Source organism: Halomonas sp. SSL-5, assembly GCF_030708455.1.
GTDB lineage: Bacteria > Pseudomonadota > Gammaproteobacteria > Pseudomonadales > Halomonadaceae > Halomonas.
On the sequence record NZ_JAUYWF010000013.1, the window covers coordinates 1 to 56501 of the forward strand.

The following is a 56501-nucleotide window of genomic DNA, read 5'->3' on the forward strand; positions in this document are numbered from 1 at the left end:
CTGGTCCTCGGACCCCCTCTCCGACCTGTCCCCGGCGCCTTTCGCTATCACCGCATGGCTAACTGCGATAGCCCTGGTCACCCGGCGTCGCTGCCGTATTCACCCGCGGATTCATTCACCTGGCCGCTTCTGGCCGCTGGCCCGGGCGGCCATGCCGGCAACGATGACGGCGACCCCCTCATCGATCAGCTGTGCCTGGCTCCTGCCGCTGGCGCGCCGTGGCTTCCAGTCGTGGTCGCCATCCTCCAGCCAGTGCAGTCGCACGGTGTCGGGCAGCGCATAGCCCGCCACCTCATCACGCGTGCCGAAGGGGTCGCGAGTGCCCTGCACCACCAGGGTGGGGCAGGCGAGCCGCGGCCAGTGATCCAGGCGCAGCCGCTCGGGCTTGGCGGGGGGATGGAAGGGGTAGCCGCACAGCACCAGACCCGCTGCACCGTCACGGGCGGCGAGCAGGCTGGCCACCCGCCCGCCCATGGATTTGCCGCCCAGCCACAGGGGTGGCAACCCGGGGTGTGACAGAAGGTCGCACCAGGCCGCCATCTCCTCGACCAGGCGGTCGACGCGCGGCGGGGGGCGCCGGCGACCTTCGCGGCGCATCTGCTGGAGATAGCCGAACTCGATGGCCAGGGTCTGGACGCCGCCTTCGGCCAGGCCGGCGCGCAGCCGTTGCAGGAACGTGGAATCCTGGCCCGCGCCCGCGCCATGGGCGATAAGCAGTCGACCGACAGTGGCATCGCCGCTCACCTCGAGAGGGCCATCGGGCAACCACCAGTGGCCATGCTCGCCCCTCATCAGTCGCTTGCGACACTCGGCCTCGGTAATGGGCTCATGATACTGGCAGGCATAATGCGACAAGGGATCTCCTTGTGAGTTCGACGATTACGCCGATTGGCGTGTTCAGGATATTGCCCGGCTGGGGTAGAATCCTTCGCGAATTGACTTGGATCATCCTCAGGGAGGCCGCGTCCGTGACAAACTGACGCAGCTTTATCTCCTACCGCGTTCGATGGGAACCCGACATGAGCACAGCACTTGAACACCCGACCTACAACTACAAGGTAGTTCGGCAGTTCGCGATCATGACCGTGGTCTGGGGCATCGTGGGCATGACACTCGGTGTCATCCTCGCCGCCCAGCTGGTCTGGCCGCAACTGAACCTCGATCTGCCCTGGACCAGCTTCGGCCGCCTGCGCCCGCTGCATACCAACGCCGTGATCTTCGCCTTCGGCGGTTCGGCGCTGTTCGCCACCTCCTACTACGTGGTGCAGCGGACCTGCCAGACCCGGCTGTTCTCCGACCGCCTCGCCGCCTTCACCTTCTGGGGCTGGCAGGCGGTGATCCTCTCCGCGGTGGTCTCCCTGCCGCTGGGCATGACGACCACCAAGGAGTATGCCGAGCTGGAGTGGCCGATCAATATCCTGATCGCCGTGGTCTGGATCAGCTATGCCATCGTCTTCCTGATGACCATCAAGCGCCGCCAGACCTCCCATATCTATGTGGCCAACTGGTTCTTCGCCGCCTTCATCCTGACCGTGGCGGTGCTGCATATCGTCAACAATGCGGCGATCCCGGTCACCGCCATGTATTCCACCTCCATCTACGCCGGCTCCATCGATGCCATGGTGCAGTGGTGGTACGGCCACAACGCGGTGGGCTTCTTCCTGACCGCCGGCTTCCTGGGCATGATGTACTACTTCGTGCCCAAGCAGGCCGAGCGTCCGGTCTACTCCTACCGGCTCTCCATCGTCCACTTCTGGGCGCTGATCATGGTCTACATGTGGGCCGGCCCGCACCACCTGCACTACACCGCCCTGCCCAACTGGGCCCAGTCGCTGGGCATGATCATGTCGATCATCCTGCTGGCCCCCTCCTGGGGCGGCATGATCAACGGCATGATGACCCTGTCCGGCGCCTGGCATAAGCTGCGCACCGACCCGACCCTGCGCTTCCTGGTGGTGGCCCTCTCCTTCTACGGCATGTCCACCTTCGAGGGCCCGATGATGGCGGTGAAGACCGTCAACGCCCTCTCCCACTACACCGACTGGACCATCGGCCACGTGCATGCCGGGGCACTCGGCTGGGTGGCGATGATCACCATCGGCTCCATGTATCACCTGATTCCGCGCCTGTTCGGCCGCACCGAGATGCACTCGGTGAACCTGATCGCCGTGCACTTCTGGCTGGCGACCATCGGCACCGTGCTCTACATCGCCTCCATGTGGGTCAACGGCATCCTGCAGGGCCTGATGTGGCGCGCCATCAACCCCGACGGCACCCTGATGTACACCTTCGTCGAGGCCGTCGAGGCCAGCGGCCCGGGCTACATCGTGCGCCTGATCGGCGGCTTGTGCTGGGTCACCGGCATGCTGATCATGGCCTACAACGTCACCATGACCGTCAAGCGCGGTGAGGGTGCTCGCCAGCCGCTTCCGCAGACCGCCTGAGCCTACAGGGAACGAGACTTCCAATGAGACACGAGATCGTCGAAAAGAATGTCGGACTGCTCGCCGTGCTGATTCTGGTGGTGATCAGTTTCGGCGGCCTGGCCGAGGTGGTACCGCTGTTCTTCCAGAAACAGACCACACAGCCGGTGGAGGGCCTCGAGCCCCTCTCGGCCCTGGAACTGGAAGGCCGCGATATCTACCGCCGCGAGGGCTGCGTGGGCTGCCACTCCCAGATGGTGCGCCCGTTCCGCGCCGAGACCGAACGCTATGGCCACTACAGCGTGGCCGGCGAGTCGGTCTACGACCACAACTTCCTGTGGGGCTCCAAGCGCACCGGCCCGGACCTGGCCCGTGTGGGCGGCCGCTACAGCGATGACTGGCACCGCGCCCACATGTACAACCCGCGTGACGTGGTGCCCGAGTCGGTGATGCCCGCCTATCCCTGGCTGTTCGAGAACACCCTCGACGGCGAGGCCACCCCGAAGAAGATGCGCGCCCTGCGTGCCCTCGGCGTGCCCTACACCGACGAGCAGATCGAGAACGCCACCGGCGAGGTTCGCGGCGAGCAGGAGATCACCGCGCTGATCGCCTACCTGCAGCAGCTGGGCACCGTCCTCAAGGGCAACTGATCATGGATAGCGGCACCGTAAGCGGCATCGTCACCGGCATACTGATCGTGGCCTTCATCGGCATCACGGCGTGGGCCTACTCGAAGCGGCGCAAGCCGGACTTCGACGAGGCGGCCCACCTGCCCTTCGCCGACGATGACGAACAACCCAACCGTGACACGAGCGCCTCGGCGAACGGGGCCGATTCCCGCAAGAACGGTTCTTGCAAGAGCAAGGGAGACAGGAACACATGAATAATCTCTGGGGTGACTCCCTTTCCGGGTTCTGGAGCGCCTGGATCATCGTCATCACGCTGGGCTCCATCGGAATTGCGTTCTGGCTGCTCTACGCCAACCGCAAGACCGACAAGACCCCCGATGCCGAGGGCAATGTGGATACCACCGGCCATGCCGCCGATGGCATCGAGGAGTACGACAACCCGCTGCCGCGCTGGTGGTTCCAGCTCTACGTGGGCACCGTGATCTTCGCACTGGGCTACCTGGTGCTCTACCCGGGCCTCGGCAACTTCGCCGGCGTGCTGGGCTGGAGCCAGGAGGGACAGTGGGAGGAGGAAGTGGCGCGTGCCGAGGAGCGCTTCACGCCGATCTTCGCCCAGTACGAGGAGGTGCCGATCCCCGAACTCGCCCAGGACGCCGAGGCGATGCAGGTGGCCGAGCGCATCTATCTCAACAACTGCGCGGTGTGCCACGGCTCGGGCGCCCAGGGCGGTTACGGCTTCCCCAACCTGACCGACGACGAGTGGCTCTATGGCGGCGAGCCGGAGAACATCCTGGCGACCCTCAACAACGGTCGCAATGGCCTGATGCCCTCCTGGCAGCAACTCGGCCAGGAGAACATCGAGAACGTCACCCAGCACGTGCTCGCCCTCTCCGGCAACGAGCATGACGCCGAGCGTGCCGAGAGCGGTGCGGCGACCTTCGCCTCGGTGTGTGCGGCCTGTCACATGCCCGACGGCACCGGCAACCAGGCACTCGGCGCGCCCAACCTGACCAACGATATCTGGCTCTACCAGCAGCCCGGCCAGAGCGTCGCGGACTCCGTGCGCCAGACCCTGCGCAACGGTCGTAACGGCCACATGCCTGCCCAGGCCGCCTATATCGGCGAGGAGCGCGTCCACCTGGTGGCCGCCTACGTCTACAGCCTGCGCGACCAGGACTGAGGCGACCTCCCATCGGGTGCAGCAAGGGTGCGACTCCAGGTCGCACCCTTTCTCGTTTGTGCAGCGCATCGATACAATGGATCCACCTTCCTGACGCGAGCCCGCCATGAGCGACAAGATTCCGACCCACGATGTCACCCCGGATCCCGTGGCGCATCACACGCCGCAGGAAGCCGTCACCCATGAGATGTACGCGAGCCGCCGTCACATCTACGTGCGCGAGATAAAGGGGGTCTTCCAACGCCTGCGCCGCGGCTCCAATTGGGTACTGATGCTGGCCTTCTTCCTCCTGCCCTGGGTGCCCTGGGGCGACCGGCCCGCCATCTGGTTCGACCTGCCCGGCCGTGAGTTCCACATCTTCTCGGCCACCTTCTACCCCCAGGAGTTCATGCTGCTCTCCTGGCTGCTGATCATCTGCGCCTTCGGCCTGTTCTTCATCACGGTGTTCGCCGGCCGCGTCTGGTGCGGCTACACCTGCCCGCAGAGCGTCTGGACCTTCCTGTTCATCTGGGTGGAGCATCGCCTGGAGGGCTCGCGCAACCGCCGCATCAAGCTCGACAAGCAGGCGATGAACGCCGACAAGCTGTGGCGCAAGGGCGCCAAGCATGCCATCTGGCTGGCCATCGCCCTGGCCACCGGCACCACCTTCGTGGGCTACTTCACCCCCATCCGCGAGCTGGTGGTGGAGCTGCCCACGCTCCAGGCCCATGGCTGGTCCTACTTCTGGGTCGGCTTCTTCCTGGTCTTCACCTACCTCAATGCCGGCTGGCTGCGCGAGCAGGTGTGCATCTACATGTGCCCCTACGCCCGTTTCCAGTCGGTAATGTTCGACCGCGACACCCTGATCGTCTCCTACGACGAGGCCCGCGGCGAGCCCCGGGGCGCACGCAAGAAGAGCCTCTCCCATGCCGAGGCCCGGGAGGCCGGCCACGGAGACTGCATCGACTGCGACCTCTGCGTGCAGGTCTGCCCCACCGGCATCGACATCCGCGACGGCCTGCAGTACGAGTGCATCACCTGTGCGGCCTGCATCGATGCCTGCGACAGCGTGATGGACAAGATGGGCTACCCCCGGGGCCTGATCCGCTACACCACCGAGAACGCCCTGGAGGGCAAGCCGACCCATATCCTGCGTCCGCGCCTGATGGGCTATCTGGCCGCCCTGCTGGTGATGATCGGGCTGTTCGCCTGGACCGTGGGGGACCGCACACCGCTCTCCTTCGACGTCGAGCGAGACCGCAACCGCCTGTTCCAGACCACCGCCGAGGGCAACATCAGCAACAGCTATGCCATCACGGTGCGCAACATGGACGGCGAGGACCATGTATACCGCCTGGAAGCCAGCGGCCTGGCGGGGCTCACGCTGGACACCGACCGCATCCGGGTGCCGGCCAGCGACTCGCGCCAGCAGGTGGTGACCATCACCGCACCGGCCGATGCCATCGAGCAGCCCAGCCACGCCATTACCCTGCGGCTGACCGCCGAACAGTCCCCCGATATCAGCCTGGAGCGCGAGGCGCGCTTCCTCGGCGACCTGCGGAGATAAGATGAACGAAGATATCAAGCCCTGGTACAAGCAGTTCTGGCCCTGGTTCCTGATCGGGCTGCTGCTGTCGTCGATCACCTTCAGCCTGATCTACCTGACCCTCTCGATCCGCTACTACGATGGCTCGGTGGGAGGCGACTACTACGAGCGCGGCCTGGCCATCAACGAGCAGCTGGCCAAGCAGGAGCACGCCCAGGCGCTGGGGCTCAGCGCCCGCCTGCGGGTCGACAACCGCACCGGGGATGTGGTCATCGACCTGGCCGGCCCGCGCCAGCCGGAACGGCTGCACCTGGCGTTGATCTTCCCCACCGACAGCGACTTCGACCACGAGCTCACCCTCGCGCACGTGCGCGAGGGGCGCTACGTCACCACCCTGGACGAGCCGCTGCGCCACCGCTGGTACCTGCAGCTGCAGCCCGAGGCCGGAGAGGGGGCCGAATGGCGGCTGACCGGCGAGGCGAGCTTCCCCAGCGACGACGAGGCGACCCTGGAACCGGGCCTCTAGCCCGACGCCTGCGACATGACGAGCGATACCGCCGACACCTCCCGCGACGCGCCCTGCTATCACTGCGGCAACCCGGTGCCCGCCAGGGCACCCTGGTCGATCACCCTGGACGACACCCGCCATCCGCTGTGCTGTCCCGGCTGCGAGGCGGTGGCCCACGCCATCGTCGATGGCGGGCTGGCCAGCTACTACCGCTTCCGCACCGAGCTGCCGGAGCGCCCCGATGATCGTGACGCCGCCCGGGCCGAGACCTGGGCGGTATTCGATGACGCCGGGCTGCAGCGCCAGTTCGTGCACCCCGAGGGGGACGACAGCGGCCGCGTCCACGCCAATCTGGCGGTGGATGGCATCACCTGCGCCGCCTGCGCCTGGCTGATCGAGCACCGTCTCAACGCCCTTCAGGGCATCGCCGCAAGCGCGGTCAACCTCACCCACCACCGGGTACGCGTCAGCTGGGACCCGAGCCGGGTCAAGCTGTCCCGGATCCTCGCCGAGATGGCCGCCATCGGCTACCAGGCCCAGCCCTGGGAGCCCGACGAGGCCCAGGCGCGACTGCAGCGCGAGGAGCGCATGACCGTGCGCCGCCTGATCGTCGCCGCGGTGGGCATGGCCCAGGTGATGATGTTCTCGATTCCCATCTACGTGGCCGGCCCCGGGGAGATCAGCGAGGACTTCCTCGCCCTCTTCCACTGGCTCTCCTTCGCCCTGGCCACCCCGGTAGTGTTCTTCTCCGCGCTGCCCTTCTTCCGCAACGCGCTGCGTGACCTGCGCACCCGGGTGCTGGGCATGGACGTACCGGTCTCCCTGGCCATCGGCGGCGCCTACCTGGCCAGCGGCTATGCGGTGATCAGCGGCCAGGGGGAGGTCTACTTCGACTCGGTGGCGATGTTCACCTTCTTCCTGCTCTTCGGGCGCTACGTGGAGGCCCGCGCCCGACGCCGCAGCGGTCATACCGGCAACGCCCTGGCCGGCGCCCTGCCCCCCTCGGCGATCCGCCTTACCGCCGCGGGCGAGGAGCGCATCCTGCCCGCCGGCGAGCTTGCCGCCGGCGACCGGGTGCTGGTCAAGCCCGGCCACACCGTGCCCGCCGACGGCGTGGTCGAGGAGGGCGAGTCGAGCCTCGACGAGTCGATGCTCACCGGCGAGTACCTGCCCGTGACCCGCCGCGTCGGCGACACCGTCACCGGCGGCAGCCACAACATGGAGAGCCCGCTGGTGGTGCGTGTGACCCATGCCGGCCGTGACGCCCGGGTCTCCGGCATCGTCGACCTCACCGACCGCGCCTTCGCCAGCCGCCCTCGGCTGGCCCAGATGGCCGCACGCATGGCCCACCACTTCGTGCTGCGACTGCTGTTCGTGGCCCTGGGCGTGGCCATCGTGTGGTGGTTCATCGACCCGTCACGCGTGCTGTGGGTCACCCTCTCGGTGCTGGTGGTGACCTGCCCCTGCGCCCTGGCCCTGGCGACCCCCACTGCGCTCACCGCCGGCCACGGCCAGCTGCGCCGCCGCGGGGTACTGGTCACCCGCGCCGACGCCATCGAGGCCCTCTCCCAGGTCGACCGGGTGATCCTCGACAAGACCGGCACCCTGACCACCGGTCGCATGAGCCTGGTGGAGACTCGCCCGCTGGGCAAACTCGACGAGGCCCCGGCGCGCTCCCTGGCCGCCGCCCTGGAGGCACGCTCCGAACACCCCATCGCGCGCGCCTTCCACCCCTACCGCGATGCAGGCCGACACGCCGAGCAGGTCACCAGCCGCCCGGGCAAGGGCCTCGAGGGATGGCTGGGCGGTCGCGCCTGGCGGCTGGGCCGCGCGGACTTCGCCGCCCCCGAGGCGGCCCCGGCTGCCCCCGGAGATGGCCAGTGGCTGCTGCTGGCCGAGGCGGGTGAGCCGCGCTGCTGGTTTCGCCTCCAGGACCAGGTGCGGGAGGACGCCGCCGAGACGGTGGCCAGGCTGCAGGCGCTGGGCCTGGCCGTGGAGCTGCTCTCCGGCGACACCCCCGAGGCCGCCGAGGGCCTGGCCCGCCGGCTGGGCATCGCGACCTGGGAGGGCAGCGCCAGCCCGGAGCGCAAGCTCGAGCGCATCCGCCAGTGTCAGGCCGCAGGCGAGCGGGTCGCCATGGTCGGCGACGGCATCAACGATGTGCCGGTGCTGGCCGGCGCCGACGTGGCCATCGCCATGAATGGCGCCACCGACCTGGCCCGCACCAGCGCCGATGCCATCCTGCTCAGTCCGCGCCTCTCCCGCATCGCCGAGGCGGTGGAACTCTGCCGCGCCACCCGTCGGGTGATGCGCCAGAACATGCTATGGTCGGTGATCTACAACGCCTCGGCGATGCCGCTGGCCGCCATCGGCATCGTGCCCCCCTGGCTGGCCGCCATCGGCATGTCGGCAAGCTCCCTGGTGGTGGTCGGCAACGCCCTGCGCCTCAACCGCTTCCGCAGCCGCCCCCCCGACACGCCCGCGCCGCCGGCCGTCGCGACCTCGGAGGTCAACCCGTGAGCATTCTCTACCTGCTGATTCCGCTGTCGCTGATCCTGCTCGGCCTGGCCGTCTGGGCCTTCTTCTGGGCGGTGAAGCACGACCAGTTCGAGGACCTGGAGGGGCCGGCCTACCGCATCCTCTTCGACGACGACGAGAACGACCGCCCCGCCGAGCGGCGCCCCCCCGAAGAGGCCGACGACACGACGCCGCCGGACCGTGACCCCGACGACGAGAAGCGCTGATGGACCCTACCGGACTCGACCTGCCGCCCTTCGCCGCGGCCTTCGTCTTCGGCCTGCTGGGCGGCGCTCACTGCATCGGCATGTGCGGCGGCATCATGAGCGCGCTCTCCTTCGCGGTGCCCCCCAGCATGCGCTCCCCGGTGCGCCTCTCCGGCCTGCTGCTGGGCTACAACCTGGGCCGCATCGCCAGCTACATGGTCGCCGGCGCCCTGGCCGCGGCGCTGGGCACCCTGCTCTCGCTGACCGCTCCCGCCCGCCTCATCCTGCAGGGACTCGCCGCGCTGATGCTGATCCTGATGGCGCTGTATATCGCCGACTGGTGGAAGGGACTGCTCAGGGTCGAGGCCGTCGGCCGGCGCCTGTGGCGCCACCTGGAGCCGATCGGACGCCGGCTGATGCCGGTGGTCAGGATCCCCCAGGCCGTGGCGCTGGGCGCGGTGTGGGGTTGGCTGCCCTGCGGGCTGGTCTACTCCATGCTGGCCTGGAGCCTGGCCATGGCCGACCCGCTACAGGGCGCACTGCTGATGGGCGCCTTCGGCCTCGGCACCCTGCCGGCACTGCTGGCCACCGGGCTCGCCGCCCGCCAGCTGGCCGGCCTGATTCGCCACCGTGCCACCCGCAGCATCGCCGCGCTGTCGATCATCGCCTTCGCCCTCTGGCAGCTGTGGCAGCTGCTCCCGGGAGGCGGAACTCACTCCGGCTGACGGCTATTCCACGCGGGATTGACGCAGCTCAACGCTTGCCGGGCCGCGGCGCCCTAGCATGGGGAGTATGTTAACGACCCGGAGTCGCCCCATGTCCGTTCACGCCAAGCGCACTGCCCCCTTCGGGGCCTCGAGTCCGCCTCGAGAGCCGCTGCCCGGTGCGGGCGATCTGGTATCGGCCGCGGAGGTCGCCTATCCCGCGCCCCACCACTATCTCGAGAGCGTCGGCGCCCCGGCGCTGGAGTCGGCCCTCGCCGAGCGTCCGGCCGAGGCCCCCCTGGCGGTCAAGGTGCGCCTGCCCTTCTGCCGTCACGCCTGCCGCTTCTGTGCCAGCCAGTGCGTGCCCTCCCGCGACAGCCGCCAGGCAGAACCCTACCTGTCGCGGCTCGACCGCGAGATGGTGCTGGCCCGGCGACGGCTCGCCGGCCTGCCCGCGGTAACCCGCCTGCACTGGGGTGGCGGGACGCCGACGTTCCTCGCCCTGGACCAGATGAGCGACCTCTTCGACCGTCTGGACGCCCGCCTGGGGCTCTCCGGCGCGAGGGAGCGCGACTTCAGCATCGAACTCGACCCTCGCGAGGCCGACATGCTCACCCTGCGACACCTGCAGGCGCTGGGCTTCAACCGCCTGCACCTGGGCGTGCAGGAACTCGACTCCCGGGTGCAGCAGGCCATCAACCGCATCCAGCCCCGGGCACTGACCGAGGCGCTGGTCGACGAGGCCGACCGCCTGGGCTTCCGGGAGCTGACCCTGTCACTGATGCTCGGCCTGCCCCTCCAGACTCCCCAAGGCCTCGCCGACACCCTCGACCAGGTGATCGGCATGGCCCCGGCACGCATCCGGCTCCACCGCTACGACCACCGTCCGGAGCGTCACCTGGCCCAGCGTGCCATTCACCGCGACTGGCTACCCGACGCGGCGACGCGCCGGCGGCTGCTGGCCGAGGCGCGTGGGCGCCTGGACGCTGCCGGCTACGTGCATATCGGCCTCGGCCTCTTCGCGCGTGGCGACGACCGCCTGGCCCAGGCCCGGGCCAGCGGCACCCTGGGGCATGGCCCGCTGGGCTTTACCCAGGACACGGCCGGCGACCTGCTGGGGCTCGGCATGGGCGCCACCAGCCGCATCGGCGAGCTCTGGGTACGCAACACCGACAGCCTGACGGGATACGAGGGAGCCCTGGATGCCAGCCGCCTGCCCACTGCACGCGGCATCCGCCTGACGGCCGACCAGCAGCGTCACCGGGCGACCCTCGAGGCGCTGCTCTGCGGCCGCTCCATCGACCCCGCCCCCCTGTCGACAGGCGCCGACCTCGAGATGCTGTGTGCCGAGGGGCTGGTCGACCTCTCGGCCGGCCGCGTGGCACTGACCGCCGAGGGACACTGGCGGCTACCCCGCCTGCTCGCCGTACTCTCCGTCCCGCCCACCTGCCTCTCCGCCCCACCAAGCCCCTGACGAGCCAACCGGCGTGGGCTCACTCTCCCTCACCCTGCCCCAGGGCAATCGCAGTTAGCCATGCTGCGATAGCGAAAGGCGCCGGGGACAGGTCGGAGAGGGGGTCCGAGGACCAGGGACGGCCGAGGTAGCGTACAGGGAGGTATTCATAGCGCCCCCTCAAAGGCCTGTCGCCGGGGAAGCCTTGAGCGGTGTCGCCATCTGCGATAGCCCTGCACCCTGCCCAGGGTGGTTTGCCCTGCCCGCGCTTTGCTCCATAATGTGGCCATGACTTCCATCAACAAGGACATGGCCATGGCGGACACCCTCACCGGCCGGCGGCAATCCGTGCTGCAGGAGACACGCTGTCAGACCTGCAGCCTGAGCTCCCTCTGCCTGCCACTGGCGCTGGAGGTGGAGGACATGGACCAGTTCGACGCCATCATCCGGCGCCGCGCGCCGCTCAAGAAGGGCGAGGCACTGTTCCGTCAGGACACCCCCTTCACCAGCGTGTTCGCGGTTCGCTCGGGCAGCCTCAAGCAGGTGACCACCGAGGGCAGCGGCGAGGACCAGCTGACCAACTTCTACCTGCCCAGCGAGCTGGTGGGCCTCGACGGCATCGACGAGCAGCACTACCCGGGCACCGTGGTGGCGCTGGAGACCACCACCGTCTGTGAGATCCCCTTCGACCGCCTGGATCATCTCTCGGAGTCGCTGCCGGAGCTGCGTGGCCAGCTCTACCGCAGCATGAGCAAGGAGCTGCGTGACGACCGCCGCATGATGCGCCTGCTGTCGCGCAAGACCGCCGACCAGCGCCTGGCCAGCTTCTTCACCAGCCTCTCCGAGCGCTTCCGCCGCCGCGGCTACTCCCCCTACAGCTTCCGCCTCTCCATGTCCCGGGCCGATATCGGCAACTACCTGGGCCTGGCGGTGGAGACGGTGAGCCGCATCCTCGGCCGCTTCCAGACCCAGGGGCTGGTGGCCGTCTCCGGCCGCGAGGTGAACATCCTCGACCTGCCGGCACTCACTCGCCTGGCCGAGGAAGAGGGCGCGCACTGAAGCTCGAAGCTCGAAGCTCGAAGCTCGAAGCTCGAAGCCAGGCTGACCCAAATCGCCCCCGTGACTCGATCGGTCACGGGGGCGATTCTCTTACCGCTCAAGGCGTGCAGCGCCGGGCGAAGCCAGACCCTTCCAGCTTCCAGGCGCGAAGCGCCACTCTTCCAGCTTATAGCTCTTGCTGGATATCGATCCGCCTGGCCTGCATCTTCGCCTGCTTCTCCTCCAGCCCGGCGAAGTCGAACAGCTCACGGTCGGCCAGCTGTGACGGCGCCACGTTGGTCACTGCCTTGAACATGCTCTCCAGGCGCCCGGGGTGCTTCGCCTCCCACTCCGCCAGCATCTCCTTGACCACCTGGCGCTGCAGGTTGGGCTGGGAGCCACACAGGTTGCAGGGGATGATCGGGAAGGCCATCTGCCGGGCGAATTCGGCGATATCCGCCTCGCGGCAGTAGGCCAGCGGCCGAATCACCAGGTTCCGGCCATCATCGGAGAGCAGCTTGGGCGGCATCGCCTTGAGGCTGCCGCCGAAGAACATGTTGAGGAACAGCGTCTCGAGGATATCCTCGCGGTGGTGGCCCAGGGCGATCTTGGTGGCACCGATCTCCTCGGCGAAACCGTACAGGGAGCCGCGTCGCAGCCGCGAGCAGAGCGCACAGGTGGTCTTGCCTTCCGGCGTCTTCTCCTTGACCACCGAGTAGGTGTCGCGCTCGAGGATGTGGTACTCGACGCCCGTGCCCTCCAGGTACTCGGGCAGCACGTGCTCGGGGAAACCGGGCTGCTTCTGGTCGAGGTTGACCGCCACCAGCGAGAAGTCCACCGGGGCATTGCGCTGCAGGCTGCGCAGGATCTCGAGCATGGTGTAGCTGTCCTTGCCGCCGGAGAGGCAGACCATCACCCGATCCCCCTCGTGGATCATCCCGTAGTCGATGATCGCATTGCCCACCTGGCGCCGCAGGCGCTTGTGCAGCTTGTTGAACTCGCGCCGCGTCCCGGCGTCATTCGCCTCCGGCGTGGCGTGGGCGGCGGAGGGAGGGGTCTCGGGTGCGGCTTGGCGCTCGCGGGGATCGAAGGTCACGGCGTCTTGCATGGGTCTTGGCGCTGCCAGTGCGGGCGAAAATGGAGAGGCGCCATCCTACCATCGGTGGCGCCCTCAGGCGACGCCGAAGCCCTCAGGCGAGCTGGTCGCCGGCGTCGAGGCAGCGTTCCAGGCGCAGGAACATCAGCGCGGTGGTCACGGCGTCGCCAAGAGCCGTGTGGCGCCCCATGACCGGCACGCCCAGGCGCTCCGCCACCCGCTCGAAGCGCGGCTGGCCCTCGATCTCCGGGTGTCGACGACGCAGCCGGCGCCGCCACAGCTGGGCCACGTCCACGGTGGCGTTGGGCAGCTCGAAGCCGAAACGCGGGCGCAGCTCGCGGTTGAGGATCGCCAGGTCGAACCCCAGGTGCCAGCCCACCAGCGGGCGATTGCCGACGAAGTCGAGCAGCCGCTCCAGGGCCGCATCGAGGCTCTCGCCGTTATCGAGATCCATGCCGCGCAGGCCATGGATGCGGATGGAGTCGCCGGTCAGCGAGTCGGGCCGCCTCAGGCGCAGATCCAGGGAGTCGCTGGTCAGGATGCGGTCGCCACGCACCCGCACCGCGGCGATCGACACCAGTTCGGCACTGCGGGTATCCAGGCCGGTGGTCTCGGTGTCGATCACCACCATCTCGTCGCCGGTATAGGGGTGAAACAGCCAGGCGTACTCGCCGTTGGCATGGCGTCGTCGGTCCGCGACGCGCCTCAGGACCTTGAGCATGACGGGCTCCTTGTGTCGTTGTCGTTCCGTCGGTTCATGAGTATTCCAGGTGGAAGCGATGCGAGAGGCGCTGCTTGAAGTCCTTGACGATATGCAGCGCCTCGCGCAGCAGGTCGCGCTCCAGCGACGAGAGTTCCTGGACCACGACACGGTCGGGGTTACGGCTCTCGTCATCGTCCTCGCGTCGAGTCAGCTGCTGCTTGAGGCGCAGCTCGGTGAACAGCGACAGCGCCTCGGCCAGGTCCTCGGCGAAGCGCGGCTCCAGGCGGCCGTCGGCGGCCAGGGCCTCCAGGCGCTCCAGGGTCGAGGTGGGCCGGATGCCGCGCTCCAGGGCCATCACCCGCACGCCGTGGACGATGGGAAAGATGCCGCCCTTCTTGATGTCGATGCCGTGCTGGGGCCGCTTGAGCGAGCCAAACAGGGTCAGCGGCGTGGAGAAGCGCAGGATGGTGCGGGCGAAGTAGGAGAGCAGCAGCTCGTTGCCGGCACACTGGGCGAAGAGGTCGTCACGCACCCGGTCGAGCAGCGCCGGATTGCCCGCCACCGCATGGGAGTCGAGCATGATCGCCAGCTTCATCAGGCTATCGCCGTCGCGGGCCTCGATCCAGCGGGCGATGCGCCGCTTCCACTGGCTGACCGTGCCCACCCAGTCGGCGTTGGAGACCATGATATTGCCGGGACAGGGCGGGTAGCCCAGCTCGATCAGGGTGTCGGTCAGGCGCTGCATCTGCTCGGCGCAGTCGGGCCAGTCCAGGTCATCGGCCAGGATCAGGCCGTTGTCCTGGTCGGTCTTGAGGATCTGTTCGCCGCGGCCCTCGCTGCCCATCACCATCAGACAGCTGCCGGCGTGGTAGCGCTCATCGACCAGGAAGCCCCAGGCCTTGTTGATGATGCGCCCGTTGAGGGCCGCCAGCAGCCCCATGGCGAAGCGCAGCTTGACCCCCTGGGCCATCAGCGCACTGACCAGCTCGGGCGTGCGGCGGCTGGCGGCGGCCAGCGCCTCGAGGCTATCCGCTTGTTCCACCTGCAGGCTGACCACGTAGCTGCGGCTGGAGAAGTAGCTGAGCACGTCGGTCAGCTCCACCACGCCCACCGGGGCCTCGCCCTCCATCACCACCACCCGCTCCACCTTGTGGCGGGTCATGATCACCAGCGCCTCGAACAGGTACTGCCCCGGCGCCACGGTGATCAGCTCGGCCCGCCCCAACCCCTCCAGGGGGGAGTCGCGGCCGCGCTCGTCCACCACCAGGGCATTGAGCAGGTCGGTCTTGGTGATCATGCCGTGGCCGCCATCACGCGCCACCAGCAGCGAATCGGCGCGCCTCTCGTTGATGGTGGCCACCGCCTCGGCGATGGTCGTGGCGGCGGGCACCACCAGCGGCTCGCGCATGCACTCGTCCACCGCCGCCAGCATGAAGCCGGCCATGGTCACCCCGCCCTCGGCGCGCTGCTCGGTAAGCAGGCGGGCCTTGTGGGCCAGCGTCTGGCGGAAGAACTCGGCGAACGGCGGATAGTCGTCGCAGAGCTCGAGAAACAGCGCCTTGGGCAGCAGGTAGCAGAGGCTCTCCTGCTCGGCGCGGAAGCGATAGCGGCTCTTGCCGTTGAGGATGCTGATGGCACCGAACAGGTCGCCCTGGGTGTAAAGACCGATGCGCTCCCGGGCCGCAGGCTGGGTGGTATCGATCTCGGCCACCTCCCCCTTATGGATCAGGAACACGTACTCGCCGGGTTGGCCGGCCTCGAGGATGATCTCGTCGCGATCGAAGTAGGCCAGGTCAACACCCTGACGCACGCGCTCGCGACCGGCGTCGTCGAGCAGCGTGAACGGCGGCTGGGAAAGATCGAGATCGACCATGGCTGGACCTCACGGATCGACCACCGCTGCGAGGAAGCTCCCCCGGGAGTCGCTCGGCGGCGGCCCGGGGCTCCTTCAGCGGAGGCATTGTTATTGGTGTCCGCAGGCGTGATCGGCAGTCGACGAAGCCGATGACACATCGGTACTTGTCCGGAGCATAACAACGACGACGCCTCGCCGATAAGCTAGACGATCGTATCGACCGGTCGCCGCTTAGACCATTGTCCTATCCCTCCCTTTCAGCCTAGACAAAGGTCCAAGGAGAGCAGGATATACCATGGTGTTATCCCGCCACCGACCCTCGTGTCATTTCATGAAAACAATTACAACAACTCACTGAAATATATGTATTTTTATAAAATACGCTGAATAACTTTATTCTCATGATACGAAAGTCTGGGATTCATTTTTGTCCCTCATTGACCACTATCCACCTGCATCATGCAGGGCAATCGCACGACACCAATGCGCCTCTAGGCCGGGGGCGTGCGATTGCCCTGGTGATCCCTCAACCCACGACTGCACAAGTTCCCTAGCTCAACAACAAGTGGAGAGCCTGACATGGCAGAAGAGAAAGTCGACTCAACCGAGTACTGGAAGGCCAACGTGCGCCTGATCGCTGGCTGCCTGGTCGTCTGGGCCTTCGTCTCCTACGGCTGCGCCATCCTGTTCCGGCCGCTGCTCGCCGGCATCCCGGTGGGCGGTACCGACCTGGGCTTCTGGTTCGCCCAGCAGGGTTCGATCCTGACATTCATTTGCCTGATCTTCTTCTACGCCTGGCGAATGAACCAACTCGACAAGAAATTCGGACTCGGGGAGTAAGACAGCATGAGTCAATTTGCCATCAACCTGCTGTTCGTAGGGGCCTCGTTTGCCCTCTACATCGGCATCGCGATCTGGGCCCGAGCGGGCTCGACCAAGGACTTCTATGTGGCGGGCGGCGGCGTCCATCCGATCACCAACGGCATGGCCACCGCCGCCGACTGGATGTCCGCCGCGTCGTTCATCTCCATGGCCGGCCTGCTGGCTTCCGGCGGCTATGCCAACTCCACCTTCCTGATGGGCTGGACCGGCGGCTACGTCATCCTGGCCATGCTGCTGGCGCCCTACCTGCGCAAGTTCGGCAAGTTCACGGTGCCGGACTTCATCGGTGACCGCTTCTACAGCAACGCCGCACGCCTGGTGGCCGTCATCTGCCTGATCGTCGCCTCGGTGACCTACGTCATCGGCCAGATGACCGGTGCCGGCGTGGCCTTCTCGCGCTTCCTCGAGGTCTCCAACACCTGGGGCATCTGGATCGCGGCCTTCATCGTGTTCCTGTATGCGGTATTCGGCGGCATGAAGGGCATCACCTACACCCAGGTGGCCCAGTACATCGTGCTGATCATCGCCTACACCATCCCGGCGGTGTTCATCGCCATGCAGCTGACCGGCAACCCGATCCCCATGTTCGGCATGTTCAGCACCCACACCGAGTCCGGCTTGCCGCTGCTGGAGAAGCTCGACGATGTGGTCAACGCCCTGGGCTTCCGCGACTACACCGCGGACGTCGACAACAAGCTCAACATGGTGCTGTTCACCCTGTCGCTGATGGTGGGTACCGCGGGTCTGCCCCACGTCATCATCCGCTTCTTCACCGTGCCCAAGGTGGCCGACGCTCGCTGGTCCGCCGGCTGGGCCCTGGTGTTCATCGCCCTGCTCTACCTCACCGCCCCGGCCGTAGGCTCCATGGCGCGCCTGAACCTCGCCACCACGGTCTATCCGGAGATGGCCGGCCAGGTCGAGGACTACGAGGCCGCCGCCAGCAATGCGCTGGTCTACGAGGAGCGCCCGGGATGGATTCGCACCTGGGAGGAGACCGGCCTGATCCAGTTCGAGGACAAGAACAACGACGGCCGTGTGCAGCTCTACAATGACGCCAACGCCGACTTCGCCGATACCGCCGAGGCACGCGGCTGGGAAGGCAGCGAGCTGACCGTCAACAACGACATCCTGGTACTCGCCAACCCCGAGATCGCCAACCTGCCCCCGTGGGTCATCGGCCTGATCGCCGCCGGCGGTATCGCGGCTGCGCTCTCCACCGCCGCGGGCCTGCTGCTGGCCATCTCCTCGGCGATCAGTCACGACCTGATCAAGACAATGATCAATCCGAAGATCACCGAGAAGGGCGAGATGCTGGCGGCACGTATCTCCATGGCGGGCGCCATCCTGCTGGCGACCTACCTGGGCCTCAACCCGCCGGGCTTCGCCGCCCAGACGGTGGCACTCGCCTTCGGTATCGCCGGTGCCTCGCTGTTCCCGGCGCTGATGATGGGGATCTTCTCCAAGCGGGTGAACAACAAGGGCGCCGTGGCAGGCATGCTGACTGGCCTGATCGCCACCCTGCTCTACATCTTCACCTACCTGGGCTGGTTCTTCATTCCCGAGACCAACATGCTGGCCAACACCCCGGACAACTGGATCCTGGGCATCTCGCCGCTCTCCTTCGGCGCGGTGGGTGCGATCTTCAACTTCGCGGTGGCCTACCTGGTGTCCACCGCCACCGAAGAGCCCCCGCAGGAGATCCAGGACCTGGTGGAGAGCGTCCGCTATCCCAAGGGCGCCGGTGCCGCAACCGACCACTGACGTCTCGGCACCTTCTGGGCCATAATGGCCCCCTGGCCCGGCTCGCCGGGCCAGTCAACTCCCTACCGATCGGGCTTCCCTTGGGAAGCCCGATCTCTTTGAGCACCGATCTCTTCAAACACGATCTCTTGACATAAGGGTGAATCATGATTTGGCACTTGATTGGGGCGATCTTTGCCGGCCTCGGGGCGGCGGGCATCGGCCTGCTGCTGCGCAAGGTCAGTGGCAAGCGCCTGCCGCGCTGGATCATCCCCGCCCTGGGCGGCCTGGGGATGCTCGGTTACCAGATCCAGACGGAGTACAGCTGGTACGAGCACAAGCGCTCGCTGCTGCCGGACAGCGCCCGCGTCGTTCAGGTCGAACAGGACGCCATGTTCTGGCGCCCCTGGACCTACCTCTTTCCCATGACCACCGCCTTCAGCGTGGTCGACGAGCAGGGCATGACGACACAGCGGCAGGATGGCGAGGCGCGCGTCGAGTTTCTGCTCTACCGCTTCGAGAAGCAGGTCCAGGACCGCGTCACGACCCAGGCCTGGCTGATGAACTGCACCACCCGCGAGACCCTGCCCCTGGCGGGGGAGGAACGCGAACCACAACTGGACGCCATGCGTCGCCTGACCGCGGAGGCCCCGCTCTACCGCGCCGTCTGTGAGGACGCCGACTGAGCCATGCGCCTGCCCTCCGGCGCAGCATTGCCCTAGAATGGGCGGCGACACCCAGGGAGGAAGCTCATGTTCTCAGGCTGGCTGCTGGTCGCCGCATCGTTGCTCTACATCGTCGTGCTGTTCGGCATCGCCTGGCGAGGTGATCGCCATGCCCGGCGCCACGGAGCCAGTCAGCGGCGCCCCATCATCTACAGCCTGGCGCTGGCCATCTACTGCACCTCCTGGACCTTCCATGGTGCGGTAGGCCAGGCCGCCAGCGGCGGCTGGTCCTTCGCCAGCATCTATGTGGGCCCGATCCTTACCTTCCTGCTGTTCTGGCCGGTCCTGGCCAAGATGATCCGGGTCGCCAAGCACCAGAACGTCACCTCCATCGCCGACTTCATCGCCTCGCGCTACGGCAAGACCCAGTCGCTGGCGGCCTTCGCCAGCCTGGTGGCGCTGATCGGCACCCTGCCCTACATCGCCCTGCAGCTGAAGGCCGTGTCCACCTCCTTCAGCGTGCTCACCGCCGACAGCGACATCACCCGCGCGCCGCTGTTCGCCGATACCGCCTTCTATGTGGCGCTGGTGATGGCCGCCTTCGCCATCCTCTTCGGCACCCGTCACACCGATGCCACCGAGCACCACGAGGGGCTGATCCACGCCGTGGCCTTCGAGTCGCTGGTCAAGCTGCTCGCCTTCATGGCGCTGGGGGCCTATGTCACCTGGGGCATGTTCGATGGCCTGGGCGACCTGCTCACGCGTGCCGAGACCCAACTGGAACTGCAGCGCCAGCTGGCCCAGCAGGACTTCGGCCAGAGCTTCTGGGCCCAGACCCTGCTCGCCATGCTGGCCATCCTCTGCCTGCCGCGCCAGTTCCACGTGGCGGTGGTGGAGAACACCCACCGCGATGACGCGCGCACCGCACGCTGGCTGTTCCCGCTCTACCTGCTGGCCTTCGCGTTCTTCGTGGTGCCGCTGGCCGCCGCCGGCCTGACCCTGTTCGCCGGCAGCGACGTGGAGCCGGACACCTATGTGCTGGCCCTGCCCATGGCGGCGGACAGCGCCTGGCTGACCCTGCTGACCTTCATCGGTGGCTTCTCGGCGGCCACCGGCATGGTGATCGTCGCCGCCGTGGCGGTGTCGATCATGATCTCCAACGAGATCGTGATCCCGGCGCTGTTCCGGCTGCGCTGGTTCGACACCAAGGCCCGCGACTACGGCCGCCTGGTGCTGCGCGCGCGGCGCATCACCATCGGTGCGGTGCTGGCCATGGCCTACGGCTTCTACCAGTTGATCGGCGAGTTCACCTCCCTGGCCTCCATCGGCATGCTCTCCTTCGCCGCCGCCGGCCAGTTCGCCCCGGCGCTGATCGGCGGCCTCTACTGGAAGCGTGGCAACCGCCTGGGGGTGATCGTCGGCATGAACGCCGGCTTCGCCATCTGGGCCTACAGCCTGCTGATGCCGGCGATGATCGGCGCCGACGTGCTGCCCGCCGACTGGCTGGCCGGCGGCCCTCTCGGCGTGGCCTGGCTCTCCCCCACCTCGCTGTTCGGCCTCAACGTCGGCGACGGCTTCACCCACGGCGTGATGCTGTCGCTGGGGGTCAACCTGTTCTGCTACATCTTCGTCTCCCAGGTCACCTCCCAGCGGGTGGTGGAGCGCATCCAGGCCTCGCTGTTCGTCGATAGCGTCGAGACCCGCCAGACCTCGGTGAACCGCCCCTGGACCGGCGCCACCACCGTGGGCGACCTCAAGGTGCTGTGCGAGCGCTTCCTGGGCGCCAACCAGGTCGGCCGTGCCTTCGACGACTACGCGAGGCGCAGCGGCAAGCCGCTGGAGGATGGCACCCGCGCCTCCATCGACATCATCCAGTTCACCGAGCGCTTCCTGGCCTCGGTGCTCGGCGCCTCCTCGGCACGCATCGTGGTCAACTCGGCGCTGCAGGGGCGCGGCATCGGCATCTCCGATGTCATCTCCATCGTCGACGAGGCCTCCCAGGTACTCGAGTTCAACCGCGCCCTGCTCCAGGCCACCATCGAGAACATCAACCAGGGCATCAGCGTGGTCGACCAGAACCTCCGCCTGGTGGTGTGGAACCAGCGCTACCTGGAGCTGTTCCGCTTCCCCGACCACCTGATCCGGGTCGGTGCGCCGATCGACAAGATCTTCCGCTACAACGCCCACAACGGCGAGTACGGGCCCGGCGACCCCGAGGAGCATGTCCAGCTGCTGCTCGACAACATCCGCGAGGGCCAGCCCCACCGCTACGTGCGCTATCGCCAGGACGGCAGCGTACTCGAGGTCCAGGGCAACCCCATGCCGGGCGGCGGCTTCGTCTACACCTATCAGGACATCACCCAGCAGAAGCGCATCGAGGAGGCGCTGATTCGCTCGGAGAACAACATCCGTATCTACACGGACAATGTGCCCGCGCTGATCGCCTACTTCGACAAGGAGTGCCGCTACCTCTTCACCAACCGCGCTTACGAGCAGGCCTTCGGCATCGACCGCAATGCGGTGATCGGCAAGCGCGTCCAGGCGGTCATCCCGCCCGAGATGGCCCTGGAGCGGGAGCAGTGGATCGAGCGCGCCCTGGCCGGCGAGCGGGTCAGCTTCGAGGTCTCGATCCGCCTCCCCGAGGGGCGCCGCTACATGCTGGTGACCTACACCCCCCACTTCGGCGACAGCGGCGCAATACTCGGCTTCTTCGCCCTCTACCAGGACATCACCGAGCGACGCCAGGCGGAGATCGCCCTCAAGGAGACCAACGAGACCCTGGAGGAGCGCGTACGCGAGCGCACCCAGGCGCTCTCCGAGGCCAACGCGGCACTGCGCCAGGAGAACCGGGTACGTGCCGAGGCGGAGCAAGCGCTGCGCCAGGCCAAGCAGCTGGCCGAGGATGCCAACGCCTCCAAGACCCGCTTCCTGGCCGCGGCCAGCCACGACCTGCTGCAGCCGCTCAACGCCGCCCGTCTGTTCACCTCGGCGCTCTCCCAGGAGATGGACGCCAGCGACATGAAGCGCACCATCGGCCATATCGACGGCTCGCTGCAGGCCGCCGAGGAGCTGCTGGGCACCCTGCTCGACATCTCCAAGCTGGATGCCGGCGCCCTCACCCCCCGGCGCAACCACTTCGCGCTGGCCGACATCATCCGTCCGCTGCGTGCCGAGTTCGAGGTGATGGCCGAGAATCGCGGCCTCGACCTGATGGTGGTGCCGACCGCCGCCTGGGTCGACAGCGACCCTCAGATGCTGCGTCGCATCGTGCAGAACTTCCTCTCCAACGCCATCCGCTACACCCAGGAGGGACGGGTGCTGCTGGGCTGTCGCCGCCAGGGGGGCCGCCTCTCCATCCAGGTGTGGGACTCGGGCCCCGGGATTCCCGAGTCCAAGCAGGCGGAGATCTTCCAGGAGTTCCGCCGGCTCGACCAGGCGTCGCGCCACAAGGAGAGCGAGAAGGGGCTGGGGCTGGGGCTGTCCATCGCCGACCGCATGAGCCGGGTGCTCGACCATCCCATCACGGTGCGCTCCCGGGAAGGCCGAGGCACCATGTTCGCGGTCAGCGTGCCGGTCGTCGCCGCCCAGACGCCAGCCCAGCAGGCCGAGGAAGCGGCCTCGCCACGCCGCGCCGGCAACAAGCTGGTCGGCACGCGCATTCTCTGCATCGACAACGAGACGCTGATCCTCGAGGGCATGAAGGCGATGCTCTCCGGGTGGGGCTGCGAGGTCTTCACCGCCACCAGCATCGGCGGCGCCAAGTCGGTGCTGCGCCATCTCGACGGCGACCCGGACGCGATCCTCGCCGACTACCACCTGGACAACGAGGTGACCGGACTGATGGCCCTGGAGGCCCTCGCCGAGCGGCTGGAGGACGCGGTGCCCGGCATCGTGATCACCGCGGACCGCACCGAGGAGGTGGCCGAGGAGGTCAAGCGCATGGGCTATCAGCTGCTGCTCAAGCCGGTGCGCCCCGCCGCTCTGCGCGCCCTGCTCACCCGCACCCTGCAGGCCAGTCGAGCGGCGCAGTAGGACAAGCTACAAGGAGCAGAACCGTCACAGTCGGGTGGCTCGCTCGAGGCTGTTCCGGCGACTGGTCTTCGAGGGGGCGCTGTAAATACCTCCCTGTACGCTACCTCGGCCCTGCGGCGCTCTCGCATCCCGCTCCGCTTGCAGGTCCGGTGCTGGCCATCCTTGGCCAGCCCGTTCGAAGCGGTGCTTCTCACCCCTGGTCCTCGGACCCCCTCTACGACCAGTCTCCGGCGCCTCTTGCTATACGTAGCTCCGAGAGAACTGAAGCAAGAGACGACCGGATCACGTCCTTGAACGCAAGAAACCCACCTTTCGGTGGGTTTCTTGCGTTTCCTTGAAGCTTGCGCCTTGGCGCTTGTAGCTCGACGCTAAGACTGCACCTTGGGCGGCTCGACCTCGAGCTTCTGGGCGGCGATCACCGCCTGGGTGCGCGAGTGCACGCCCAGCTTGCGCAGGATGGCGGTGACGTGGGCCTTGATGGTCGCCTCGCTGACGCTGAGCTCGTAGGCGATCTGCTTGTTGAGCAGCCCCTCGGTCAGCATGTTGAGCACCCGAAACTGCTGCGGGGTGAGGGAGGCGATCGCCTCGGCGAACTTGGTCTCCTCCTCGTCGGCATCGCCGATCGAGGCGGCCAGCTCCGCCGGCAGCCACACCTCTCCCTCGAGGATCTCGCCCACCGCCTCGGCGATCAGCTGCAGCGAGGAGGACTTGGGGATGAAGCCGGAGGCACCGTAGTCGATGGCCCGGCGCACCACATGGGGCTCGTCGCTACCCGAGACCACCGCCACCGGGATGTCCGGGGTCTGGCCACGCAGCTGGATGAGGCCCGAGAAACCGTGGGCGCCCGGCATGTGCAGGTCGAGCAGGATCAGGTCGGCGTCGGGGTGGCGAGTCACCACCTCGGCGGTGGCCTCCATGGTGTCAGACTCGACGATCTCGGCCTGGGGCGCCAGCTGACGCAGTGCCTGGGTCAGGGCTGCGCGGAACAGCGGATGGTCATCGGCGACGATGAATTTCTGGGCAAAGGCCATGGATTCTCCTCCGGTTCCTCTGGCAGCGGATCGACGACCGCCACACGGGCTCTTCTTCGTTGAGTCGCATGTTACCCCATGGCGGAGGCGATTCCCAAGCACCGCGGGCGCATTGTCGACAATTTTTTCGATCGCCGAAAAGGAAGCCGGCCCCGTGGGGCCGGCTCGGCAGGCACAGGTGGCGACGGGACGGGCCCGTCGGCGTGCCTCAGCGGTTGGCGCGATGCTCGATCAGCTCATCGACCACGCCCGGATCCGCCAGGGTGCTGGTGTCACCCAGGCCATCGCACTCGTTGGCGGCGATCTTGCGCAGGATACGGCGCATGATCTTGCCGGAGCGGGTCTTGGGCAGGCCCTGGGCCCACTGGATGACGTCCGGCGAGGCGATCGGGCCAATATCCTTGCGCACCCACTGGGTCAGCTCCTTCTTGAGCTCATCGGAGGGCTCCACGTCGTCGTTCAGGGTGACGTAGATATAGATGCCCTGCCCCTTGATGTCGTGGGGGAAGCCGACCACGGCGGCCTCGGCCACGGCCTCGTGGGCCACCAGCGAGGACTCGATCTCGGCGGTACCCATGCGGTGGCCGGAGACGTTGATCACGTCGTCGACGCGACCGGTGATCCAGTAGTAGCCATCCTCGTCGCGGCGGCAGCCATCGCCGGTGAAGTAGGCACCCTTGTAGGTGGAGAAGTAGGTCTGGGTGAAGCGCTCATGGTCGCCCCAGATCGAGCGCGCCTGGCCGGGCCAGGAGTCGGTGAGCACCAGGTTGCCGTCTACGGCGCCCTCGAGGGTATTGCCCTCGCTGTCGAACAGCGCCGGCTGCACGCCGAAGAACGGCAGGGTGGCGGAGCCCGGCTTGAGGTCCATGGCCCCGGGCAGCGGCGCGATCATGATGCCGCCGGTCTCGGTCTGCCACCAGGTATCGACGATGGGACAGTTGGAGTTGCCGATCACGCGGTAGAACCACTCCCAGGCCTCGGGATTGATGGGCTCGCCCACCGACCCGAGAATGCGCAGCGAATCACGCTGGCTGGAGTCCATGACGTTGTCGCCATGGGCCATCAGCGCGCGGATCGCGGTGGGCGCGGTGTAGAGGATGTTGACGTTGTGCTTGTCGACGATCTCGCCCATGCGGCCATGGCTCGGGTAGCTGGGCACACCCTCGAACATCAGGGTGGTGGCGCCGTTGGCCAGCGGGCCGTAGACGATGTAGCTGTGACCGGTGACCCAGCCGACGTCGGCGGTGCACCAGTAGACCTCGCCATCCTGATAGTCGAAGACATACTGGTGGGTCAGGCCGGCGTAGACCAAGTAGCCGCCGGTGGTGTGCTTGAGCCCCTTGGGCGCGCCGGTGGAGCCGGAGGTGTAGAGGATGAACAGCGGATCCTCGGCGTTCATCTCCTCGGCGGGGCAGTCGCTGGACTGGCCATCGACCTGCTCGTGGTACCAGAGGTCACGTCCCTCCTTCCACTCGATCTCGCCGCCGGTGCGCTTGACCACCAGCACCTTCTCGCATACCTCGGTGCCGTCGCGGGTCAGGGCCGCATCGACGTTGTCCTTGAGCGGCACCTGCTTGCCGCCGCGCACCGACTCGTCGGCGGTGATCACCAGCTTGGAGTTGGCGCCGACGATGCGCTGGGCCAGGGCATCGGGAGAGAAGCCGCCGAACACCACCGAGTGCACGGCACCGATGCGGGCACAGGCCAGCATGGCCACGGCGGCCTCGGGGATCATCGGCATGTAGAGGGTGACCACGTCGCCCTTGCTGACACCCTGCGCCTTGAGCGCGTTGGCCAGCTGGCAGGTCCTGGCGTGCAGGTCGCGATAGGTGATGTTCTGGGAGTCGTTGGGATCGTCGCCCTCCCAGATGATGGCGGTCTGGTCGCCGCGCGTCTCCAGGTGGCGATCGAGGCAGTTGACGCTGGCGTTGAGCGTGCCGTCCTCGAACCAGCGGATATCGACATTATGGGGATCGAAGCTGGTGTGCTTGATCTTGCTCGGAAACTTGATCCAGTCGACGCGCTTGGCCTGCTCGCCCCAGAAGGCCTCGGGGTCGTCCACGGACTGCTGATACATCGCCTGGTATTTTTCCTTGTCGGCCCAGGCCTTGGCGGCGATCTCGTCGCGCACCGGATGGACGTTCTGCTGTTCGCTCATGGAGTTGCCTCTGTCCTTGGGGTGGCCCCGTCAGATGGGTGGAAACCGGCGACTGGCCTTGAGATTGTTGATGCCGCCGGTGCCATGGAAGTGCGGCCAGCATAACGCCTTGTCGCCGGCCTTCCTCTTAGACATTGGTATGATCAAAAAATCTTTTCATAACAGTAAGTTATCTTGCATTTTCAAACGCCGAATCGCCGCGGTAGACCAAGGTCTGAGCACATTTCCGGCAGCGATAGCGACGCCCCTGGCTGGCCAGGGCGTGGCGCCGGGGGGTAAAGCCGTGTTCGCGACAGCCACAGACATAACGATGAGGCGCCGGGCTGGCTCGGCCGGTATCGAAGCGGTGGGTGGTGCGTGGCGGAAGGCCGAACAGCCGACGCATCACCGTCTGCCACTCGCGGCCATGGGGTCGCGCCCGACGGCCATCCTCCAGGTGATGGACCAGCCAGTGGGCCATCTCGTGAGGCACCACCTCGACGAGGAAGTCTAGACGATTCTCGGCATACAGCACCGGGTTGAAGCGCAGCCCGCCGCGACCGAAGTGCGCCTGGCCGGCGCACTGGCCGCGCAGGTCGAGCCACACCCGGGGTATGGGCAGATGGGGATGAACCTCGCGGCACAGCCCCCAGGCCGCCTCGACCCGCTCGTCGAGAGCGCGCGAGAGGTCGGCGGGGCCGAGGGCGGCGAGCGCCTCGGGGTCGGGGTGGGGCAACGCGGCACGGTTCATGGGTGCTAGAATGGCGCCTGGCCCCTCGGGCGTAAAGCCCGGTCACCCGCGTGCGTCCGTCAACCAGCGTGAGAGAGTCTCGATGACCGATACCCCGCAGCCCGAACCCCTGCTCGACGATGACCAACTCGACCATCTCGACGACTTCCTGGCCTCGGAGCGGGTCTCCGAGGACGCCCTGGACCTGATCGGCACCCACGGCTTCCTGGTGGCCCTGGCCGTCAGTCCCCGGGAGGTGCCGCCGGCGGCCTGGGTGGCGGAGCTGTTCCAGGGGGAGCCGGACTTCAGCGACGACAACGAGCGCGAGGCCATCCTCGGCCTGCTGGAACGGCTGCGCCATAACGCCATCGCCGCCCTGGAGCAGGGCCTGCTGCCGGAGCTGCCCTTCGAGGCGACCCTGGATGGCATTGCCCCGGAGGAGACGCCGATCGGCGACTGGTGCGCCGGCTTCATGGAAGGTGTCTTCCTCGACGAGGCGGCCTGGTTCGAGGAGGACGAGGAGGCCGCCGCCGCCCTGCTGCTGCCCTTCATGGCGCTCTCGGGCCTGTTCGACGAGGAGCCCGACATGGCGGAGTTCGTCGCCGATTCTGCGCGCCTCGAGGGGCTGGTGAGGCAACTCCCCGAGCTGGTGCTCGACCTCTACCTCCACTATCGGGTGCCGCCGGAAACCCCCAAGCCCACCCCGCGACGCAAGAAGCCCGCCGGCGGCAGGAAAGGTGGCAAGCGATAGCCGCAAGCCTCTGGGGACAGGCCCCGGCGGAAGGAAAACCGTAAGCAAAGTGCACCAAGGCGAGCCGAGGCGATTTGGCCGGGGCCTGTCCCCTGAAGGCGCAACCGGGCTCCTGCAGCTTATCTAAGCCGGGTCAGCACCCCGTCCAGGGTACCGAACAGCCACTCCTTGAGGCGCTGCCAGAGCGGGCGGCGCGCCCAGACCCTGGGCTCGATCTCGTGGCTGGCGGTGAAGTGGTGCTCGAACATCGCCGCCACGTCGCCGGCGAAGCGTCTGTCGTCCACCTCCTGGTTGGCCTCCAGGTTCCAGTGCAGGCTCCAGTGGTCGAAGTTGCAGGAGCCGAGGCTGACCCAGTCGTCGGCCAGCGACACCTTGGCGTGGATGAAGGTCGGCTGGAACTCGAAGATGCGCACCCCCGCCTTGAGCAGGCGCCCGTAGAAGCGCTGCCCGGCATAGCGCACGCCGGGGTGGTCGTGATGCTTCCCGGGCAGCAGCAGGCGCACATCGATGCCCCGCCGGGCCGCCCTCGCCAGGCGCAGGCGCAGGGTGAAGGTGGGGGCGAAGTAGGGTGTGCAGATCCAGATGCGGCGGCGGGCGGTCTCCACTCGGCCATGCAGCGAGTGGCGGATTGCCTGGTAGCGGTAACCCTGCCCCCATATTGCCCGGCCGCGCATGCCGCGGTAGCCATCCTCGGCGCGGGTCGCGGTGGACAGCCCGCGTACCAGTCCCGCGGGCCCGGGGCCACGGGTCAGCGGAGAGTCCCACAGGCGGCTGAACAACCGAACCCAGTCGGCCACCACCGGCCCCCGGATGCGCACCGCCACCTCGTACCAGGCGTCGAGAAACGCGTCCACGGCACCGAAGCCGCCGGTGAAGGCGATGCGGCCGTCGACCACCACCAGCTTGCGATGGTCACGGGTCAGGTTGCGCGCCAGGGAGTGGAGGCCCAGCGGGTTGAAGAAGCGAAGGGCCACGCCGCCCGCCTCCAGTCGCTCGCGATCGTGCCCCGACAGGCCCATGGCACCGTAGCCGTCGAGCAGCAGGAGCACCGTCACGCCGCGCTCGGCGCTTCTGACCAGAGCATCGATCAGCGCCGACGCCAGCCGCCCCGACTCCATCAGGTAGAGCTCGATCAGGATCGACGCCCGCGCCTGGTCGATGGCCTCGAACATCGCCGGCAGGAAGCGGCTCGCCTCGGGGAGCAGCTCGAAGTCATTGCCGTCTCGCCAGATCCCGTGCATGGCCGTATCCCTGTCCACGTCGTCACATGTCCCGTCGTTCCGAGTCGCCACTGACCCGGCGTCTCCCGATGACTATACTGGCCTTTCCTCTCCCTTTCCTGCGCCCGGGGCAAACGGATGGCCTTGCTGCACACCCTGACCACCCCCCTGCGCGCGGCCATGACCCGCGTGATCGCCGCCTGGGTCCGGCCGCGCCTGATCGAGCCATCTCCCGATGACCTGGGGGTCGTCCCGGACCTGCCGGTGATCTATGTCCTGCCCCGCCCCGCCTGGAGCGATGCCTGGCTGCTCGGCGCGCTGACCTCCCGTCACGGCCTCCCGGCCGCCGAACGGCCACGGCGCCTCGCCGGACGAAAACTTCCCGGCAGCCTGGCCCTGCCGCGGCCACGTCGGCGGCGCCGCGGCGCGTGCCACGAACCACCCTTCGAGACGCTGATCGAACGCCTCGAGGCCGACCCGGCGCTCGAGGTGCAGCTGGTGCCGGTCAGCATCTTCTGGGGGCGCGCGCCGGGCAAGCGATTCGGCTTCTGGCGGATGGTCGCCGCGGACAACTGGCAGTTGACCGGCCGCCTGCGCCGCGCCCTCTCGGTGCTGGTCAACCGGCGCAGCGTGGAGGTGCACTTCGGCGCCCCACTGATGCTGCGCCAGCTGCATGACGGCCGCGACCCGGCGCTCACCAATCGCAAGGCGGCACGCCTGTTGCGCGTGCACTTCCGCCGGATGCGCACCCGGGTGCTGGGCCCGGACCTCTCACATCGCCGCACCCTGATCGAAGGGGTGGCGTCGAGCCCCGAGGTCGGCCGGGTGATCGACGAACTGGCCGGTGAGGGTCGCCACGCCCGACCGCGACTGGAACGGCGCGCGCGCCGCTACGGCCACGAGATCGCCTCCAACATGACCTATCCGGTGCTGCGCTTCATGGATGGCCTGCTGCGCCGACTGTGGAACCGGCTCTATGACGGGGTCGACGTGCGCGGCCTGGAGGCGATCAAGCCGCTGGCCGAGGACCACACCCTGGTCTACGTGCCCTGCCACCGCAGTCATGTCGACTATCTGCTGCTCTCCTACGTGCTCTACCAGGAGGGCCTGATGCCGCCGCATATCGCCGCCGGGCGCAACCTGGACATGCCGCTGATCGGCCCGCTACTGCGCCGCGGCGGCGCCTTCTTCCTGCGCCGCAGCTTCCGCGACAACCGCCTCTACGCAGCGGTATTCAACGAATACCTGCACCGCCTGATCGCCCGCGGTCATCCGCTGGAGTACTTCATGGAAGGCGGCCGCTCGCGCAGCGGCCGCATGCTGCCGGCGCGTCCCGGCATGCTGGCCATGACGCTGCGCTCCTTCCTGCGCAGCCATGCCGCCGGCCAGGCGCAGCCACTGGCCTTCGTGCCGGTCTATATCGGCTACGAGCGGGTGATCGAGGGCTCCAGCTACCAGCGCGAGCTGCGTGGTGGCAGGAAGCACAAGGAGACCCCGCTGTCACTGCTGCGGGTGCTGGGCAAGCTGCGCCAGCCCTTCGGCCGGGTCACCGTCAACGTCGGCGAGCCGCTGGCGGTGGCCGACTACCTGGACGAGACGCTGGGCCTGGGCTGGCGGCACCGCACCGAGGAGCGCCCGGCGTGGCTGGGCGAGCTGGTACCGCGGCTGGGCGAGACGCTGTGTCGGCGCATCAACGCCGCCGCCGCCCTCAACCCGGTCAACCTGGTCGCCCTGGTGCTGCTGGCCACCCCCCATCACGCCATCGAGGAGCGGCTGATGGAGCGCCAGCTGGCGCTGCTGGCGGCGCTGCAGCGGCGCCTGCCCGGCGGCGAGCGGGTGAGCCTCCCGGAGGAAGAGCCGGCAGAGTGGATCGCCCATGCCCTGGCGCTGGGCATGATCCAGCGCCGCGAGCAGTCGCTGGGCGACATCCTGCTCGTCGACGCCGACCAGGCCAGCCGGCTGGGCTGGTATCGCAACAACGTACTGCACCTCTTCGCCCTGGCCGGGCTCACCGCCTTCGCCTTCCGCCACCAGCCGCGGCACCAGCTGGATGCACTGGAAGCCCTGCTGACCCCCGGCTGGCCGATTCTCGCCCGGGAGCTGATGGTGACCCCGCCCGCTGCCCTGCGCGAGGCACTGGCGGCGATGCTCGACACCCTGGTCGAGCTTGAGCTGCTGGAGCCGGTCGGCGGTGATGGCTGGCAGCGCCCCGACGACCGCCTGGAGGCCGGCGAGAGCCTCGACCTGCTGGGGCAGCTGATGCAGCCATCGCTGGAGCGTGGCTACCTGCTGCTCGCGGTGTTGATACACGAGGGGCCGGGGCGTCTCACCGCCGACGCGCTGGCCGAGCACAGCCGACTGCTCGCCGAGCGGCTGGCGCTGCTCTCGGGGCTCGACGCCCCGGAATTCTTCGACACGCGGCTGTTCGTCAGGCTGGTGGAGAGCCTGGCGCTGGAGGGCTGGCTATGGCGCGATCCCGAGGGCCTGCTGGTGTTCGATGACCGACTGCGCGAGGCGGCCAGGCGCTCGCGCCGCCTGTTCGACCCTGCCCTTCGCCACCGCCTGCAGCTGATCACCCTGCGCGGCGACTGATCAGCCGGCCTTCAGGCTACGGTGCACATAGAGATCGTAGCGGCTGGTCTTGCCCTCGATGACGTGACGCGGGGCGGGCCCGGCGATCGGCGGCGCCTTCCTCGGCCGCTTGACCACCACCCGATGGGTGGCGACATCCAGCGCCGCCTCCAGCAACCGCGGCGCGTCGGCATCGTCGCCGGCCAGGGTCCGGAACAGGCGCATCTCCTTCTTGACCAGCGCCGACTTCTCGCGATGGGGAAACATCGGGTCCAGATGGATCACCTGGGGAGGAAACCCCGCCTCACCCACCAGGGCGTCGAGATCGCGGCCGGCATCACCGTGGACCAGTTGCATGCGCGCGGCGATCTCGGCGGTGTCGGCATCGGCCAGCGCCCTGGCCAGGCCATCCTCGAGCAGGGCGAAGATGGCCGCCACCCGCTCCACGAGCAGCACCGAAGCCCCCAGGCTCGCCAGCACGAAGGCGTCACGCCCCAGGCCGGCGGTGGCGTCCACCACGGCGGGCGTCACCCCCTGGGAGATGCCGCAGGCGCGGGCGATGAGCTGCCCTCGCCCACCGCCGAAACGGCGGCGGTGGGCGGCCCGGCCGGCGGTGAAGTCCACCGCCAGCGGATGGCCGTAGCGCCGGGCGTCGCCGGCCAGCACCAGGCGATCCTCTTGCCGCACGAGGAAGAGTTCGGCGGCCTGGGCGAAGGGCAACCCGAGCCGTTCGGCCAGCGCCGCCAGCGCCTCCCCCTGCACCGCCACGGGAGCGCTCATCTTGCCTTCTTCCACGCCACCTCGTTGCGCAGGTAGACCGGCTGGGCGAGGTGCGCCGGCTGCCCACCGCCGCTCTCCAGTTCATGCATGGCGAGCAGCGCCATGTCGGCGGCGTCCGCTTCCACCTCGGGCAGGTGCTGGCCGAGCCCGGCCTGCACCTCGGCGGGCATGCGCTCGAGCAGCGTCCATCCGGAGCCCACTCCGACCCAGTCATGGTCGTCGTGGCCCGCCGGCAGTCGCAGCCGCTCCGGCGCCATGACCGCTTCGTCGAGAAGCCGCTCCGGCAGGCCATCGCGGCACTGCCAGGCGGCCACGTAGATCTCGCCCATGCGCGCATCCAGGGCGGTGACCAGCCAGCGGAAGTGGTGGCGACGGTGGGCCCCCAGCGCCAGGGCCGCCAGGGTGGAGACCCCGATCAGCGGCCGGTCGAGGCCGTAGGCGAGGCCCTGGGCGGCCCCCGCGGCGATGCGCAGGCCGGTGAAGGAGCCCGGACCATGGCCATAGGCGATGGCGTCGAGCTCGGCGGGGGCCACCCCGGCCTCGGCCAGCACCTCGTCGACCATGGGCAGCAGGCGCCGGGTGTGCTCGCGAGGGGTCAGCGCGAAGCGGGAGAGCAGTTCATCGTCGGCGCCGGGACGTCGCCGCAGCAGGGCGGCGGAGCAGGCGCTCGAGGAGGCATCCAGGGCCAGCAGGATCGACATGGGGTCACCATCTCGGGAAAACGGGCCGCCAGTATACGCGGCCGGGCCCATAACGACGATGGCCCGCAAAAGCGGGCCAACCAAATACTACGGTAAACGGGGCTGATCCGGCGACAGGCCTGCGAGGAGGCGCTGTAAATACATCCCTGTACGCTACCGACGCCATCCCTGGCGTAGGACCTCCTCTTCGGCCTATCCCCGGCGCCCCGCGGAGCCTTGTCCTGTTCCGCCTGAAGTCAGCCCTCCAAGGCCTTGAGCACCTGCGCCTTGATGTCGTCGACGCTGCCGATGCCCTCGACGCGGTGGTAGGCCGGCGCGGCCTCGGCGTCCTGCTCGGCCCATGCCTGGTAGTAGTCGACCAGCGGCGCGGTCTGCTCGTGGTAGACCGCCAGGCGGTTGCGCACGGTGGACTCGCGGTCGTCGTCGCGCTGGATCAGCGCCTCGCCGGTGACGTCGTCCTTGCCCGCCTCCTTCGGCGGGTTGTGGTCGACGTGGTAGACACGCCCGGAGCCCGGATGCACGCGCCGCCCCGCCAGGCGGCTGACGATCTCCTCGTCATCCACGGCGATCTCCAGCACATGGTCGAGCTTGACCCGGGCCTCCTTCATGGCGTCGGCCTGGGGAATGGTGCGCGGGAAACCATCGAACAGGAAGCCGTTGGCGCAGTCCGGCTGGGCGATACGCTCCTTGACCAGGGCGATGATGATGTCGTCGGACACCAGGCCACCACTGTTCATGATCTCCTTGACCTTGACGCCCAGCTCGCTGCCCTCCTTGACGGCGGTACGCAGCATGTCACCGGTGGAGATCTGCGGAATGTTGAAGCGCTCGCAGATGAACTGGGCCTGGGTGCCCTTGCCGGCACCGGGGGCGCCCAACAGGATCAAACGCATGGTAGAGTCCTCGTGGTCAAGTGGTTGTCAGCTATGAAGAATTCTTGGGAAGGGAACGATAACCGCGGCCCACGACCAGCACAAGCACCGGCCCCTCCCGGCGCCCCTCCATGCTCGAAAAGCGCGTTGCATTTCAATGACCTCCAGCCGAATAGCACTTTGGTCTTGGCATCCGTGCGGAGGCCGAAAATGACGACGGCGCCCGCAGGCGCCGTCGTCTAGCGGACCCGAACCCGCGTCCTACAGCAGCAGCCGACGGATATCGGTCAGCAGCTGACCCAGCAGCGCGGTGAAGCGCGCCGCATCGGCGCCGTTGACGGCGCGGTGGTCATAGGAGAGGCACAGCGGCATCATCAGCCGCGGCTGGAAGGCGGCGCCGTCCCACACCGGCTTCATCGACGCCTTGGAGATGCCGAGGATGGCCACCTCCGGGGCGTTGACGATCGGGGTGAAGGCGGTGCCGCCGATGGAGCCCAGGCTGGAGATCGTGAAGCAGCCACCGGTCATCTCCTCGCGCTTGAGCTTCTTCTTCTGCGCCTTGCCGGCCAGCTCCACCGACTCCTTGGCCAGGTCGATCAGCGACTTCCTGTCGGCATCGCGGATCACCGGCACCATCAGGCCGTCCGGCGTGTCCACGGCGATGCCGATATGCACGTACTTCTTGTGCACCAGCGTCTCGCCGTCGCTCTTCAGGCTGACGTTGAACTGCGGGTACTGGCGCAGCGCGAAGGCACACGCCTTGATCAGGAAGGGCAGCGGCGTGAGCTTGGCGCCCTGGGCCTCCGCCTCGGCCTTCATCGACTTGCGGAAGGCCTCCAGCTCGGTGATGTCCGCCTCGTCGAACTGGGTGACATGGGGCAGGTTGACCCAGCTGCGATGGAGGTTGGTGGCGCCCATCTTCATCAGGCGCCCCATGGGCTTCTCTTCCACCTCGCCGAACTGGCTGAAGTCCTGATCGGGGATCGGCGGAATGCCCGAACCGCCCGCCGCGGAGGCACCGGCGGGTGCCTGGGCCTTGCCCTGGTTGGCCATCACCTGCTTGACGTAGGCGTGGACATCCTCCTTGAGCACGCGCTCCTTGGGACCGCTGGGCTTGACCAGCGCCAGGTCGACGCCCAGCTCCCGGGCCAGCATGCGCACCGCGGGGCCGGCGTGCACCAGCTTGCCGTCGCGAGGCTTGTGGGCCGCCATCTCGGCCTCCGGGCTCGGCGTGCCGGCGGGCGTCGGCGCGGGCTTCTCGGCCCTGGGCGACTCGGCCGTCTTCGCGCTCGGCTTGCCGGCGGCCGGCTTGGCAGCGGCCGTCTCGATATAGCCGATCAGGTCACCCTCGGAGACGCTGTCACCCTCCTTGACGGCCAGTTCCACCAGCTTGCCCTTGAGCGGGCTGGGCACGTCCATGGAGGCCTTGTCGGACTCCAGGGTGATCAGCGGCGCCTCTGCCTCCACCTCGTCGCCCACGGCCACGGCCACCTCGATGATCGGCACGTCGCTGGCGCCGCCCAGGTCCGGGACGCGGACCTCCTGGCGCTGAGGCTCACCGCCGGCCTGCTGAGCGGGCTCGGGCTCCGGCTCGGCGGCAGGTGCCGGCTCGCTCGCCGCGGGCGCCTGGGCCTCCGCCGCCTCGCCGCCCTCCTCGACGATCTCCATGGTGCCGATGACATCGCCCTCGGAGACGGTATCGCCCTCCTTGACGGTCAGGGAGACCAGCTTGCCGGCATAGGGGCTCGGCACGTCCATGGAGGCCTTGTCGGACTCCAGGGTGATCAGCGGCGCCTCGAGGTCGATCTCGTCGCCCTCGGCCACGGCCACGTCGATCACCTCGACGTCGCTGTCGCCGCCCAGGTCGGGCACGGTGATCTCCACGGTGCGCTTGCCGCCGCCGGCCTTGGCGGCGGGCTTCTCGGCGGCGGGCTCGGGCGCCTTTTCGGGAGCCTGTTCGGCCTGCTTCTCGGCCTGGTCGGCCGCCGGTGCGGCATCGCCGCCACCCTCGACCTCCAGTTCGACGATATCGTCACCCTCGGAGACGGTATCGCCCTCCTTCACCAGCACCCGGGCCACCTTGCCGCCCTTGGGCGAGGGCACATCCATGCTGGCCTTGTCGGATTCCAGGGTAATCAGGGTGTCCTCGGCCTCGATGACGTCGCCTTCCGACACCGCGATCTCGATGATCTCCACATCGGTATCGCCGCCGATGTCCGGTACTTTGATGATTTCGCTACTCAAGGTCGCGCTCCTTCCAAATCGTGCCTGGAAGGGGCGGGCATCCGCCCGCCCCACCGGATCAGTCGGTCAGCGGATTCGGCTTGGCCGGATCGATGTCGTACTTCTTCAACGCCTCGCCGATCACCTTGCGCTCGAGCTCGCCGCGCTCGGCCAGCGCCTTGAGCGCGGCCACCACCACGAAGTGGCGGTCGACCTCGAAGAACTCGCGCAGCTTCTCGCGGGTATCGGAGCGGCCGAAGCCGTCCGTGCCCAGCACGTGGTACTCGGTGGGCACCCAGGCACGCACCTGATCGGCGAACAACCGCATGTAATCGGTGGAGGCGATGGCCGGCCCCTGACGCCCCTCGAGGCAGCGCGTCACGTGGGGCTTGCCCGGCTCGGCCTCGGGGTTGAGGAACGCCTCGCGATCCAGGGCCAGCGCCTCGCGGCGCAGCTCGTTGAAGCTGGTCACGCTCCAGATGTCGGCGCCAACGCCCCAGTCGTCACGCAGCAGTTCGGCGGCGGCCTCGACCTCGCGCAGGATGGTGCCGGAGCCCATCAGCTGCACGCGGGCCTTGTCGCCCTGGGTCTCGCGCAGCAGGTACATGCCCTTGATGATCTCCTCGGCAGGCACCTCCTCGAGCTCGGGCTGCTCGTAGTTCTCGTTCATCACCGTCAGGTAGTAGAAGCAGGGCTCCTTGTCGACGAACATCCGCTTCAGGCCGCTCTGCACGATCACCGCCACCTCGTGGGCATAGGTCGGGTCGTAGCTGCGGCAGTTGGGGATCATCGACGCCTGCAGGTGGCTGTGGCCATCCTGGTGCTGCAGGCCCTCGCCGTTGAGCGTGGTGCGCCCGGCGGTACCGCCCACCAGGAAGCCACGCGCCTGCAGGTCACCGGCCGCCCAGGCCAGGTCGCCGATGCGCTGGAAGCCGAACATCGAGTAGTAGATGTAGAACGGCAGCAGCGGCAGGCCGTGGTTGGCGTAGGAGGTGGCCGCGGCGATCCACGAGGACATGGCCCCCGCCTCGGTGATGCCCTCCTCGAGCACCTGGCCGGCCTTGTCCTCGCGATAGAACATCAGCTGGCCCTTGTCCATGGGCTCGTACTTCTGGCCCTCGGAGGTGTAGATGCCGAGCTGGCGGAACATGCCCTCCATGCCGAAGGTCCGCGCCTCGTCGGGCACGATGGGCACCACCTGCTTGCCGAAGCCCTTGTGCTTGACCAGGCCGTTGAGGACCCGCACGAAGGCCATGGTGGTGGAGACCTCGCGGCCCTTGGAGCCACCCATCTGGCTGGCGAAGATCTTGTCGTCCAGGCCGGGGATGTCCAGCGCCTCGAAGTCGTGCTGGCGAGCCGGCAGGTAGCCACCCAAGCGTTCGCGCTGGAGATGCATGTAGCGCATCTCCGGCGTGTCGTCGGCCGGCTTGTAATAGGGGATCTCGTGCTCGATCTCCTGGTCGGAGACCGGGATGCCGAAGCGGTCGCGGAAGCGCTTGAGCACCTCCGGGTCGTCGATGGACTTGACCTGGTGGGCCTCGTTGTCCGCCTCGCCACCGTCGGCACCCAGGCCATAGCCCTTGACGGTATGCGCCAGCACCACGGTGGGACGCCCGTTGGCGTTGTTCACCGCCTGGTGATAGGCCGCATAGACCTTGAACGGGTCATGGCCGCCGCGGTTGAGCTTCCAGATATCCTCGTCGGACAAGTCCTTGACCATCTCGGCGGTCTCGGGGTACTTGCCGAAGAAGTTCTCCCGGGTATAGGCGCCGCCATTGGACTTGCAGTTCTGGTACTCGCCATCGACGGTCTCGTCCATGACCTTCTGCAGCACGCCCTTCTTGTCCTTCTCGAAGAGCGGATCCCACAGGCGGCCCCAGACCACCTTGATCACGTTCCAGCCGGCACCGCGGAACACGCCCTCGAGCTCGTCCATGATCCGCGAGTTGCCGCGCACCGGACCGTCGAGGCGCTGCAGGTTGCAGTTGATCACGAAGATCAGGTTGTCGAGCTTCTCGCGGCTGGCCAGGTGGATGGCCCCCAGGGACTCCGGCTCGTCGCATTCGCCATCGCCCATGAAGCACCAGATCTTGCGGTCCTGCATCGGCTGCAGGCCACGCTGATCCAGGTACTTCATCACGTGGGCCTGATAGATGGACATGATCGGGCCCAGACCCATGGAGACCGTGGGCAGCTGCCAGAAGTCGGGCATCAGCCAGGGGTGCGGATAGGACGAGAGGCCATCGCCATCGACCTCCTGGCGATACTTGTCCATCTGGTCTTCGGTGAGGCGCCCCTCGAGGAAGGCACGGGCATAGATGCCCGGGGAGCTGTGGCCCTGGATGAACACCAGGTCGCCCTTGAAGTCGCCGTTGGCGGCGCGAAAGAAGTGGTTGAAGCCCACCTCATAGAGCGTCGCGCTGGACATGTAGCTGGCCAGGTGGCCGCCGATACCCTTGTGCTTGCGGTTGGCCCGGGTGACCATCGCCGCCATGTTCCAGCGGATCATCGAGCGGATCTTGCGCTCCATGAAGAGGTCGCCCGGCATCGGCGCCTCGCGATGCACCGGAATGGTATTGCGGTGGGGCGTGGTCGCCGAGAAGGGGGGCTGCGTCCCGTCGCGCCGCAGGCGGTCGGCCAGGCGGGTGAGCAGGTGCCGGGCGCGCTCCTCGCCCTCATGATCCAAGACCGATTCGAGGGATTCCAACCACTCTGCGGTCTCGACCGGGTCGAGATCCTCTCTTGCCTCCAGACTCATAGACGTCTCTCCGAATGACGATGGATGTTGCGTGCCCGCTGCTGCGCGGGAAGCAGGGCGCCCTCTCGTCAGAGAGATGGCGCGCCCCGATTTTTGTGTAATTTTATTACGTTACGACGCAAAAAAACCGCCGTTTCTGTGCGAAAGATACCGTATACCTCGCCTCCTGCCAAAGCAAGTTTCTGTGGAATGGATTTCCATATAATCCACACCGCACCGCAGCACAAAGAGTTAGCGACACCATCAGCGGGAAACTCGACGAAGGTCAAGGAGATGTAGCTAAACTACCGTATGAAGCGAGCGAGCGATCCGGCCGGGGCACGCTGGCCCGCGGCTCATTCGACGCACGCGTGTCCGGCCAGCCGCTGGCGGTAGTAGGCCCAGTCGAAGGCGGGCCCCGGATCGCTCTTGCGCAGCGGCGCCACCCGCGCGTGGCCCGTGACGCGCGACGCACCCAGTGCCGGGTAGGCGGCGAAGAGGTCGAGGGTCACCTCGGCCAGGCGATCATACTGCGCGCCGGAGTAGGCCGAGACCTCGTTGCCCTCCAGCTCGATGCCGATGGCGAAGTCATTGAGGGCATGGCGCCAGCGGTCGCCGTCGCGCCAGCAGGAGCGCCCGGCATGCCAGGCGCGGCGATGGAACGGCACGAACTGCACGCACTCGCCATCGCGGCGAATCAGCAGGTGAGCCGAAACACGCAGCCCCCGCAGGGAAGCGAAGAAGGGGTGGGTGTCGGGATCCAGGCGATTGGTGAACAGCCGCTCGATATGCTCGCCGCCAAATTCCCCGGGGGGCAGGCTGATGGAGTGCAGCACCAGCAGCGACACCTCTCCTTGCGGCCGCTCATCGTAGTTGGGTGATGGCACCCGCCGCGCCGAAGCCAGCCAGCCCTGTTCGATTGCCATGCGTCTCCCCTGACGTGACCGGAGTGGATTCCCTATAATGGACGTCCACGACCACCCCGGCCACCCCACGCCAACCTCGCGAGTGACCCGTATGGACTATCAGGACACCCTGCCCTATCACACCAAGCTCGTCGAAGAGATCCGCGATGCCGCCGCGCGCCTGCTCGCCGAGGACGTCGGCCCCGGCGACATCACCGCGGGACTGATTCCCGCCGAGCAGCTCGCCCGGGCGCGGGTCATCACCCGCGAGGCCTGCGTGCTGTGCGGGGTGGCCTGGGTCGACGAGCTGTTCCGGCGCCTGGACCCCACGGTGGCGCTGCGCTGGCAGGCCGCCGACGGCGACGCCCTGGACGCCGGCCAATGCTTCCTCGAGCTGGAGGGCTCCGCGCGCAGCCTGCTGACCGGTGAGCGCGCGGCACTCAACCTGCTGCAGACCCTGTCCGCCACCGCCACCCACACCCGCCACTACGTCGAGCTGATCGCGGACACCGGCGTGCGCCTGCTGGATACCCGCAAGACCCTGCCCGGCCTGCGCCTGGCCCAGAAGTATGCGGTGGCCTGCGGCGGGGGCCACAATCATCGCATCGGGCTATGGGATGCCTTCCTGATCAAGGAGAACCATATTGCGGCCTGCGGCGGCATCGAGGCGGCGGTACGCGAGGCGCGGCGCATCGCCAGCGACCTGCCGGTGGAGGTAGAGGTGGAGACCTTCGACGAGCTGGAGCAGGCGCTGGATGCCGGGGCCGACGTGATCATGCTCGACAACTTCGGCCTCGACGAGATGCGCGAGGCGGTGCGCCGCACCGCCGGCCGGGCGACCCTGGAGGCTTCCGGCAATGTCGACGAGAGCACGCTGCGCGCCATCGCCGAGACCGGGGTCGACTGCATCTCCAGCGGCGCACTGACCAAGGATCTCAAGGCGATCGACCTCTCCATGCGCCTGATGGACTAGGTTTCCAGCGCCACCAGCGACCGCTCCAGGCGGTGACGCGACAGCCGCTCACCGCCGCGCTCCACCCACTCCTCGCCCAGGTCGCGCCAGCCGCGGCGCACGAGGCCCTCGGCCAGCATCAGGCTCGCCTCGATGCTGGCACGGCCCAGCCCCCGCTCGATCAGCATTCGCTCGGCATGGACCAGCAGCGTCGACCCGATGCCGCGCCGTGCCAGCGACGGCCAGACATAGAGCGTCACGATGCGCCCGCGGTGGGGTTCCAGTTCGAGGAAACCCACGCAACGACCATCACAGTCCGCCACCAGGGTCGTGTAGAGGGCCTGGCGCGCGGCCCAGGCGCTGGCGTCTCGTGGCAGCGCCGAAACCCAGGCCTCACGCTGCGCCCGGGTGTAGTGCGCCGCGGCGCCCTGCATCACCGCATGGTGGAAGACCTCGGCCTGGTCGCCGGCGTCTCGCGCCAGGGCCTCGCGGTAGCGAATCCGCGGGGCGCGACGACACCGGGGCGCATCGCCCGGCGCTACAACAGTCTCGTTCATGGGAATCTCGCCACGCTGGATGTTGCCGAAAGACTACACAACGCCGGCCGACAGGCCAACTGCGGTCGCCGCCCCGCCGGAGGCCAGGCATAATGCCGGCCATGAGCGATCCAGCCCCCCTCCCCGACGTCACCCTGTCGCCTATCGGCGTCATCGAGAGCGACTTCCCCGACAAGTTCGGCGTGCCTCGCCAGCCCGGCCTGGCCCCGTCGGCCCGCGCCACGCTCCGCCTGCTGTCCCCCTACGACGACCCCCTGGCGGTGCGCGGACTGGAGGAGTTCAGCCACCTGTGGCTCACCTTCCTCTTCCACCTCAGCCCTGAACGAACCGGGCCCGAGGGCTGGACGCCGCTGGTGCGCCCGCCGCGCCTGGGGGGTAACCGCAAGATCGGGGTCTTCGCCAGCCGCAGCACCCACCGCCCCAACCGCCTGGGGCTGTCGCTGGTCGAGCTGGTCGCGATCGACACCCGCCACGGTGTCAGGCTGCAGCTCGCCGGCGCCGACCTGGTGAGCGGCACCCCGGTCCTCGATATCAAGCCCTACCTGCCCTGGGCCGAGGCCAGGCCCGAGGCCCGCGCGGGCTTCGCCCCCGCGGCGCCCGCCAGGCTGGCGGTGCACTTCACCCACGCGGCCGAAGCGCTGCTGGCCAGTCGGGAGGACGGCGCCTCGCTGCGCACGCTGATCGAGGAAGTGCTGAGCCAGGACCCCCGGCCGGCCTATCGACACGGCGGCGAGGCGCGCCGCTACGGCGTGCGCCTGCGCGACCTGGACGTACGCTTCCGGGCCGTGGCGGCCAGCGACGGCGCGACCACCCTGGAGGTGCTGGACATCGTGCCGGCCTGAACGACGAAGGGCCCTATTGGATAGGGCCCTGCGTGACGCCGGTTCGATGCAGCGACGTCAGTCGAAGCCGATGCCGATGCGCCGCCCCACCTCCTCGTAGGCCTCGATCACGCCGCCGAGGCCCTGGCGGAAGCGGTCCTTGTCGAGCTTCTCGCGGGTCTTGGCGTCCCACAGCCGGCAGCCGTCCGGGGAGAACTCGTCGCCCAGCACGATACCGCCCTTGAACAGGCCGAACTCGAGCTTGTAGTCCACCAGCAGCAGGCCGCCATCGGCGAACAGCTTCTTGAGCACCGCGTTGACCTTGAAGGTCAGCGCCTTCATTTCGGCCAGCTGCTCCGGTGTCGCCCAGCCGAAGGTCTCGGCCAGCGACTCGTTGATCATGGGGTCATGCAGGGCGTCGTTCTTGAGGAACAGCTCGAAGGTGGGGGGCGTGAGCTCCTGACCCTCGGTGACGCCCAGGCGCTTGACCAGGCCGCCGGCGGCCAGGTTGCGCACCACGCACTCCACCGGGATCATCTCCAGCGCCTTGACCAGGCTCTCGGTATCGGAGAGGCGCTTCTCGAAGTGGGTGGGCACGCCCGCCTCGGCCAGCGTCTCCATGATGAAGGCGTTGAAGCGGTTGTTGACCATCCCCTTGCGGGCCAGCGACTCCATGCGCTCGCCATCGAAGGCGCTGGTGTCGTCGCGGAACTGGAGTATCACGCGATCCGGGTCATCGGTGGCAAAGACCGACTTGGCCTTGCCGGCGTAGAGTTCTTGACGCTTTTCCATGGAAGCCTCCGGAGGCTTGGTCAGGTGGAAGGTTGCAGGCTCAGGCGATGGCCTGCCACGCCAGGCCATCGTCCTGGCAGGCCACCATCAGCCGCGAATCGTCACCGTCGAGCAGTGGCACCAGGGCCTCCAGCGCCAGCTCGGGGCGGTTGTTGTGTTCCGACAGGTGCGAACAGGCGATGCGCTGCAGCCGGTCGAGGCCGAGCCGGGCCAGCAGCGTCGCCGCCTGGGCGTTGGCCAGGTGGCCCCAGTCGCCCCCCACCCGTCGCTTGAGCCGCGGCGGATAGGGGCCCTCGGCGAGCATGCGCACGTCATGGTTGCACTCCAGCACCAGGGCGTCGCAGCCGGCGAAGGCCTGGACCACATGCTCGGTGGGATGCCCGAGGTCGGTGAGCAGCCCCAGATGGCACCCGCCACCGCCCTGAAGACGGAACTGCACCGGCTCGCGAGCATCATGGGGCACGGTCACCGGGTCGATGCACAGGCCCTTCACGGCAAACCGTGCCTGGGGGGTGATCCAGTGGCGCTCGGGCAGCTCGCCGAGGCGCCCGGACGCCCAGGTGCCCGGGGTCAGCCACACCGGCACCCCGTAGCGCCGGGCCAGGGGCCCCACCCCGCGGATATGGTCACCGTGCTCATGGGTCACCAGCAGGGCGTCGAGCTGACGCGGGTGCAGGCCCAGCCGGGCCAGCCGGCGTTCGGCCTCGCGCAGCGTGAAGCCGCAATCCACCAGCAGGTGGGTCTCGCCGTCGCTGACCAGGGTGGCGTTGCCCTTGCTGCCGCTGCCCAGGGAGGCGAAACGCAGCCGCCCGCCGAGCGGGGCGGCGCTCTTGCAGGCTACCGTCATCAGCGCAGCAGGCTCGCCACCCGCTCCAGCAGCTCACGTCGATCATCGGCACTGAGGTCGCCCTCGCTGGCGCTCTCGGCGCGCAGCAGGGTCCGCTGCGCCCCTTCGCTCTCCAGCACCAGGCGAATCTCCCGCGGCGACGCCGACGACACCAACCCTTTCCAGAAGCCTTCGCGGCGCTCGGAAAGCGGCAGGTAGCGAATGCGATGGGAGTAGTCCGCCGGGGTGCTTTCCAGCAGCTCGCGGCTCCCCTCGACGGTGAAGTCCTGCTTGAGCTGGTACTCGAGCTCGGCCCAGGTACGCTCGATATCCAGCGGCACCTCGACCACCCACTCCTCGCCACGCTGGGCAAGGCTCAGGCGCTCATCGCCGGCCAGCCGCTGGGCCTGCAGGGAGGCGGTGCCGGACGCCGTGGCGCTGCGTGCGCCGAGGTACTGCGCCAGGGCATCCAGGCAGGCATCCACCGGGCGCCCGGACAGGTCGCAGCGCACCTCGCTGTCACCGGCACGCAGCCCCTGGCGCACGCTCAGGCGCCCCTGCTGGGTCTCGATCACCCCGCGGGCACTGTCGCTTTCGACCACGCCCAGACCGCGGCTGCGGGCGAAGCCCTCCAGCTGGGTCCAGACGCCGTCCGGGGCGGCGGCCACCACCAGCCAGGCGTCGTCGCCCACGCGGCGGCGTTCGACGAAGTCACGCTCGATACGCCCGGCGCCCAGCGGCTGCGGGGCAGGCGCCTCGAAGCCGTCGTCACTGGCGCGGAAGCTGCCGGCGGCGTCGGGCACCGGCATGGCGTCACGGTAGCGCTGCGAATCGCGACCCTCGGGCAGCACCAGGGGCGCCGCCTGGCGGGCATCGGCGTAGTCGATATTGCGGTCGTGGTAATAGCCGTCGTCACGGGCACAACCGGCCAGGGCGACGAGCGCCGCCAGCGGCAGCCATTTCAGCGCTGAGTTCATGGGTCTACCTTGCATCCAGTTCTCCAGGGTCCGGCGCGGTGCCGATCAGTCGTCGATCAGCCCGGCCAGCTGCAGGGCTTCGCTGATGGTGGAGTGGTACTTCTCCGAGAGCCAGGTAAGCGGCAGGCGGATGCCCGGCTCGATCAGCCCCATGCGCTGCAGCGCCCACTTGACGGGAATCGGGTTGGACTCGATGCCCAGATTGGTATGCAACGGCATCAGGCGGGTGTTGAGCTGGTGGGCATGCTCGGCATCGCCGCTCACCGCGGCGGCACACAGGTCGTGCATGGCCTGGGGCGCGACGTTGGCGGTCACCGAGATGTCGCCGTGGCCGCCCATCAGCATGAAGTCGCAGGCGGTGCCGTCATCGCCCGAATAGAGCATGAAGCCGCTGCCCTTGAGGCGACCGATCAGGTCCTCGGCGCGCTCCAGATTGCCGGTGGCATCCTTGAGGCCGACGATGTTGTCTACCTCGGCGAGGCGCAGCACCGTCTCGTTATAGAGGTCGGAGCAGGTGCGGCCGGGCACGTTGTAGAGGATCACCGGCAGCTCGCTGCCCTCGGCCACCGCCTTGAAGTGGCGATAGAGCCCCTCCTGGGTCGGCTTGTTGTAGTAGGGACAGACTGACAGGCAGTAGTCCGCCCCCACCTCGCTGGCGTAGCGGGCCAGCTCGACGGCCTCGGAGGTGGCGTTGGCGCCGGTGCCGGCGATCACCGGGATGCGCCCGTCGACCTCTTCCACCACGGCGCGTATCACGTCGAAGTGCTCGGCGAAGGACATGGTGGTGGGCTCGCCGGTGGTACCGGCGGCGACGATACCATCGGTGCCATGGTCGAGATGGAAGTTCACCAGGCGACGCAGCGCCTCCCAATCGATATCGCCATTGACCTTCATCGGCGTCGCCAGGGCGACGATGCTTCCCGTGACCATCCTCTCTATCCTCTCGGTTCGACTGCTGCCGGTTCGATTGCCGCGCGGCGCCCCGGCCGCACCGGAGCGAAAACTGGGCAGCACACTGCCCCAGGGAGCAAATGGTACTCAGGCGGCCCGAGCCTGTACAGCGGCACCATCACTTTCCGCGGAGCGCTTTGACAGCCGGGCGACGGTTGCGTGTAATCGATCCCTCGCCACTCTCACCCAGGTTCTCATCCAGGAGGCTTTCATGAGCGTCAGCATCGGCCAACCGGTTCCCGACTTCACCGCCCTCGCCACCGGTGACAAGAGTGTCACCCTCTCCGGCCTCAAGGGCCGCCAGGTGGTGGTCTACTTCTACCCCAAGGCCAGCACCCCCGGCTGCACCACCGAAGGCGGCGACTTCCGTGACCGCAAGGCGGCCTTCGACGCCGCCAACACCGTGATCCTCGGCGTCTCCCGGGATGGCATCCGTGCCCAGGAAAACTTCAAGGCCAAGCAGGCGTTCAACTTCGACCTCATCTCCGACAAGGACGAGACGGTGTGCGGGGTCTTCGACGTCATCAAGCTCAAGAAGATGTACGGCAAGGAGCATCTCGGCATCGAACGCAGCACCTTCCTGATCGACAGCGAAGGCAAGCTGGCCCGGGAGTGGCGCGGCGTCAAGGTCAAGGACCACGCTCAGGAGGTACTCGAGGCGGCCCAGGCCCTGAACGACGGCAGCCTCGCCAGCGCGTGACAGCCACCAGGGCCGCCCGCGGCGGCCCTCACTTCTCCGCCGCCACCTCACCACCATCAACCTGGCGGTGGCGCTTGATCCCCCGCGGCCAGGCGTAGACCAGCGCCTTGAGCAGGGTCGCCAGGGGAATCGCGAAGAAGATCCCCCAGAAGCCCCAGATCCCACCGAAGAACAGCACCGCCACGATGATCGATACCGGGTGCAGGTTGACCGCCTCGGAGAACAGCACCGGCACCAGCACATTGCCGTCCAGCGCCTGGATGACCCCATAGGCGACCAGCACATAGAGGAACTCGTCGGTCATCCCGAAGTGGAAGCCCGCCACCGCGGCCACCGGCAGCGTGGCCACCGCCGCCCCGATATAGGGCACCAGCACCGAGAACCCCACCATCACCGAGAGCAGGGCGGTATAGGGCAGCCCGAAGAAGGCGAAGGTGAGGAAGGCCACGGTGCCCACGATCATGATCTCGATGAACTTGCCGCGCACATAGTTGGCGATCTGGCTGTCCATCTCGTGCCAGATGCGGGTCATCAGGGTCCGCTTGCGGGGCAAAAGCGACAGGATGAAGTCCACCAGCCGCTCGCGATCCTTGAGCAGGAAGAACACCAGGATCGGCACCAGCACCAGATAGATGATCAATCCCAGGACGTTGCCCAGCGAGGCCAGCGACAGCGTCAGGGCGCGCTGCCCCAGCTGGGTCAGTTCACGCCCGGCGGTGGCGATCCAGTTCTGGATCTGGTCCGGGGTGATCAGCTGCGGGTAACGCGCCTGCAGGTCGTCGAGCAGCTGCTGGCCACTGGCGAACATCCGGGGTGTCTCCTGCACCAGGGTCACCAGCTGGTTCCAGATCAGCGGCATCAGGATGAAGGCCAGCGCCAGCAGCAGACCCATGAAGCCCAGAAACACCAGGATCACCGCCAGCAGATGCGGCACGTGTCGCCGCTCCAGCCAGCTCACCGCCCCCTGCAGCAGGAAGGCGATCACCAGCGCAGTGAGGAAGGGGGCCAGCATGCGCCCCAGGAAGATCACCACGGCGAAGCCCAGTACCAGCACCACCAGCAGGATCACCGCCTCCTCATCGGAGAGGTAGTGGTCGACCCAGCCCTTGAGCACCGCCCGCAGCGTCATGTGGTGGGCTCCCCGCCCTTGCGGATCCAGTAGTGGTAGACACTGTCGCGCTCCTCCCTGGCCGGCATCTCGTGGTCGCTCTGCTCGATGTAGCTGGCGAAGTCTCGCCAGGAGCCGGCATCGGTGGCCCTCACCTCGAGAAGCTGACCAACCTCGAGCCTGGAGAGCGCCTGCTTGGCCTTGAGCAGGGGGAGCGGGCACGGCAGTCCGCAGACGTCGAGCACTTGGTCGGGTTGCAGAGACATGGAGACTCCCGGAAGAATGCAGGATGACGCCGCCGGCGTGCCGGCAGCGGGAACCCTAGGGATTTAAAGGCACTTTGCGGGGCGAATCAATGTCAGAGACTGGGCCCGCCTCGCCCGAAGGAGAGCTTGTCCATGCTGTCGCGCCACCTCCCCCGCGTTATCGCCCTGCTGCTGGGCCTGTCCCTGGCCCTGCCTGCCACCGGCCAGTGGACCGAACCCGGCTGGGAGAGCGACGCCGGCCTGCCCAGCCTGTCGACCCCGGGCAGCCGGGCCGCCGATGGCGAGGAGTTCCGGCTGGGTCGCGCCTGGCTGCGTCAGTTCCGTGCCCGCGCACCGGAGTGGCAGGACCCCTTCGCCCAGGCCTATGTCGAGTCGCTGGTAGCGCGGCTGGCCCCGCACAGCGGGCTGGGCGGCAGCGAGCTGGTGGTGACCCTGGTCGACAGCCACCGCCTCAACGCCTTCGCGGTGCCAGGCGGCGTGATCGGCGTCAACGCCGGGCTGTTCGCCTTCGCCGAAAAGGAGGCGGAGCTGGTCTCGGTGCTGGCCCACGAGCTCGGCCACCTCGCCCAGCGCCACTACACCCGCGGTCGGGCCCGCGCCGAACAGACCCAGGTTCCCGCCATGGCCGCCATGCTGGCCGGCATGCTGATCGCCGCCGCCGGCGGGGGCGATGCCGGCATCGGCGTCGCCATGGGTTCCCAGGCCGCCTTCATCCAGGACCAGCTGGCCTACTCACGGCGCTACGAGCAGGAGGCCGACCGACTGGGCCTGCAGGTCATGGCCGAGGCCGGTTACGACCCCGAGGCCATGGCCTCGATGTTCCGCGCCATGCAGCGGCTGGCCAGCCTGCAGGGTGGCACGCCACCGGAGTTCCTGCTCACCCACCCTCTCACCGAGTCGCGCATCAGCGATACCGCCTCACGCGCCGCCCAGCTCGCGGGGCAGGATAGCCGTGAGGACCTGCAGTATCATCTGGTGCGCGCCCGGGCACTGCTGGCGATCCACCTGCGCGACCCCGGCCAGGCCGCCACGCGACTGGCCCAGGAGGAAACGCCCCGGGAGGCGAGGCGCTATCTCGACGCCCTGGTCAGCGCCGAACGCGGCGATACCGAGACAGCGCTGCGCCGGCTCGATGCCCTGGCCCGGGAGCTGCCCGACCTCACCCTGATTCCGGCCTCGGCGGCCGAGGTGGCCTTCGAGGCCGGGCACACCGATGACGCCATCGAACGCAGCCGGCGCCTGTTGCGCCTGGTCCCGGGGCATGTGCCGACCACCCTCATCCTCGCCGAGGCGCTGCTCCAGCGCGACGCCGACGAGGCATGGCGACTGCTGCGCGACCTGGCCGAGCGGCGCCCCGAGGATCATCGCGTGTTTGCACTGCTCACCGAGGCCGCGGGGCGCAGCGGCCGCGAGGCCCTGGGTCACCTGGCCCGCGCCGAACACCAGCAGCTCACCGGGCGCATCACCGATGCCATCCGCCAGCTGGGTGTGGCCCGCCGGGTGGCCGAGCGTGAAGGCGACAGCGCCACCACCGCGCGCATCGAAAAGCGCTACGAGGCGTTTCTCGGCTACCGGGAGACGCTGGAGGAGTTTCAGTAGCCGCAAGCCGCAAGCCGCAAGCCGCAAGCCGCAAGCCGCAAGCCGCAAGCCGCAAGCCGCAAGCCGCAAGCCGCAAGTGAGCATTCTGATTGTGGCCCACAGCAAACGAAACCCCGGAGGCCTCAGCCTTCGGGGTTTCTTGTCACTCGGCGCTTGGAGCTCGGCGCTTACTTCTTGAAATTCAGCATCCGCTCCAGGGGCTTGAGCGCCGCCTGGCGTAACTCGGCGTCGACATGGATCTCGCCGCGGCCGTGGCGCAGGGCATCGGCCAGGTTGTCCAGGCCATTCATCGCCATCCAGGGACAGTGGGCGCAGCTCTTGCAGGTGGCGCCATTGCCGGCGGTGGGGGCCTCGAACAGCGTCTTCTCCGGGACCGCCTGCTGCATCTTGAAGAAGATGCCACGGTCGGTGGCCACGATCAGCTTGTCGTTGGGCAGCTCCTTGGCCGCCTGAATCAGCTGGGAGGTGGAGCCCGCCACGTCGGCCAGCCCCACCACCGCGGCCGGCGACTCCGGATGCACCAGCACCGCGGCCTCGGGATAGAGCGCCTTGAGGTCCTCGACCCCCTGGGCCTTGAACTCCTCGTGAACGATGCAGGCACCGTCCCAGAGCAGCATGTCGGCGCCGGTCTGCTTCTGGATATAGCCACCCAGGTGCTTGTCCGGGGCCCACAGGATCTTCTCGCCGCGGGCCTGGAGATGCTCGATCACGTCCACGGCGATCGAGGAGGTCACCACCCAGTCGGCGCGCGCCTTCACCGCCGCCGAGGTGTTGGCGTAGACCACCACGGTGCGCTCGGGGTGCTGGTCGCAGAAGGCGGCGAACTCGTCCGCCGGGCAGCCCAGGTCCAGCGAGCAGGTCGCCTCCAGGGTCGGCATCAGCACGCGCTTCTCCGGCGAGAGGATCTTGGCGGTCTCGCCCATGAAGCGCACCCCGGCCACCACCAGGGTCTCGGCCGGATGGCGAGCGCCGAAGCGGGCCATCTCCAGGGAGTCGGCCACGCAGCCGCCGGTCTCCTCGGCGAGCTGCTGGATGGCATCGTCGGTGTAGTAGTGGGCCACCAGGACGGCATTGTGGACCTCGAGGAGCCGCTTGATCTCCTCGACGCGCGCCTCGTCCTCGGCGGGAATACGGGTGGGGCAGTAAGTGCGGGTCAGGTGCTCGCGCACCTGGGCACGGGAAGTCATGATCGTCATCGTGTCTACCACTGTGACAGGCAGGGGCTCCCCCTGCGTATTACGGGAGCACCACCCCCACGCACTCCGCGTGGTGTGATGCGCCAGCGAGCCTGGCCGCGTCTCTCGCCTGCCGGCTCTTGCTACCATTCTAGCCCACAACGCCCGGCAATTGGCCACTACCGGTCAAGAAATCACCACCCAGGCGCAACGGGCCGGCCCGCAACAGGCCCACAGCAAGACGCCCCGACCTCAAGGAGGCCGGGGCGTCTGAATTGGTGGGTCGTGTAGGATTCGAACCTACGACCAATTGGTTAAAAGCCAACTGCTCTACCAACTGAGCTAACGACCCGAGCTTGCGAGCAAGCCAGAGTCCGGAGTGGTGGGTCGTGTAGGATTCGAACCTACGACCAATTGGTTAAAAGCCAACTGCTCTACCAACTGAGCTAACGACCCTTCCGAACGGGGGCAGATATTACTGATTCACCCCCTGGCTGGCAAGGATTTTTTTGCCTTCTAACGCCTCGGGTGATCAGCGCCTCGCCTTGGGCTTGCGCATCGCCTGCACCGGCTTGCGCTTGTGCTTGTCGCGGCTCCAGCGATTCTTCTCGTCCGGCGTCAGCTCGGGCACCTTGCGCGTCGGTAGTTCCGCCAGCTCGGCCAGGTCGTCGACCTCCTCCTGGGAAAGCTCCACCCACTCGCCGGCCTTGGCCCGCTTGTCGAGGAAGATGTTGCCGTAGCGTACCCGCTTGAGGCGACTGACGGTGAGCCCCTGGGACTCCCAGAGCCTTCTCACCTCACGATTGCGTCCCTCCATGATCACCACGTGGAACCAGGTGTTGATGCCCTCGCCGCCGAACTCCTGGACGTCAGTGAAGCGCGCCGGTCCGTCGTCGAGCATCACGCCCTCGACCATGGCCACCACCTGCTCCTTGGCTACCTCACCCATCACCCGCACCGCGTATTCCCGCTCCACCTGGGTGGAGGGATGCATCAGGCGATTGGCCAGTTCCCCGTCGGTGGTGAACAGCAGCAGGCCGCTGGTATTGATGTCGAGGCGCCCGATGGCGATCCAACGCTCGCCTTTGAGGCGCGGCAGGCGGTCGAATACGGTGCGACGCCCCTCGGGGTCCTTGCGGGTGCACAGCTCGCCCTCGGGCTTGTTGTACATGATCACCCGCCGCGGCACCTCCTCGGCGGCGCGCAGGGTCACCGGACGGTTATCGAGGAGCACCCTGTCGCGGGTCTCGATCCGGTCGCCCAGGGTCGCCACCTGGCCATTGACCTGGACCCGGCCGGCGGCGATGGCGGTCTCCATCTCGCGGCGCGAACCGAGCCCGGCGCGGGCCAGGACCTTCTGCAGTTTTTCGCTGGTATTGCTCATGAATCGTCGTTCTCACTGGGTGTGGATTCCGTCCCCGGGGCAGCGTCATCGTCGACGCGGCCCCGGGCACGTTCGGACAGGCGAGCCTCGAGATCGGCGAAGCTCAGCCCTGTCCGCTCGGACGCCGTCCCGGCGTGGTCTGTGTCGGCCTTCCCGGCCATCGTAGCAGGCGCACCGGCCTCGGCCGGCGCCTCCGTTAGTGTAGCCGCCCCGGACGCCTCGTCGGCACCCGCCTTCTCGTCACCCTCCTCCGGGGCCGCATCCGCCTGGGCGAGAATCTCGGCCTGACCCGGGGGTGGCCCCTCCTCCTCGAGCGCCTTCATCGCCTCCGGCTCCTCGAACTCCTTCAGCTCATGCATGGGCGGCAGCTCGTCGAGAGTCTTGAGGCCGAAGTCATCGAGGAAGCTCCTGGTGGTGGCATAGACCGCCGGTCGTCCCGGCACGTCGCGATGGCCCACCACGCGGACCCAGCCGCGCTCGAGCAGGGTGCGCATGATCGAGCCGCTCACCGTGACCCCGCGCACCTCCTCGATATCCCCGCGGGTGACCGGCTGGCGATAGGCGATCAGCGCCAGGGTCTCCAGCAGCGCCCGGGAGTAGCGCTGGGGGCGCTCGTCCCACAGCCGCGACACCCAGGGCGACAGCCGCGGGCGGATGCGCAGCTGATAGCCCGAGGCGGTCTCGATCAGTTCCATGGCCCCCCGCTCATGGCGGCTCCCCAGGCGTTCCAGTGCCTCGCGCAGGGCCCGCCGGGGCGGCCGCTCGTGGTCGTCGAACAGCGCCGCGAGGCGCTCCAGGTCCAGCGGCTCGCCGGCGGCCAGCAGCGCCGCCTCGAGGATCTCGTCCAGGGCATCGGGGAACTCCATGGCGGTCATGACGCCCCCTCTCCCTCGTCGTCCTCGAAGGCGCCCTCCCCTTCGCCCTCCAGGTCATCCAGCTCAGCGCCCTCGGCCGTGGCAGCCCGGGCACGCACATGGAGTGGCGACAGGGGCGCGTTCTGCACGATCTCGATCATCGCCTCCTTGGCCAGCTCGAGGATCGCCATGAAGGTGACCACCACCCCGGCGCGCCCCTCCTCCAGGGAGAACAGGGCCTCGAAGGGCGTGAAGCGCCCACCCTCGAGCCGCTCCATGATCGCCAGCATGCGCTCGCGGGTCGAGAGCACCTCGCGACTGATCTGATGGGTCTGATTGAGCTCGGCGCGGCGCAGGATACCGGCCAGCGCCCCCAGCAGCTGATCCAGGCCCACATCGGGGTGGATCACCCGGCTCTCCAGCGGCGGCAGCGCCGCCCGGGCCGGGAACCAGTCGCGCCCCAGGCGCGGCAGCTCGGCCAGCGACTCGGCGGCACTCTTGAGCCGCTCATACTCCTGCAGCCGGCGGATCAGCTCGGCCCGCGGGTCCTCCTCCTCATCATCGCCCCCCTCCTTCGGCGGGCGCGGCAGCAGGGTGCGCGACTTGATCTCGGCCAGCATCGCCGCCATCAGCAGGTACTCCCCGGCCAGCTCGATCTCCATGGCCTTCATCAGCTCCACATACTCGATGTACTGGCGGGTGATGGCGGCCACGTCGATGGCCAGGATATCCAGGTTCTGGCGACGGATCAGGTAGAGCAGCAGGTCGAGCGGCCCCTCGAAGGCCTCGAGGAACACACGCAGCGCTTCCGGCGGGATATACAGATCCTCGGGAAGCTCGGTGATCGGCTCATCGAACAGCCTGCCGAGCACCCCGGCATGACCGGCGTCGGCGGCAGTCTGTTCGAGGCTGGCGGTATCGGGGGTAGCGCTCACGCGGCGTGCCTCTCCGGGGACGCAGGATCAACGGCGCAGTCTAGCAAGAGCGTGCCAATGGAGACAGCGTGATCGAGCCACCGGGACCGCCCGCAGCGCTCCCGTCGCCGGCCGCCCTGAAAAATAAATCACGAAAGCGTTTGACTCGAGCCGCCAGGAATGAGACCTTAGCGCCAGTTGGTTGGCAAGCAGCATGGTTTCAGCAGCATTCGAATTCTTTCGACCGCCTGTATGATCATTCTTGTTTTACCCGCTATACATCTGGGTGACACCAGGAACTTTGCAAGGCGCTAAGCGCGAAAGGATTTAACATGACGACTGGTACCGTGAAGTGGTTCAACGATTCTAAAGGCTTCGGCTTCATTTCTCCGTCCGACGGCGGTGATGACGTCTTCGCCCATTTCTCCGAAATTCAGGCTGACGGCTTCAAGTCCCTGCAAGAAGGTCAAAGCGTCTCCTTCGACGTGACCCAGGGCAAGAAGGGCCTTCAGGCCTCGAACATCAAGCCGCTCTGATCCTCGATCAGAAACGCTGACGAACCCAAGGGTTCGTGCAACAGGGCCCGCTTCGGCGGGCCCTGTTTCGTTGTGCGCCTGCTGCATGGCCACCCGCGCGACTGAAGTGGTCCCTCAACGAACTCAAGAGGCATGCCGGGCGCAATGACAACGCATCGCCTTCGCTGTCCATGTAGGGCACACCGGTAGGCCAGTCGCCGCTCATGACGCGTCACCCTGACTGGCGGCCTGTGGCTCGGCGTCGGAGTCGATGCGCTCGCCCTCGCTGCGGCCGATGACGGCGGTGCCGACGAGATCGCCGGTGACGTTGAGCGCCGTGCAGCCCATGCCGACCAGGGCGTCGATAGCGGTGAGCAGCGCCACGGCCTCGATCGGCAGGCCCACCTGGGCGAACACCGTGGCGATCATCACGATGCCGGCACCCGGCACCCCGGCGGTCCCCACCGAGATCAGCGTGCCCACTACCACGATCTGCAGCATGCTCACCAAGTCCAGCGGCGCACCCATCACATTGGCGGCGAACACCGCCGAGATGGCGATGCGGATCGCCGCCCCGTCCATGTTCAGCGTCGCGCCCAGCGGCAGGCTGAAACCGTAGAGGCTGCGCGGCAGGCCCAGGCGACTGGCGGCGTCCAGCGTCAGCGGCAGCGTGCCGGAGCTGCTCTGGGTGGCGAAGGCGGTGGCCATGGGCGTGCGCGCCTCGCGGAAGAAGGCCCGTGCCGGTACGCCGAAGCCCTTGAGCAGGCCGAGGTAGATCAGCAGTTGCGCGCCCAGCGCCACGTATAGCACCACGACCATGTCGCCGAGCGACAGCAGGGTCTGGATACCCTGCTGGGCAACGGTGCCGGCGACGATGGCGAAGACCCCGACAGGCACATAGTGCAGGATGCCGCCCATCACTTTGAGCGTTACGGCATTGAGCGCCTCGATCAAGCCGTACAGGCGCTCGCCCAGCTCGCCGTGGCTCTCGGATTGGCGCAGCCGGGCCACGCCCAGGCCGAACACCAGCGCGGTGAAGATGATGCCGAGCAGGTCCTGGTCGGCGAAGGCGCCCACGATGTTGTCGGGCACGATGCCGAGCACCACCGAGAGGATGCCGGGATTGTCGGGCACCGAGACAGAGCCGGCACCATCGAGCGTCATGCCCTCCCCCGGCGACAGCAGGGAGGCGACGCCGAGACCCACGACGATCGCCAGCGCCGAGGTCACCAGGTAGTAGAGAAACACCTTGCGACCGATCCGCCCGAGGCTACCGGCACGGCTCTGGTTGACTCCCGACATGAGGGTGAACAGCACGATGGGCAGGATGATGAACTTCAGCAACCGCATGAGCAGCTCGCCCAGCGGGGCCAGCACCTCGGCGACGGTCGGCCCGCCGGCCAGGCCGACCACCACGCCCAGCACCAGGGCGAGGGTCACCCGCAGGATCAGCGTGGCATCGCGATAACCGCGCCACAGGGATATCAAGGGTGTTGGCATTCCGCTCTCCTCACAAAACAACGAACGCCGCGGACCATAGGCCCGCGGCGCCCATTGTGCAACGACCAGGTTCAGGGCGAGAGCACATCCATGCAGGCCTCGTCGTGTCACCATGCCACGGGCCGGCCACTTCCCGGCCCCTTCCAGACCGTCACCACCGAACCAATCAGACAGTTTCTGGGCACCGTGAGCGACCAGGATCAGCCCGGCAGGAACCCTTAGAATCCATGCGGCATAGCGCCGCCTACCGCGGGGCTAGATCACGCCTTCCGCCCAGCCGAAGACGGCCCCGATCACCGCGCCGAATATGAGATGGGCAACCAACATGGACAGCGGAGCCACCAGCCCGAAGCCCAGGCCGAACAGGCCGGAACCCGCCAGGGGAAAGACCGTGACCATCACCACCAACCAGCTGGCCACGCCAAACTCCAGGCCCCGCCGTGTGGGGGTGCGGCCCGGAAGATAAGGGACCAGCAGCGCGAACAGCAGCCCCCAGATCAGCGTGCCCACAGCGAAGTGAATGCCCCAGGCAAGCAGATGGCTGTCCGGCGCACCGAGCAGGTCCTGAGCGGCCAGGTTCATGACCTCGATGGGGTCGTACCAGGGGATGATTCCCGCCGCCAGGCGCAGAACCAGAATCAACGAGATGACCAAGGTGGCCGTGAACCCAGCCATCAACCCTCGTAACAGGCGAGCATTCATGGCGTCCTCCCGGCTTATCACTGTGACTCTCAGTGTAGGCGCTCAACCACGGACCAACCCGCGGGCGGGCACATCAACCAGGCAAACAGGCGCT

The 56501-nt window shown here is 67.8% G+C and carries 49 protein-coding genes and 2 tRNA genes; 22 read left to right on the top strand and 29 right to left on the bottom strand.

What is annotated here, in order from left to right:
• Positions 1-111 precede the first annotated feature (111 nt).
• Entirely contained in the window at positions 112-792 is a 681-nt protein-coding gene (locus tag RAN53_RS14735; RefSeq protein WP_305797639.1) for an alpha/beta fold hydrolase, read from the bottom strand.
• A 227-nt stretch (positions 793-1019) separates the two neighbouring features.
• On the opposite strand from RAN53_RS14735, the gene ccoN reads away from it, so the two are divergent.
• The 11 genes from ccoN to fnr all read left to right on the top strand — a co-directional run bounded on the left by ccoN (position 1020) and on the right by fnr (position 12204).
• Positions 1020-2444 carry a cytochrome-c oxidase, cbb3-type subunit I gene (ccoN, locus tag RAN53_RS14740; RefSeq protein ID WP_305797557.1) on the top strand — a complete coding sequence of 475 codons (1425 nt, stop codon included), beginning with the start codon at positions 1020-1022 and terminating at the stop codon, positions 2442-2444.
• Between the two features lie 23 nt (positions 2445-2467).
• On the top strand, positions 2468-3073 hold the full coding sequence (gene ccoO / locus RAN53_RS14745) for a cytochrome-c oxidase, cbb3-type subunit II (protein WP_305797558.1): 606 nt from the start codon (positions 2468-2470) through the stop codon (positions 3071-3073).
• Between the two features lie 2 nt (positions 3074-3075).
• A complete protein-coding gene (locus RAN53_RS14750) occupies positions 3076-3306 on the top strand; it encodes a cbb3-type cytochrome oxidase subunit 3 (RefSeq protein ID WP_305797559.1) in 231 nt (76 codons plus the stop codon).
• Positions 3303-4232 (top strand): cytochrome-c oxidase, cbb3-type subunit III, encoded by a 930-nt coding sequence (ccoP, locus tag RAN53_RS14755; protein ID WP_305797560.1) that lies wholly within the window; start codon positions 3303-3305, stop codon positions 4230-4232. Before RAN53_RS14750 ends, ccoP begins: the two co-directional genes overlap by 4 nt.
• A gap of 106 nt (positions 4233-4338) precedes the next feature.
• On the top strand, positions 4339-5778 hold the full coding sequence (ccoG, locus tag RAN53_RS14760) for a cytochrome c oxidase accessory protein CcoG (protein ID WP_305797561.1): 1440 nt from the start codon (positions 4339-4341) through the stop codon (positions 5776-5778).
• Position 5779: 1 nt separating this feature from the next.
• Positions 5780-6283, top strand: coding sequence for a FixH family protein (locus RAN53_RS14765; RefSeq protein WP_305797562.1), 504 nt, complete (start codon positions 5780-5782; stop codon positions 6281-6283).
• Positions 6284-6298: 15 nt separating this feature from the next.
• Positions 6299-8785, top strand: coding sequence for a heavy metal translocating P-type ATPase (locus RAN53_RS14770; RefSeq protein WP_305797563.1), 2487 nt, complete (start codon positions 6299-6301; stop codon positions 8783-8785).
• The gene (ccoS, locus tag RAN53_RS14775) at positions 8782-9009 is read left to right on the top strand and encodes a cbb3-type cytochrome oxidase assembly protein CcoS (protein WP_305797564.1); all 228 of its coding nucleotides are present in this window, start codon (positions 8782-8784) and stop codon (positions 9007-9009) included. The genes RAN53_RS14770 and ccoS overlap by 4 nt, the downstream gene beginning before the upstream one ends.
• Entirely contained in the window at positions 9009-9713 is a 705-nt protein-coding gene (locus RAN53_RS14780; RefSeq protein WP_305797565.1) for a sulfite exporter TauE/SafE family protein, read from the top strand. The genes ccoS and RAN53_RS14780 overlap by 1 nt, the downstream gene beginning before the upstream one ends.
• A 91-nt stretch (positions 9714-9804) precedes the next feature.
• Positions 9805-11166: a radical SAM protein gene (locus RAN53_RS14785; RefSeq protein ID WP_305797566.1), complete on the top strand. Its 1362-nt coding sequence runs from the start codon at positions 9805-9807 to the stop codon at positions 11164-11166.
• Positions 11167-11460: 294 nt separating this feature from the next.
• On the top strand, positions 11461-12204 hold the full coding sequence (gene fnr / locus RAN53_RS14790) for a fumarate/nitrate reduction transcriptional regulator Fnr (protein ID WP_305797567.1): 744 nt from the start codon (positions 11461-11463) through the stop codon (positions 12202-12204).
• 166 nt (positions 12205-12370) lie between these two features.
• On the opposite strand, the gene ttcA is transcribed toward fnr, so the two are convergent.
• The 3 genes from ttcA to RAN53_RS14805 form a co-directional block, all read right to left on the bottom strand.
• The gene (gene ttcA, locus RAN53_RS14795; RefSeq protein WP_305797568.1) at positions 12371-13291 is read right to left on the bottom strand and encodes a tRNA 2-thiocytidine(32) synthetase TtcA; all 921 of its coding nucleotides are present in this window, start codon (positions 13289-13291) and stop codon (positions 12371-12373) included.
• Positions 13292-13373: 82 nt separating this feature from the next.
• Positions 13374-14000 carry a 3'-5' exonuclease gene (locus RAN53_RS14800; protein ID WP_305797569.1) on the bottom strand — a complete coding sequence of 209 codons (627 nt, stop codon included), beginning with the start codon at positions 13998-14000 and terminating at the stop codon, positions 13374-13376.
• A 34-nt stretch (positions 14001-14034) separates the two neighbouring features.
• Complete coding sequence (locus RAN53_RS14805) at positions 14035-15855, bottom strand: putative nucleotidyltransferase substrate binding domain-containing protein (RefSeq protein WP_305797570.1); 1821 nt, start codon at positions 15853-15855, stop codon at positions 14035-14037.
• A gap of 561 nt (positions 15856-16416) precedes the next feature.
• Between RAN53_RS14805 and RAN53_RS14810 the strand changes: the two genes are divergently transcribed.
• The 4 genes from RAN53_RS14810 (at position 16417) to RAN53_RS14825 (ending at position 23156) form a co-directional block, all read left to right on the top strand.
• Positions 16417-16677 carry a DUF4212 domain-containing protein gene (locus RAN53_RS14810; RefSeq protein WP_161431234.1) on the top strand — a complete coding sequence of 87 codons (261 nt, stop codon included), beginning with the start codon at positions 16417-16419 and terminating at the stop codon, positions 16675-16677.
• 6 nt (positions 16678-16683) lie between these two features.
• Positions 16684-18480: a sodium:solute symporter family protein gene (locus RAN53_RS14815; protein WP_305797571.1), complete on the top strand. Its 1797-nt coding sequence runs from the start codon at positions 16684-16686 to the stop codon at positions 18478-18480.
• Between the two features lie 146 nt (positions 18481-18626).
• On the top strand, positions 18627-19145 hold the full coding sequence (locus tag RAN53_RS14820) for a hypothetical protein (RefSeq protein ID WP_305797572.1): 519 nt from the start codon (positions 18627-18629) through the stop codon (positions 19143-19145).
• A gap of 66 nt (positions 19146-19211) precedes the next feature.
• A complete protein-coding gene (locus RAN53_RS14825) occupies positions 19212-23156 on the top strand; it encodes a NahK/ErcS family hybrid sensor histidine kinase/response regulator (protein WP_305797573.1) in 3945 nt (1314 codons plus the stop codon).
• A gap of 368 nt (positions 23157-23524) precedes the next feature.
• On the opposite strand, the gene RAN53_RS14830 is transcribed toward RAN53_RS14825, so the two are convergent.
• The 3 genes from RAN53_RS14830 to RAN53_RS14840 all read right to left on the bottom strand — a co-directional run bounded on the left by RAN53_RS14830 (position 23525) and on the right by RAN53_RS14840 (position 27075).
• Complete coding sequence (locus RAN53_RS14830; RefSeq protein ID WP_305797574.1) at positions 23525-24187, bottom strand: LuxR C-terminal-related transcriptional regulator; 663 nt, start codon at positions 24185-24187, stop codon at positions 23525-23527.
• Positions 24188-24395: 208 nt separating this feature from the next.
• On the bottom strand, positions 24396-26345 hold the full coding sequence (gene acs, locus RAN53_RS14835) for an acetate--CoA ligase (RefSeq protein ID WP_305797575.1): 1950 nt from the start codon (positions 26343-26345) through the stop codon (positions 24396-24398).
• A gap of 169 nt (positions 26346-26514) precedes the next feature.
• Positions 26515-27075, bottom strand: coding sequence for a SprT-like domain-containing protein (locus RAN53_RS14840; protein ID WP_305797576.1), 561 nt, complete (start codon positions 27073-27075; stop codon positions 26515-26517).
• Between the two features lie 82 nt (positions 27076-27157).
• Between RAN53_RS14840 and RAN53_RS14845 the strand changes: the two genes are divergently transcribed.
• Complete coding sequence (locus RAN53_RS14845) at positions 27158-27805, top strand: YecA family protein (protein ID WP_305797577.1); 648 nt, start codon at positions 27158-27160, stop codon at positions 27803-27805.
• Between the two features lie 119 nt (positions 27806-27924).
• Here RAN53_RS14845 and RAN53_RS14850 read toward each other — a convergent pair whose 3' ends face one another.
• Positions 27925-29046 carry a phospholipase D-like domain-containing protein gene (locus tag RAN53_RS14850; RefSeq protein ID WP_305797578.1) on the bottom strand — a complete coding sequence of 374 codons (1122 nt, stop codon included), beginning with the start codon at positions 29044-29046 and terminating at the stop codon, positions 27925-27927.
• Positions 29047-29163: 117 nt separating this feature from the next.
• Here RAN53_RS14850 and plsB point away from each other — a divergent pair, with 117 nt between their 5' ends.
• Positions 29164-31617 carry a glycerol-3-phosphate 1-O-acyltransferase PlsB gene (plsB, locus tag RAN53_RS14855; protein ID WP_305797579.1) on the top strand — a complete coding sequence of 818 codons (2454 nt, stop codon included), beginning with the start codon at positions 29164-29166 and terminating at the stop codon, positions 31615-31617.
• Here plsB and RAN53_RS14860 read toward each other — a convergent pair whose 3' ends face one another.
• The 6 genes from RAN53_RS14860 to ampD all read right to left on the bottom strand — a co-directional run bounded on the left by RAN53_RS14860 (position 31618) and on the right by ampD (position 39835).
• Positions 31618-32376, bottom strand: coding sequence for a class I SAM-dependent methyltransferase (locus tag RAN53_RS14860; RefSeq protein WP_305797580.1), 759 nt, complete (start codon positions 32374-32376; stop codon positions 31618-31620).
• Positions 32373-33077 (bottom strand): tRNA (adenosine(37)-N6)-threonylcarbamoyltransferase complex dimerization subunit type 1 TsaB, encoded by a 705-nt coding sequence (gene tsaB, locus RAN53_RS14865; RefSeq protein ID WP_305797581.1) that lies wholly within the window; start codon positions 33075-33077, stop codon positions 32373-32375. Before tsaB ends, RAN53_RS14860 begins: the two co-directional genes overlap by 4 nt.
• Positions 33078-33313: 236 nt before the next feature.
• Complete coding sequence (gene adk, locus RAN53_RS14870; protein WP_305797582.1) at positions 33314-33970, bottom strand: adenylate kinase; 657 nt, start codon at positions 33968-33970, stop codon at positions 33314-33316.
• Positions 33971-34210: 240 nt separating this feature from the next.
• Positions 34211-36193 carry a pyruvate dehydrogenase complex dihydrolipoyllysine-residue acetyltransferase gene (gene aceF / locus RAN53_RS14875; protein ID WP_305797583.1) on the bottom strand — a complete coding sequence of 661 codons (1983 nt, stop codon included), beginning with the start codon at positions 36191-36193 and terminating at the stop codon, positions 34211-34213.
• A 58-nt stretch (positions 36194-36251) separates the two neighbouring features.
• Positions 36252-38930: a pyruvate dehydrogenase (acetyl-transferring), homodimeric type gene (aceE, locus tag RAN53_RS14880; RefSeq protein ID WP_305797584.1), complete on the bottom strand. Its 2679-nt coding sequence runs from the start codon at positions 38928-38930 to the stop codon at positions 36252-36254.
• 335 nt (positions 38931-39265) lie between these two features.
• On the bottom strand, positions 39266-39835 hold the full coding sequence (gene ampD, locus RAN53_RS14885; RefSeq protein ID WP_305797585.1) for a 1,6-anhydro-N-acetylmuramyl-L-alanine amidase AmpD: 570 nt from the start codon (positions 39833-39835) through the stop codon (positions 39266-39268).
• A 91-nt stretch (positions 39836-39926) separates the two neighbouring features.
• Here ampD and nadC point away from each other — a divergent pair, with 91 nt between their 5' ends.
• The gene (nadC, locus tag RAN53_RS14890) at positions 39927-40787 is read left to right on the top strand and encodes a carboxylating nicotinate-nucleotide diphosphorylase (RefSeq protein WP_305797640.1); all 861 of its coding nucleotides are present in this window, start codon (positions 39927-39929) and stop codon (positions 40785-40787) included.
• Here nadC and RAN53_RS14895 read toward each other — a convergent pair.
• Positions 40784-41323 (bottom strand): GNAT family N-acetyltransferase, encoded by a 540-nt coding sequence (locus RAN53_RS14895; protein ID WP_305797586.1) that lies wholly within the window; start codon positions 41321-41323, stop codon positions 40784-40786. The two genes, nadC and RAN53_RS14895, sit on opposite strands and share 4 nt — an antisense overlap.
• A 101-nt stretch (positions 41324-41424) precedes the next feature.
• Between RAN53_RS14895 and tsaA the strand changes: the two genes are divergently transcribed.
• On the top strand, positions 41425-42165 hold the full coding sequence (gene tsaA / locus RAN53_RS14900) for a tRNA (N6-threonylcarbamoyladenosine(37)-N6)-methyltransferase TrmO (RefSeq protein ID WP_305797587.1): 741 nt from the start codon (positions 41425-41427) through the stop codon (positions 42163-42165).
• A gap of 57 nt (positions 42166-42222) precedes the next feature.
• On the opposite strand, the gene purC is transcribed toward tsaA, so the two are convergent.
• From purC to dapA, 4 genes are read right to left on the bottom strand one after another with little or no spacing between them, the layout of a single operon-like run.
• Positions 42223-42936 (bottom strand): phosphoribosylaminoimidazolesuccinocarboxamide synthase, encoded by a 714-nt coding sequence (purC, locus tag RAN53_RS14905; protein ID WP_305797588.1) that lies wholly within the window; start codon positions 42934-42936, stop codon positions 42223-42225.
• Positions 42937-42976: 40 nt separating this feature from the next.
• Positions 42977-43783, bottom strand: coding sequence for an MBL fold metallo-hydrolase (locus RAN53_RS14910; protein WP_305797589.1), 807 nt, complete (start codon positions 43781-43783; stop codon positions 42977-42979).
• On the bottom strand, positions 43783-44754 hold the full coding sequence (locus RAN53_RS14915; protein WP_305797590.1) for a lipoprotein, NlpB: 972 nt from the start codon (positions 44752-44754) through the stop codon (positions 43783-43785). The genes RAN53_RS14910 and RAN53_RS14915 overlap by 1 nt, the downstream gene beginning before the upstream one ends.
• A 30-nt stretch (positions 44755-44784) precedes the next feature.
• Positions 44785-45669, bottom strand: coding sequence for a 4-hydroxy-tetrahydrodipicolinate synthase (dapA, locus tag RAN53_RS14920; RefSeq protein ID WP_305797591.1), 885 nt, complete (start codon positions 45667-45669; stop codon positions 44785-44787).
• A 232-nt stretch (positions 45670-45901) separates the two neighbouring features.
• Between dapA and RAN53_RS14925 the strand changes: the two genes are divergently transcribed.
• The gene (locus RAN53_RS14925; protein WP_305797592.1) at positions 45902-46390 is read left to right on the top strand and encodes a peroxiredoxin; all 489 of its coding nucleotides are present in this window, start codon (positions 45902-45904) and stop codon (positions 46388-46390) included.
• Between the two features lie 28 nt (positions 46391-46418).
• Here RAN53_RS14925 and RAN53_RS14930 read toward each other — a convergent pair whose 3' ends face one another.
• Both RAN53_RS14930 and RAN53_RS14935 read right to left on the bottom strand, forming a co-directional pair.
• Positions 46419-47519 (bottom strand): AI-2E family transporter, encoded by a 1101-nt coding sequence (locus RAN53_RS14930; RefSeq protein ID WP_305797593.1) that lies wholly within the window; start codon positions 47517-47519, stop codon positions 46419-46421.
• The gene (locus tag RAN53_RS14935; RefSeq protein WP_305797594.1) at positions 47516-47764 is read right to left on the bottom strand and encodes a sulfurtransferase TusA family protein; all 249 of its coding nucleotides are present in this window, start codon (positions 47762-47764) and stop codon (positions 47516-47518) included. The genes RAN53_RS14930 and RAN53_RS14935 overlap by 4 nt, the downstream gene beginning before the upstream one ends.
• Positions 47765-47896: 132 nt before the next feature.
• Between RAN53_RS14935 and RAN53_RS14940 the strand changes: the two genes are divergently transcribed.
• Positions 47897-49363 (top strand): M48 family metalloprotease, encoded by a 1467-nt coding sequence (locus tag RAN53_RS14940; RefSeq protein WP_305797595.1) that lies wholly within the window; start codon positions 47897-47899, stop codon positions 49361-49363.
• A gap of 167 nt (positions 49364-49530) precedes the next feature.
• Here the strand turns inward: RAN53_RS14940 and nadA are convergent, their stop codons facing one another.
• The 6 genes from nadA to RAN53_RS14970 all read right to left on the bottom strand — a co-directional run bounded on the left by nadA (position 49531) and on the right by RAN53_RS14970 (position 53711).
• Positions 49531-50559 carry a quinolinate synthase NadA gene (nadA, locus tag RAN53_RS14945; RefSeq protein WP_305797596.1) on the bottom strand — a complete coding sequence of 343 codons (1029 nt, stop codon included), beginning with the start codon at positions 50557-50559 and terminating at the stop codon, positions 49531-49533.
• A 255-nt stretch (positions 50560-50814) separates the two neighbouring features.
• Positions 50815-50890, bottom strand: a tRNA-Lys gene (locus RAN53_RS14950).
• A gap of 28 nt (positions 50891-50918) precedes the next feature.
• Positions 50919-50994 (bottom strand) — tRNA-Lys (locus tag RAN53_RS14955).
• Positions 50995-51070: 76 nt separating this feature from the next.
• Positions 51071-51922: a 23S rRNA pseudouridine(2605) synthase RluB gene (gene rluB, locus RAN53_RS14960; protein WP_305797597.1), complete on the bottom strand. Its 852-nt coding sequence runs from the start codon at positions 51920-51922 to the stop codon at positions 51071-51073.
• Positions 51919-52797, bottom strand: a complete 879-nt coding sequence (scpB, locus tag RAN53_RS14965) for an SMC-Scp complex subunit ScpB (RefSeq protein ID WP_305797598.1) — start codon at positions 52795-52797, stop codon at positions 51919-51921. The genes rluB and scpB overlap by 4 nt, the downstream gene beginning before the upstream one ends.
• On the bottom strand, positions 52794-53711 hold the full coding sequence (locus tag RAN53_RS14970) for a segregation and condensation protein A (RefSeq protein ID WP_414842989.1): 918 nt from the start codon (positions 53709-53711) through the stop codon (positions 52794-52796). Before RAN53_RS14970 ends, scpB begins: the two co-directional genes overlap by 4 nt.
• A gap of 311 nt (positions 53712-54022) precedes the next feature.
• Here RAN53_RS14970 and RAN53_RS14975 point away from each other — a divergent pair, with 311 nt between their 5' ends.
• Positions 54023-54226, top strand: coding sequence for a cold-shock protein (locus tag RAN53_RS14975; protein ID WP_161431197.1), 204 nt, complete (start codon positions 54023-54025; stop codon positions 54224-54226).
• 201 nt (positions 54227-54427) lie between these two features.
• Here RAN53_RS14975 and RAN53_RS14980 read toward each other — a convergent pair whose 3' ends face one another.
• Complete coding sequence (locus tag RAN53_RS14980; protein ID WP_305797599.1) at positions 54428-55705, bottom strand: dicarboxylate/amino acid:cation symporter; 1278 nt, start codon at positions 55703-55705, stop codon at positions 54428-54430.
• A 255-nt stretch (positions 55706-55960) separates the two neighbouring features.
• On the bottom strand, positions 55961-56407 hold the full coding sequence (locus tag RAN53_RS14985; protein WP_305797600.1) for a DUF6789 family protein: 447 nt from the start codon (positions 56405-56407) through the stop codon (positions 55961-55963).
• Between the last annotated feature and the right edge of the window lie 94 nt (positions 56408-56501).

Bases quoted from the DNA above. Each gene is read 5' to 3' on its own strand.
- RAN53_RS14735 (WP_305797639.1), bottom strand. From the start codon at position 792: ATGAGGGGCGAGCATGGCCACTGGTGGTTGCCCGATGGCCCTCTCGAG.
- ccoN (WP_305797557.1), top strand. From the start codon at position 1,020: ATGAGCACAGCACTTGAACACCCGACCTACAACTACAAGGTAGTTCGG.
- ccoO (WP_305797558.1), top strand. From the start codon at position 2,468: ATGAGACACGAGATCGTCGAAAAGAATGTCGGACTGCTCGCCGTGCTG.
- RAN53_RS14750 (WP_305797559.1), top strand. From the start codon at position 3,076: ATGGATAGCGGCACCGTAAGCGGCATCGTCACCGGCATACTGATCGTG.
- ccoP (WP_305797560.1), top strand. From the start codon at position 3,303: ATGAATAATCTCTGGGGTGACTCCCTTTCCGGGTTCTGGAGCGCCTGG.
- ccoG (WP_305797561.1), top strand. From the start codon at position 4,339: ATGAGCGACAAGATTCCGACCCACGATGTCACCCCGGATCCCGTGGCG.
- RAN53_RS14765 (WP_305797562.1), top strand. From the start codon at position 5,780: ATGAACGAAGATATCAAGCCCTGGTACAAGCAGTTCTGGCCCTGGTTC.
- RAN53_RS14770 (WP_305797563.1), top strand. From the start codon at position 6,299: ATGACGAGCGATACCGCCGACACCTCCCGCGACGCGCCCTGCTATCAC.
- RAN53_RS14780 (WP_305797565.1), top strand. From the start codon at position 9,009: ATGGACCCTACCGGACTCGACCTGCCGCCCTTCGCCGCGGCCTTCGTC.
- RAN53_RS14785 (WP_305797566.1), top strand. From the start codon at position 9,805: ATGTCCGTTCACGCCAAGCGCACTGCCCCCTTCGGGGCCTCGAGTCCG.
- fnr (WP_305797567.1), top strand. From the start codon at position 11,461: ATGGCGGACACCCTCACCGGCCGGCGGCAATCCGTGCTGCAGGAGACA.
- ttcA (WP_305797568.1), bottom strand. From the start codon at position 13,291: ATGCAAGACGCCGTGACCTTCGATCCCCGCGAGCGCCAAGCCGCACCC.
- RAN53_RS14800 (WP_305797569.1), bottom strand. From the start codon at position 14,000: ATGCTCAAGGTCCTGAGGCGCGTCGCGGACCGACGACGCCATGCCAAC.
- RAN53_RS14805 (WP_305797570.1), bottom strand. From the start codon at position 15,855: ATGGTCGATCTCGATCTTTCCCAGCCGCCGTTCACGCTGCTCGACGAC.
- RAN53_RS14810 (WP_161431234.1), top strand. From the start codon at position 16,417: ATGGCAGAAGAGAAAGTCGACTCAACCGAGTACTGGAAGGCCAACGTG.
- RAN53_RS14815 (WP_305797571.1), top strand. From the start codon at position 16,684: ATGAGTCAATTTGCCATCAACCTGCTGTTCGTAGGGGCCTCGTTTGCC.
- RAN53_RS14820 (WP_305797572.1), top strand. From the start codon at position 18,627: ATGATTTGGCACTTGATTGGGGCGATCTTTGCCGGCCTCGGGGCGGCG.
- RAN53_RS14825 (WP_305797573.1), top strand. From the start codon at position 19,212: ATGTTCTCAGGCTGGCTGCTGGTCGCCGCATCGTTGCTCTACATCGTC.
- RAN53_RS14830 (WP_305797574.1), bottom strand. From the start codon at position 24,187: ATGGCCTTTGCCCAGAAATTCATCGTCGCCGATGACCATCCGCTGTTC.
- acs (WP_305797575.1), bottom strand. From the start codon at position 26,345: ATGAGCGAACAGCAGAACGTCCATCCGGTGCGCGACGAGATCGCCGCC.
- RAN53_RS14840 (WP_305797576.1), bottom strand. From the start codon at position 27,075: ATGAACCGTGCCGCGTTGCCCCACCCCGACCCCGAGGCGCTCGCCGCC.
- RAN53_RS14845 (WP_305797577.1), top strand. From the start codon at position 27,158: ATGACCGATACCCCGCAGCCCGAACCCCTGCTCGACGATGACCAACTC.
- RAN53_RS14850 (WP_305797578.1), bottom strand. From the start codon at position 29,046: ATGCACGGGATCTGGCGAGACGGCAATGACTTCGAGCTGCTCCCCGAG.
- plsB (WP_305797579.1), top strand. From the start codon at position 29,164: ATGGCCTTGCTGCACACCCTGACCACCCCCCTGCGCGCGGCCATGACC.
- RAN53_RS14860 (WP_305797580.1), bottom strand. From the start codon at position 32,376: ATGAGCGCTCCCGTGGCGGTGCAGGGGGAGGCGCTGGCGGCGCTGGCC.
- tsaB (WP_305797581.1), bottom strand. From the start codon at position 33,077: ATGTCGATCCTGCTGGCCCTGGATGCCTCCTCGAGCGCCTGCTCCGCC.
- adk (WP_305797582.1), bottom strand. From the start codon at position 33,970: ATGCGTTTGATCCTGTTGGGCGCCCCCGGTGCCGGCAAGGGCACCCAG.
- aceE (WP_305797584.1), bottom strand. From the start codon at position 38,930: ATGAGTCTGGAGGCAAGAGAGGATCTCGACCCGGTCGAGACCGCAGAG.
- ampD (WP_305797585.1), bottom strand. From the start codon at position 39,835: ATGGCAATCGAACAGGGCTGGCTGGCTTCGGCGCGGCGGGTGCCATCA.
- nadC (WP_305797640.1), top strand. From the start codon at position 39,927: ATGGACTATCAGGACACCCTGCCCTATCACACCAAGCTCGTCGAAGAG.
- RAN53_RS14895 (WP_305797586.1), bottom strand. From the start codon at position 41,323: ATGAACGAGACTGTTGTAGCGCCGGGCGATGCGCCCCGGTGTCGTCGC.
- tsaA (WP_305797587.1), top strand. From the start codon at position 41,425: ATGAGCGATCCAGCCCCCCTCCCCGACGTCACCCTGTCGCCTATCGGC.
- purC (WP_305797588.1), bottom strand. From the start codon at position 42,936: ATGGAAAAGCGTCAAGAACTCTACGCCGGCAAGGCCAAGTCGGTCTTT.
- RAN53_RS14910 (WP_305797589.1), bottom strand. From the start codon at position 43,783: ATGACGGTAGCCTGCAAGAGCGCCGCCCCGCTCGGCGGGCGGCTGCGT.
- RAN53_RS14915 (WP_305797590.1), bottom strand. From the start codon at position 44,754: ATGCAAGGTAGACCCATGAACTCAGCGCTGAAATGGCTGCCGCTGGCG.
- dapA (WP_305797591.1), bottom strand. From the start codon at position 45,669: ATGGTCACGGGAAGCATCGTCGCCCTGGCGACGCCGATGAAGGTCAAT.
- RAN53_RS14925 (WP_305797592.1), top strand. From the start codon at position 45,902: ATGAGCGTCAGCATCGGCCAACCGGTTCCCGACTTCACCGCCCTCGCC.
- RAN53_RS14930 (WP_305797593.1), bottom strand. From the start codon at position 47,519: ATGACGCTGCGGGCGGTGCTCAAGGGCTGGGTCGACCACTACCTCTCC.
- RAN53_RS14935 (WP_305797594.1), bottom strand. From the start codon at position 47,764: ATGTCTCTGCAACCCGACCAAGTGCTCGACGTCTGCGGACTGCCGTGC.
- RAN53_RS14940 (WP_305797595.1), top strand. From the start codon at position 47,897: ATGCTGTCGCGCCACCTCCCCCGCGTTATCGCCCTGCTGCTGGGCCTG.
- nadA (WP_305797596.1), bottom strand. From the start codon at position 50,559: ATGACGATCATGACTTCCCGTGCCCAGGTGCGCGAGCACCTGACCCGC.
- rluB (WP_305797597.1), bottom strand. From the start codon at position 51,922: ATGAGCAATACCAGCGAAAAACTGCAGAAGGTCCTGGCCCGCGCCGGG.
- scpB (WP_305797598.1), bottom strand. From the start codon at position 52,797: ATGACCGCCATGGAGTTCCCCGATGCCCTGGACGAGATCCTCGAGGCG.
- RAN53_RS14975 (WP_161431197.1), top strand. From the start codon at position 54,023: ATGACGACTGGTACCGTGAAGTGGTTCAACGATTCTAAAGGCTTCGGC.
- RAN53_RS14980 (WP_305797599.1), bottom strand. From the start codon at position 55,705: ATGCCAACACCCTTGATATCCCTGTGGCGCGGTTATCGCGATGCCACG.
- RAN53_RS14985 (WP_305797600.1), bottom strand. From the start codon at position 56,407: ATGAATGCTCGCCTGTTACGAGGGTTGATGGCTGGGTTCACGGCCACC.